Below are 57671 nucleotides of genomic sequence, written 5' to 3' on the forward strand. Positions count from 1 at the left end.
CGCCTTCGTCCAGCAGGTCGTCCAGCGCCTCGGGCGGGACCAGCGGAACCGGGGGCATCGTCTGTACGGGGGTCTCCAGCAGCAAGAGCGCGATGTCCTCCGCCCGGGCGAGCTCCCTCGCGCCGATCGTGCCAGGCGCCGGGAAGCCCTGGTGCCGGACGACCTTTCGGATACGGAATGTCTGCTCGGGCGGCGCGTCCGTCACGTCGAGCGCGCCCGCCGCCACCCGCAGGTTCGCTGGCCCGAGCTCGGCAAGGAGCTCCCCGGTGACCTCGTCCTGGAGCACGACGCAGTGGGCCGCGGTGACGACGCAGCTCGGTGAGATGAGGACGCCCGAGCACTCCTGGACACCGTCGCTGTCCAGCACGGCGACCGCGCCGAAGAGGGCGTCTGGGGTCGCCGGTCTCCCGTCCTTGATCGCGAAAGACTGCTCCTCCACGGGGTCGCCGGGCAGGACGTCCGAGCACCCCCCGAGGCCGCCGAGGGCCGCGCAGGCGAGAGCGACGAGGCGTGAGCGCATGTCACGAGGGCTCCGGGCTCACGGCGAGCCGGGCTCGGGTGCCCCGCTCGCCGCGCCCTCGGGATCGGTTACTGGCACTCCTGGATGCTGGAGCAGGACGCCTTCGACAGGCGGATGCCGTCCACGACCGGCACCCCGGCGAAGAACGCCGAACACTTCGCGGCCGCCCAGACCCCGATCGTGTTGAACTGGTAGCAACTCCAGTTGTCCGAGAAGGAGACGCTGGCGCGGCAGCAGTACGTCGACGCCCTCTGGGACGAGTCGCCGGACTCGACCACCTTCTCCGCGACCGAGAGCCAGCTCGCGCGCAGCTCCGTGAGCCTTGCGTCGAGGGTTCCGTCCGCGTGCTGGCGCTCCATCTCGAACAGGACGGGATCGTAGGACTGGAAGAAGAGCTCGATCGCGTCCGACCCGACCGCGAGCAGGTCTCCGGAAGAGGCACCCTCCTGGAGGAGCTCGATCAAGTTCTGGATCGGGCTCTGCTGCCGCATGGCCTGCGCCTTGGACCAGGCCTCGGCCCATTCGGCCGAGAGCGTCCCGGAGGCCTGCCGCGCCTCCAGCTCGGCGCCGATGTTCTCCACCGTCCGCAGCAAGAGGTCCGGCGTGACGGCCGAAGTCGCCTCGGCCTGCGGCGCGGGCGCGTCGATCTCCGTCTCCGTGGCGTCGCCCGAGCCGCAAGCTGCGGAGAGCGTCGCGATCAGCATGGACAGGGCAAGAGCAAGCTTCTTCTTCATTCGGATCTCCTCGAAGGGTTCGTGATTGCAGCGCCGCCCGGCGCCATCGCCGCGGTGCGCTCGGCGCGCCGGGGCGTCCGCGCGATTCCACACGGCTCCGCCGAGCGCTCAGCAGGCAACAGGCGCCGCTCGCCGCTGGACTGCTGCGGTGAACGGACCTATCCAGGCATCCTGCTCGCGGCGAGCGTTTCCGGCCGAGACGGTGCTACGACAAGCTGTAGCACGCGCTCGCGAGGGCTCGAGTTCCACTTCGCGACAGGCGATGTACCGAATGCGCCATCGTGTCGCGATATCGCAAAATTGCACCCACGCTGCTTCGATCTCGCGCTCTCTTCCTGGAGCGGAGGCCGCTGCCGCAACCGCAATCTGCGTCGTCGTTGCAGGCGCAGCACCCCGGGATCGCGTCGCTGGCGACGGTTTACATTTCGCGACACGCCCACATAATGAGCGATCGTGCCGGCTCAAGGTTCGGGATCCACGGAGCTCTTGCGGGCTCTGGTGACAGCGGCAGCACGAGACGGGCTCGAGGCCGAGGAGGTTCGGCGTGTGATGGCCCTCCCCAGCGGTCTTCTGGAGAAGCGGGGCGCTCGCGTGTCCATCGCCATGGTCCGCCGCGTGTGGAGCGCGCTCACCGACCACCGGGCGGCTGGTCCTCTCCTGAGCCTCCGCGCTGCCCGGCAGCTCCCCCTGGGGAGCCTCGACATCCTGGATTACCTCACGGTGGCGAGCACGACCGGCGCGGAGGCGTTCGCGCACCTGACGCGGTATCTGCCGCTGCTCGCCGATGCCGGTCGCGTCTGGACCGAATCCGACGGGAAGAGCTTCCGATTCCGTCACGACGCTCCCGGCGGCGTCCCCTCGCTCTCGGAGCTGCTGCTCGGGCTGATCGTCGCGCGCTCCCGGGCGCTGTTCGGTCCGGCCTATGCGCCGCGTCGGATCCATTTCGCGCACGCGCCCCTGGCCGCGGCGAGCATGTATGAAGAGGTCCTCGGCGTCCCGGTGCGTTTCGGAGGCCGCTTTGACGAGATCGTCTTCGATCGCGCCATCGCTGAAGCGCCGATCGCCAGCCAGGATCCGCGGCTCATGAGCATCCTTGTCGTGCAGGCGGAGGAGGCGCTCTCTCTCCTCGACGTCCGCGAGCGCATCACGCATGACACCGAGTTCGTCTCTGCCTTCCGGCACGCCCTGGCGCTGGCGCTCGACGCGGGTGACCCCGGCCTGGCGCGCATCGGCGAGCGCTTCGGGATGAGCGCGCGGACGCTGCAGCGCCGCCTAGCCGCGGCGCACGTCAGCCACCGCGAGCTCTTGCAGGAGCTGCGGCTGGAGCGGGCGCGGCGGGCGCTGTGCGCCGCCCGGCCCAAGGTCGTGTCTCACGAGCTCGGTTATTCGAGCCCGAGCGCCTTCCACCGCGCGTTCAAGCGGTGGACGGGGCTGACCCCCGGCGCCGTGGCCGAGGGCGCCGCCTCACCGCTGGCGGGACGGGGCGGCATGTCCATGTGCGACACAGGCGAGCATCGCCGCGGCCCTCCATCCAACCACACGGCTTCACGTGAAGGAACGCCTTGTCAGAACGGCGAATCGCAGCCCGCTCCACGAGAGCGCACGGCGCGCGATGACGAGACCGCGATGGCCGCGCGGCGCGGCGCGTAGGTAAAAGAAGCCGGTTCGCTGCGCGATGAAGCGTGGCGCGCCGAGCCATTATACGCGTCCTGAGCATCAAGCGGAAAGGGAGCCGTGTTCGCGTTGCTTATGACGCGCTACCTCCCTGATTCCTCAATCATGAGCGGCTCGACGGACCGAAGCTTGCATGATTCATAAGATCGTGTGCAGCGCTCTTCCGTCGTGGGTCCTCTACGACGTATGCAACCGAGGCTCCCCTTCCGTCCGGGTGCAACCCAGGCTCCCGGTCTGAACCGTTCACCACCCCACCGGTCCGTGCCTGACCCAGATTGACGCCGAGCGATCGCTACAGGTACCGTCGTCTCGTGCGGTGGGGGACGCGATTGTATCGGTGCGCCGGATGCTCGGCCCCGCGTTTTTCGCCGTCGACGCAGCCAAGGCGGCGGGCAGCCCTCCTGCGCCCGGCCGGCGCGATGGCGTGGAGGTCAGCGACCTGCCTGGTCACGAGCGCAGCGCGTGCGACGCTCACCGGGGTACCGACATGCAGGCCGGCCAAAAGCCCGGCGCGTCCGATTCCGCTGATGCCACAAGGACGGATCCTGGGTGCGCTGGGGCTGCCGGATTGCTCGGCCTCCAGACGGGCGCGTGTGCGGTTGCGCCGGCTGGCTTCAGCGGGGTTGACAGCGCAGTGGACGACCTGGCGCGCCTCCGGCGCCGGAGGTGCGTGATGCGACGATACGTCTCGTTGTTCCTGCTGGCTCTGCTGGCGTGCGTCCTGCCCGAGGACGGTGCGTCCGTTCGAGGACGAGCGCGCATCGAGTCGGTCGGCCCTGACTCCGGGGTGCTTGAGGTGATCGAGGCACCGTACGCAGGGGAGATCGAGGGGGGGCCCGAGAGCGCGACACGGGAGGAGGACGAGCAACTCGATCGATGGTTCGCTCGTGAATCGGTGGTCGTCATCAACGGCGAGGTCATCGACCACGAGGAGATCGCGGTGCGTCGCCGCGCCGCACGCCGCGAAGCAGCCCGAAACGACCTCCCCGGACGGCTATCCCGCGCCATCAGCGAGCAGATCAGGGGGGTGAAGGTCCTGGCCTTCAAGTTGAGGGTCTGGGTCGAGGGGGTGCGCTGCGACGACAAGCGGTTCATGTCGCCGCCACCGGCGCCGGCGGGCCACTGTCCGGACGGCGCCGAGGACTGCGACGATGCTTCCCTGCGGTGACCGGCATCCTCTCGCTGGCCGCAAGGCGTGGGCTGGGTGATGGGTATGAGCGTTGAATGGACGAAAGACATCCTTCTCATCTGGGAGATCGGGCGCAGAATACGGTCTGGCGGCTTGTCGGCCGAGGAGCGGCGCGCTCTGGCTGAGAAATTTGGCGTGAGCGAAGAGGTGGTGCTGCGTTATGAGCGCGCGAGGGCCATTTACAATGTGGAGATAGCCGACAAGCGGTGGCGTCAGGCCAGGCGAGAGACGCTCTTCCGGATGACAGAAGGCGGAAAGACGTTCGGGCTGGAAAAGTATTCAGATGAGTTGGAGGCGACGTTGGAGAGGTTGAGGGATGCGGAGCCCGAGAACGAGATCACCCGCGAGCTTCGTGACGCTAGAGATGCGATCAGGGCAGAGCTCGGCCTGCCCCCCGTACCGCCCGAAGACTACTCATGAGTCCCCGCTCACGAACGCGCCGGAACGCTCGATCTCGGACGTCTCCTTCACGTTGCGTGAGACCATCGAGCTTGCAACGTATCCGCATATGTTGCGCGTATGCGGCATCGGAGGTGCGTGATGCGGCGATGCGTGTTGTTGTTCCTATTCGTTCTGTTGGGCTGCTCTGTTCCCGATTACGACGCGTCCGTTCGAGTCCAAGCGTGGCTCGAATCTCTCGATGCAGGCGCGGATGTGCTCGATGTTCGGTGCACCGGTAACGTTGAAGAGCCCCGCGGGAGCGGGACGTGGGTTGAGTATGAGCGATTTGACCGGTGGACTGCACAAGACGTGCTGGCGGCTATCAGAAACCAGGGCCTCGATTGGGGTGAAGTTGTGGCGCGTTGTGTCGGTGCAAGCAAATTCGAGTTTCCCAAATGGATATTTAATGAAATTGGTAAGAATATGTCGACGGCGGACCGCATGCTCTTCAAGATGAGCTTCCATGTAGAGGACGTGCGCTGCCACGGCACCCCGCTCAGGTCGCCGCCACCGACGCCGGTGCGCAGCTGTCCGAACGACATCGATGGTTGCGACGACGCTCCTCCGATGGCGAGCGACCTCCCTCCGCCGCTCCCACCGCCGGGCGGAGGCGACTTCTGAGCGACGGCCTCTCGCGGTGCCGGGTCGTTGCCGCCGTCGCCGTCACCTTGCTCCCCGGAGTCGCCCGCGCGGGCGAGTTCGAGCTGGAGGCGGGCCTCGGCGTGGGCATCACGTCGCTGGGCGAGCGTCGCGCCACGGGAGGGATGACCCTGCAGCCCAGCGTAGCGCTCGGCTGGCGGTTCGCCGAATGGGGCAGCCTTCATTACCGCAACGCGATCTCCTTTTTCAATTTGAAGGATTTGCGCTGGATCGGCGTCATCGACGTGAACGCCGCCGTGCTCGGGATCCACCACCGCGAGCTCACGCTGGAGCTCGGTCCGAGCCTCCACGTGTTCGCCGTGCCGCTCTGCGCCGACACGTGGTGCCAGCGTGAGCACGGCCTGGCGCCGGCCCTGCATCTGGGCGCGACGCTGTCCCCGGCACCGGAGAGCAGGCTTCGCGGCAGATGCACGCTACATACGGCGTATATCCCAGGTATCGCCTGGTCTGGGATCTCCATCAGCATCGCCGTCGAGGGCGTCTATCGCTTCTGATGGCAATCCCAGCGCGCGTCGCCTTGCGCGTCCCTACGACGTGGGCTCACCTCGAGCAGGAGAGGCCTTGACGCCAGCACCTCGCGCCTCGGGCACTCGCCGTCACTCTGGAAGTCGTCGAGCGTGCGCGCCTGCGCAACCACGAGTCGTGCGCCGTCTCGACCGGGCCGCCGAGCGCGCCGGCGAGGTTGTACCCATCGGTGTGCTACGGGGCGTGGGGGGACGCCGGCCGGCATGCTGCGGGGCGTGGGGGGACGCCGGCCGGCATGCTGCGGGGCGTGGGGGGACGCCAGCCGGCGTGCGGCGGAGCGTGGGGGGACGCCGGCCGGCGTGCGGCGGAGCGTGGGGGGACGCCGCCGGTGTGCTGCGGTGCGTCGACTACGTGCTGCCGCCTTGCTGGGTCATCTCGCGCCCGATAGCCAGGTCTGATGGGAAAAGCCGCATTTCTCGCCCGCCGGCTCACGCCGAGCGGGTGCATTGTTGCAGGTACGAAGCTCGCCGCTCACCGGGAGGCCCTGAAGTCGAAGAAGATCAAGCTGTCTCCCAAGGTCGACGCAGCGGTCCAGTCCGTCATTGCGTCCACCGAGGCCCTCGAGGCGCTCGGGAGCATCGACGCCACGATGGTGGAGATCGATCGCGGCACCGACCGGTGCATCGGAGCGTTCAGCAGCCAGCTCGCCAGCATCGAGCGCGCCTTCGATCATGACGACATCCTGCCGCTCGCGGAGGACGAGGCGGCGCGCCGTCGCGATGCGCTGCTGGTGCGCTCGGAGGTGCTGTCGTCGGGCACCGACTTCATCCGCCTCGTCTACTCCCAGCAGTGGGTGCGCATGAGCGCGATGATCAAGGCGCTCGAGGGCAAAGACGTGAAGGCGGCGGTCGAGCGTCTCGGGCTCTCGGCCGAGACAGGCCGCCTCCAGCGCTGGACGGAGCTGTACGGCAAGAAGCTCGGCGTCACCGAGGCGAAGGCCGCGGATCCCGCCGTCAAGGCGGTCGAGGCGTGGCACGAGGCTTACGGCACGCTCCTGGTCCAGGCCCATGCCGAGTACGACGACGACAAGGACGAGACGCACGCGCTCCTCCGTGACCGGCTGCTCTCGCCTTACGAGGACGCGGCGGAGGAAGAGCGGCGCGCCGACCAGCGGGCCCGCGCCGCCAGCGCCAGGAAGAAGACCGAGGTCGAGCCCGAGCCGAACGGATAGCGCTGCTCCTCGCACGCCGGCCGGGCAGCGACCGGCCATCCCACCCATCGCGCGAGGACGGCACCGTCCGCCGGTCACCTCGCAGCGCCGCTCCAGTCCCAATTGCAGGTGACATCTCCCCAGGTTCGGGAGAAATGTCGCGCTAAACCTCGTGCATTCTTTTTCGGTGCCGGCGCACGATTTCGCAACAAGCCGGGAGACCTTTCCGGAAATCGTACGGATGACGACGGACGACGTCGGATGACGGCTGAGGGAGATCCGCTCATGTCCGGCTCGCTCCTCGCCCGCGGCCGGATCCGGAGGATGATCCGCGCCGCGCTGTCGCTCGCCGCAGCGCTCTTCCTGGCGGCGCCCGTGGCGCTCGCGCAGGTTCCGCCGCGCGGCGCGCGCCTGTCCTACACGCGGGGGCCTGGCACCGAGGGGTGCCCCGAGGAGCCGAGCCTCCGGCAGATCGTCGAGAGCCAGCTCGGCGGGGTCGACCCGTTCGTGAGCGACGGCGCGTGGCTCATCGAGGTGGTTATCCGGCGCAAGGGGACGGCGTTCCAGGGAGAGATCGCGCTTCACGACCGCGATGGCCGGGATCTCGGCCGCCAGGAGCACACGAGCGCGATCTGCGGCGCGCTCGTGGAGGACATCGGCCTCTCCCTTAGCGCCGTCATGCGCCCGTTGCTGCCAGCACCGCCTTCACCGGAGAGCGCTCCCATCTCGCCGCTGCCAGGGCCGCTGCCCCCGTCGGTGCCGAGGGGTGCCGCTCCAACGGTCTCGCCGGACGCGCCGCCCAAAGCGCTGGCCTCGAAGCCGCCTCGCCCGGTCGCTCCGCCGCCCCGCCCCGTTCCGCGCTCGAGGCCGCCGCCGGATCGCCCGCGCCTCCAGCTGGGCGCCGGGGTGCTGCTCGGCGCGGGCGTGGCGCCGTCGGTGGCGGTCGGGTTCTCGGGGTTCGCCGGCGCCCGCTGGGAGAGGTTCTCGCTCTCGCTGGAGGCCCGCGGGGATCTTCCGATCGACGCCGAGCCCTACCGCGGCTGGACCATCGGAGTGTCTGGGCTGAGCGCCTCACTGGTTCCCTGCGGTCACGCGGACTGGTTCTTCGGCTGCGCCGTCGCCACGGCAGGCGCGGTGTGGAACGTCAGGGACCGCACCGGCAGGGAGTTCGCGCTGCCCTACGCGGGGCTCGGGTTTCGTGCGGGGCTGGAGGTGCCGCTTTCGGCTCGCCTCGCCGGGCAGCTCAGCGGCGACCTCTTGATCAACATACATCGGACGCACTTTCGACCGCTCCGTGGCGAAGGGTGGTCCGCGGCGCCCGTCTCGGAGGCGGTGGCGCTCCGTCTGGTTGCTTTCTTCTGAGCCTCCGTGCGGTTTTGCGAAGCCTCGGACGCGTCCGCGGGAGCTATGGTTGCGAGCGCGTGGGGCGCGCGGAGGTCGCCGCGCGCCCCTCGCCGCCTGCCACCCCCCTTGGCGAGGCCGCTGTTGCGCCCGGAACGAGCTGTCGACTCAGGCCGGTACAGAGCTGGCGCGTTGACAGCAGAACGTCGCCGCCGCGGTGGGCGCGATGCTGCCCACCGCCTCGCCGCCGAACGCTTCGCACTTTCCGGGATCGAGGCTGACGACGCTCACCGACTTGCTTCCGAGCGCCGTGCCGGTCGCGACCGTCCCGCAGTAGGGCGCGTCGGCTGTGATCACCTGGGCCGCAACGAGCTGCGAGCACCCTTCGTCGCTGAACGCGGAGGCCAGGACGCTGCATGTCGCTCCGGTGGGCTCGGTGCAGCCGCAAGGCGCGCAGCCGCGGGTATCCTCGACGCCGGCGTGGAAGACGTGCCGGTCCGGGTACGTGGCGGGGCAGTCCTGCTCTCCCTCGTGGTGGATGCACGTGAGAAACCCCTCCGGCGGCGCGGCGTCGCCGATCGGCGGTGCCGGCGTGCAGGTCATCCCCGGATCTGCACACGGGGGGGACGCGTTTCCGGTACACGCGCGGGCGACAGTCGCGAAGCTTCCCACTGTAGCGGGCCCGTCGGGGTTCTCCGGCGCCTCCGTGACTCTCGGTGCGCAACCTGCGGAGACCACGCGAGGCGCCTGGATCGCGAGCGATTGCACGCAGGGGGTACCACCGCAGGTCCGTCCGGTGTCGACGCCATTCACCGAGGTGCAGGTCCCGTCCCACCCATCCGGGGCAGCGAACGAGGTCGCTGGCGCCTCGGGGCCGCCGCACGGGAAGCTGGCGTAGGCCCTCCATGCCATCGGCACCTCGCACGTCGCCTCGGGCGGGTCGCACGCGCAGGCGGGGCACTGGTACGAGGCTGGAGCCGCGAAATCCGCGTAGCCCTCGTAGCCGACGATCGGCGCGGTCGCAGGGCAGCTCGGCACGCCGTCGGGGGAGCCGATCCAGAGCAGCGCGGGCTCGGACCAACCGAGCGGCTCCTTCGGTACGCACTGCCCTGCACAGACCTGTGCTGGCGGGATCAGGTCGCCGAAATCGGACGCGATGGCGACGTCCGTGTCGTCCTCGGCCGCGCAGTCATCGCCGCCATCGCCGCCACCACCGCACCCGCCAGTTCCGCCGGCGTCGGGGGGGTCGAGCACCTCACAAGGCGTTCCCTTGGGTCCTTGGTCCTCATCCCACGGGCACAGGTATGCAGTCGACGACCCGCATCCGCCGGACGCGACACCGAGCCCGAGCGCGCTCGCGCACCACACCACGATCCCACGCCGCCAACGTCGTGCCCGCGCCGCCATGACCTCTCCATCTGCGGCGCCGTCGAGGGGGCGTCGCGGTAAGCGCGGCCACGTTACCAGAGGGCCGTAGGGCGCCGCTAGATCCATTCCCGGGGCAGACCACCCCCGTTCGATCGCATTACGAAGAGCGAGATCCCCCGGGGCAGACCACCCCCATTCGATCGCATTACGAAGAGCGAGGTCCATTTCTCATCTTTCGCCAGGCGACAGCCCACGTCGCCCTCCATGAGGGCTCGCGCTGTCCCCATCGTGCGCCCGTCGCCCGCCAGCCGCCAGAACGAGCGCTCTGGCGCCCTACGGTCACGCGGGCACAGTCGATTGTGCAGCGAGAAGCGGGGCAGTCCCGGATAGCGCTCCGATGAAGACCCCATTGCCTACCCCTCCCCGCCGGGAGGGCCGCCGCCCGTCCTCCGATGCGCCGGGATCCCGTACGCGCCGCCGCGCACGCAGCGCGCCGAGAGAGGCGCTTCACCCGGTGGTCTCGCCCTCGAATGAGGCCCTCTGGGCCGAGCGGCCGTTCGTCGTCCTCCTGCTCCGCGCCCTCCATGTTCCCGCCCGCGACCGAGAGGATCTCCTCCAGGCGGTGCTCCTCGGCGCCTGGGAAGCCATCCGAGCGCGCAGGTACCGCCCGGACCCACGGCGGCGCGCGCGCGCGGCGCTGCGCGCATGGCTGCACGGCGTCGCCTGGCGCCAGGTGTCCCATTACCGGGAGAGTGCCTATGTCCGCTGCGAGATCCTGTGCCGCGCGCCCTCCTCGCCCGCCGACCAGTCGCCCGTCGAGATCGAGGGAGGGCTCCTCGCCCGCGCCGCGCTCCGCGAGGTCGCCGCGCTCCCCGCGGGCCATCGCGAGGTCCTCCTCGCGGCGGCCGGGCCTCTGAGCCTCGTCGCCTGGGCACGAGCGTGCGGCATGAACCCCAATTCCGCTGCCAGCCGGCTGCGTCGCGCCAGGAGGGCGCTGGCCGAGAAACTCGCCTCACCGAGGCTGCCGTCCGGTGACGGCGCCGTTCGGTGACGCCGTCGCCGATGATGCCTCTGTTCGGTGCCCGCTCGGCCGGTCGCGTCGAGCCCGTGTACGATTTCGCAACGATCCGGGCGGCCTCGCCGGATTACCTATCCATGAAAGAACCCCGAGCGCGCCCAGCGCCCCCTCCTGCGCCCGACCCGGCGCCGGCGTCTGCACCTGCCCCGGAGGCGGCGCCCGCTCCCGCCCCGGAGATGACGCCTGCGCCCGACCCAGAGCCCGCTGCCGGACCCAATAGGGATCCTGCGCCCGCCATCGGCCCGCCCCTGCGGCCCTCGTTCGAGGAGGTCTATCAGACCTTGCTCCCGTACGTCCTCGTGGTGCTCTGGCGGCTCGGCGTTGCATCTCGAGATCTTCACGATGTCGCTCACGAGGTGTTTCTCGTCGTTCACCGGCGCCTCGAGGACCACGATCCTCGCCTGTCGCTCAAACCGTGGATCGCGGGGATCAGCGCCAATGTCGCCCTTCGCCACCGGGCGCTCGCCCGGAACCAGCGGGAGCTGCTCGCGCTCGACGATTCCGAGCCCATCGAGCTCGCGGATCCCGGGCTCGACGCCGAGCTCCGGGTCGCACAGGCCGAGACCCAGCGCATCGTCCGCGAGCTCATCCAGCGCATGGAGAGGGAACGACGAGCGGTGTTCGTGCTCTACGACCTCGAGGGAAGCGACATGCGCGACATCGCGCAGGCCCTCCAGATCCCCGTGAACACCGCATGGGATCGGCTGAGGCGCGCCCGCAGCGAGTTCACGGCCGCGGTCAAACGCCTCTCCGCGCGGGACCCGGACGCGCTCGGCCTTCGTCGCCTGCGCTTCGCCCTGGCGCCGTTCGCCCTGGCCGACAGACCCATGCTGCTCGACGCAAGCAAAGCCCGGCTCGGCCTTGCGCAGGGGCTCGCCGGACCGCTGTGGGTACAGCTCCAGCGATCGCTCGCCTCGACCGGAGGGCTGGCCCGCGGCACGGACGGCCTCTCCGACAGCCATGCAGCGCAGCCCCATGCAGGCGCCTCCCCGCCCCACCGGCGTCGTCCCGCGAACGCGGTGGAGGCCGCCGGCGCCGCCGGGGAGAAGCGCACACGCCCGGTCATCACGATCGCGCGATCCAGGCTCATCAAGGCAGGCGTTGCGCTGTTCCTCGGGGGAGCCGGGGTGGGCGCGGGCGTGGTTTATGCCGGGCTCCCGCCGCCTGCTGCGGCGCCGGTGGTGTCCGTCCGCGCCGAGGTCGAAGGCGCCGCGTCCGAGCGAGCCGGGCGCACCGAAGCGGGGCACGACGGGCGCGCCGCGCCCGAGCGAGCCGAGCGCGCCGCGGGCGAGCTCGCCCTGGCCGACGCCGTCGCGAACGCTGGGCCCTCGGTGGCCGTGGCGACGGCGGCCGCGGCGCCGTTACGCGCCTCCCCCCGCAAGGCGGCTCCGCCCAGCGAGCACGACACGACCGAGGAGAGCGCGTTGCTCAGCAGCGCCGGCCTTGCGCTCAGCGAAGGGAAGGCGACAGAGGCGCTCGAGGTGCTGGCCCTGCACGAGCGGAGTTACCCGCGCAGCCCGAGAGTCCAGCTGCGCGAGGCGCTGGCCATCCAGGCCCTCGTCCAGGCCGGGCGGCGCGCCGACGCCCGCGCGCGAGCGGAGCGGTTCCGCGCGGCGTTCCCTCACGCCCTGTTTCTCTCCGCCATCGAGGCGGCCGTGAACAGCCCATGAGGGCCGCCGCGTGCCTTCGCCTCCGGTCGACGACGCCGCCCGCGCTTCGACCCTGACGCCGCCCGCGCTTCGACCCTCCGCGAGCGGGCGCACGGGGTCGTCGGGTCCGCTCGCGAGGGAGAACTCCGGTCGGGCTGTCCGCCGCCGCCGGAGGACGCCGCCGGCCGGACCCGAGGCCATGCAGGTGGTGCTCGACCGGCCGTGGGGCGCGGGCTAGCCTGTGCGGGAAGGACCCACGATGAGCAAGAAGCTGGACGACGAGTTGGCCCAGGCGCTGTCTCTCGCAGAGCAGCAGGATACGCCCGCGGTGGTGAAGCCGGCCGCGGCCAGCCCGGCGCCGAAGGCGCGCCCGTCGCGCAGCCTCGGCTTGCTGGCGACGCTGCTCGTCATGGTGGGCGCGCTCGTCGCCCTGTTCCTCGTCGGCTTCAAGGAAGCGGCCGTCTACGCGACGCCGGTCGACCAGCTGCTCGCGTCGAAGGACAAGCTCGCCGGCCGCAAGGTCCGGGTCGAGGGCGAGCTCGTGCCCGGCACGCTGGTCAAGCGCGATTCGCCCTGCGAGTACCGCTTCCAGATCCACGGCACGCAGGCGGCGCTGCCCGTGCGCTACGCCCAGTGCGTCATCCCCGACACCTTCCGCGACGTCCCGAGCGGCGGCGTCCAGGTGACCGTCGAGGGCGCGCTCTCGCAGGGCGGCGACTTCGAGGCGAGCCTCGTGATGGCCAAGTGCACCTCGAAGTACGATCCCAACTCGCACGAGATGAAGGGCAGCGCCCAGCCCGGCGCGGGCCCGCTCTCGCTCAACTGAGCGGTCCCCGCCCAAAGGCGCCGCCGCGCGCGGCGCCGACACGCCCAAAGGCGCCGCCGCGCGCGGCGCCGACACGCCCAAAGCGCCGCCGCGCGGCGCCGACACGCCTGGATCCATCTCCCCGCTCCCCGGCGGGCCGCTGACTGGCTCGCTCGCGGGACCTTGAGCCTCCTGGACAAGCTGGTTAAGAGACATCCCCGGACCGACGCCCGAGGAGGAGGCATTTGAGCCACGATCGCGATCTCGTCGTCCTGACGCAGAACATCTGGGGGGGAGTCGCCCTCTGGGAGCGGCGCCGGACGATGCTTGCCAGGCTCATCGGCGATCTGCGCCCCGGCCTCATCGGGCTCCAGGAGGTGCACGCGGCGGCGGCGAGCGGCGATCTCGGCCAGGCCGGGGAGCTCTCGCGGCTCGCCGGCGGATACAGGGCCTGGTTCGCGCCGGGCAGGGTCGCCGCGAGCGGCGAGTGCGAGGGGGTCGCGCTGCTCTGCCGGGAGGACGTCGAGGTGCTCGACCACTCCGTGGAGGCGCTCACGCTCGATCGCGACGATCCGTTCGAGCGCGACAGCCAGCGCGTCGTCTTGCGCGCCGCGATCCGGCACGCCGGCGCGGTGGTCGACGTGCTCGTCACGCACCTCTCGCTGTCGAAGCGCGCTCGGGCGCGCACCGTGCGCGAGCTCGTGAGCTTCGCCGCGCGCGAGCGCCAGAAGTCGGGGAGCCAAGGCGCCGTGCTGATGGGCGACTTCAACGCGCTCCCCAGCGAGGAGGCGGTCTGTTATCTCCAGGCGAGCGCCGGAAACGGCTCCTGGCTCGACGCCTGGACGCAGGCGCACCCCGGCAAGGCGGGCGGCACCTGGCCCGCGGGCCTGCCGCTGCGCCGCATCGATTATGTCTTCGTTCAACCGGGGGAGGGGTGGACGATCACGCGCTGCGAGCGGGCGCCGTTCTCCGGCTCGGATCACCACGGCGTGGCCGCGTGGCTGCGGCTCGACGCCTGAAGGGCAGGGCCATGCTCGCCCGGATCTCCAGCAGATCATCGATGGCTGAGGCATTCGCGCGCAAACTGTACCCGCTGCGGCGGACCGGGTAGGCTGGCGGCCCATGAGCAGGCTGCTGATCTTGGGGGCGACCGGCGGCACGGGCGCCGCGTTGATCCGTCAGGCGCTGGAAGCCGGACACGAGGTCTCGGCATTCGCGCGCACGCCCGCCACCATCCCTGTCCCGCACCATGAGCGGCTGCGCGCGCTCCGCGGCGACATCATGGATGCCGAGCAAGTGTCGCGCGCCGTGTCCGGCCACGACGCCGTCCTCTCGGCCCTGGGGTCGCGTGGCCTGGGTCCGACGCGCGTCTACTCCGACGGCATCGTCCACGTCCTGCGCGCGATGAAGGAGCATGGCGTCCGCCGCCTGATCGCCGTCACCGCCGCGGGCATCGGCGAGGAGCAGCAGCCTGCGCTCTGGTTCCGGCTCCTCGTCAAACCGATGCTCCGCAACAGGTATTCCGACATGCTGCGCATGGAAGAGGCCCTCCGCCGGAGCGATGTGGCCTGGACCGTCGTGCGCGTCCCCAAGCTCACCGAGGGGCGGCTCACCAAGGAGTGCCGAGCCGAAGTCGACCCCTCGCCGCCGGAGGGCTACCTCTTCGGCGGTCCCACGATCTCGCGCGAGGACCTGGCGTATTTCATGCTCTCCCAGCTGGAGAGCGACGAATACCTCCGCAAGGCGATCGTCGTGACGTACTGAGAGCGCGGCGCGCTCGTCATGTCTTGACGCAGCCGCGGAGCATCGGTCTGCTGCCGCCCCCGCCGTCGTGGCCAGCCTGCGGCGCGCCTGCGGTGATCGCCATGAATGCCGCGATCACCGTGATTCCCGCGACGCTGCCGAGCAGAGGCCTCAGAAACCATGATCTCCTTTCCCAGGACGGCTCTCCCATTGTTCCTCGGTCTGGCGCCGATTGCCCTGACCGGGTGCGAGCTTCTCGTCGCACCGGACCGCAGCAAGATCGATTCGCCCGCAGTCGGCGGCAGCGGCGGAGAGGGTGGTAGTCGCGGACAGGGCGGCAGCGGCGGACAGGGCGGCAATCGAGGAGAGGGAGGTAGAGGCGGAGAGGGCGGCAACAGTGGAGAAGGCGGCAGCGGCGGACACGGCGGCGCGCCAGGCGCGGTGTGCGGCGATGGAACGGTCAGCGCTCATGCCGAGATGTGCGACGATGGGAATCGGACCGCTGGCGACGGGTGCGATCCGGGTTGCGCGATCGAGCCTGGGTTCGCGTGCGCCGGCGCGCCGAGCCGTTGTACGAGCGGGTGCGGCGACGGCGCGCTGGGCGGCTCGGAGACCTGCGACGACGGCGGCGACGAGGACGGCGATTGCTGTTCGCGCGCGTGTCAGATCGAGTCCGGCTGTGAGGTCGAGCCGAACGACGAATTCACCTCGGCCAACGACGCCTTCGCCATCGCGCCCGGCGGTCGAATCCGCGCGTTCATCGACCCCGGATCCGACGTGGACGTGTTCTCGGTGATCGTCCCCGAGGGGTCGATCGGGCGCATCAAGGCAGAGACGCTCGATGGCCCGCTGGGCACGACGTGCAGCTCGCTCGGCGTCGATACCCATGTGGCGATCTTCGACGCGAGCCTGGCGAGCATCGAGGACAACGACGATGTCGCCGACGACGATTACTGTTCTTTCCTGGCGCTGCGCAAGCTGAGCCCCGGCGAGTATTTCGTCCGCGTGCAGATCTCCCCTGAGGCGGAGCCCGCGACGTTCGACTACACGCTCTCGCTCACCCTGGATACCTCGGTGTGCGGCGACGGCGTGCTGGAGGATCCGGAGCTCTGCGACGACGGCGACACGACGGGCGGTGACGGTTGCAGCGCCGCGTGCGAGCTGGAGCTCCGCTCTCCCGAGGTCGAGCCGAACGACACCGCGGCGGAGGCGGACGGGCGCGCCGTGCTCCTGCCGAACGTGCTCGTCTCGGCGGCGATCGAGCCCGTCGGCGATATCGACGTCTTCGCCTTCGAGGTGCCGAACCTCGCGGACGTCCAGCTCGCCACGTTCAGCCCCGGGCGATTGAACGAGTGCGTCCAGGGAGTCGACACCTTCCTCCAGCTGCTCGACACGGACGGCGCCACGGTGCTGGCGAGCGACGACGACAGCGGCCCCGAGGCCTGCTCGCTCATCGACTCGAGCGTCGACGACAGGGCGACCCGGCTCCAGCCGGGCACGTATTATGTGACCGTCGAGGAGTTCGACAACGACGCTTCCATCCCGGGGTACGACCTCCTCATCGCCTTCACCTCGCTTTGCGGCAACGGGGTGATCGAGGAAGGCGAGGCGTGCGATGGTGGGGAGCGGTGTTCCTCGGAGTGCGCGCGGATCGCGGTGTGCGGCGACGGAGCCATCGACGGCGCCGAGACGTGCGACGACGGCGGGACCGAGGGCGGAGATGGCTGCAGCGCCGCGTGCCAGCTCGAGGGGACCCTCCCGGAGATCGAGCCGAACGACGCGCGAGGCCAGGCCACCGTGGGGCAGGCGACCGCGGCGGGGGCGCTGTTCGCCGCGTCGATCTCTCCGCCGGGAGAGGTCGACTTCTTCGCCGTCGACGTCCCCGGCCTGGCCGAGCTGGAAGTGGAGACCTTCGACGCGACCGGCCCGACCTCTTGCCGCGGCATCGACACCGCGCTGCAGCTCCTCGGGCCCGACGGCGCCGTGATCGCCGAGGACAACGACGGCGGCGAGGCCAGGTGCTCCCGTATCCGCGCCTCCGTCTCCGCGCCGGGCGTCGATCACGTCCGCTATTACGTGCGCGTCCACGACGCTGGAGGAGACTCCATCGCTGGATATACCCTGCGCGCGCGGACGACGGCCGTCTGCGGCGACGGCGTGGTCGAGGGCCTGGAGGAGTGCGACGGCGGCGCCGCGTGCGGGGCGACGTGCCAGCGCATCCCTGTGTGCGGCGACGGCTTCGTCGACGAGCCCGAGGTCTGCGATGACGGCAACACCGCAGGCGGGGATGGCTGCGACGCCGCCTGTCGGATCGAGGGGGCGATCGCCGAGATCGAGCCCAACTCGACCCCTGCCGAGGCCGAGGCGAACGGCGCTGTCGCGCCGGGAGCGCTCGTGTCCGGCGTGCTCGAGCCGGACAGCGATGTCGACCTCTTCGCCCTGCGGCTCACGACCGTATCCGATCTCCGGATCGAGACCTTCGACTCGAGCGGCCCCGGGCGGTGCGCCGAGGGCGTCGACACGGTCGCCTCCCTCCTCTCGTCGGACGGGACGACGGTGCTCGCCTCCGACGACGACGGCGGGATCGGCGCCTGCTCGCTCATCGACTCGCGGAGCCCGGGCGGGGCCGCGGCGCGCCACCTGGAGCCCGGGACATACCATGTCCGTGTCAGCGGCTTCCCGGAGCAGCCGGGGGCCCGCTACACGCTGCGGGTCTCGCTGGACGCCTCGTGCGGCGACGGGGTGAGGGAGGGCGCCGAGGAGTGCGACGGCGGCGCGGGGTGCAGCGCCCGCTGCGAGAGGCTCCCGGTCTGCGGCGACGGCCTCCTCGACGCGCCGGAGGGGTGCGACGACGGCAATGCCGCGGGCGGCGACGGGTGCAGCGCCGCCTGCCAGCTCGAGGCGGTGACCGCCGAGATCGAGCCGAACGACACCCCCGCGCAGGCCGGGGCGAACGATCTCGTGATCTCGGGCGACGCGCTCCTCGCGGCGAGCCTCGCCGCGGGCGGCGACAGGGACGTGTTCCACCTGAGCTTGCCTGTCGCCTCGGTCGTGCGCCTCGAGGTCTTCGACGGCACCGCGGCGGGCTGCGAGGGAGGCCTCCTCACGACGCTCCGCGTGCTCGACGCGGCGGGCGGGACGGTCGCGACGGACGAGGGGCTCTCCGACGCAGCCTACGCGGGCGGCATCGGCGGATGCTCGGCGCTCGTCGTGGCGTTGCCTTCCGGCGACCACGACGTCGAGGTCGCGGCGCGCGAGGGCGGCGCGGAGTTTCCGCTCTACCTCCTCCAGGCCAAGATCCTCGCGCCCGCGGGCGCCGAGGAGGAGCCGAATGGCACCGTCGCCACCGCGAGCGGATCCGTCGGCTCCGATGTGTTCATCGCCGGCGCCCGGACGACCGACGATTTCGACTTCTACGCCGTGGATGTCCCGGAGGGCCGGTCGATCCGCGCGGAGATCATCGAGGGCGGCGAAGAGACGTGCGAGTCGCTCGAGATCGACAGCCGGCTTTCGCTGCTCGACGCCGGGGGCTCGCTCATCGCGGACGATGACGACAGCGGCCGGGGCAACTGCTCGATCCTCGACGGCACCGGGGACGCCCCGCGCCACCCCGGGGCTCACGCGCTACCGGCGGGGCGGTATTTCCTCCGCGTCCGCGCCGCGTCTGGCGCCTCGGGCACCGCGGCCCTCTTCGACTACCGGCTGGCCGTCACGCTCCGCTGAGGAGCGCGGACGCCGCCGGACGTCCGGGATCGCCGGTCGCCCCATCCGGCCGGGACGCCGCGCGTCCGGCGCCGGGGCGCCGCCGGGAGGCCGGGACGCACCCGCCGCCGCGCGGCGATTCGATGTCTCGATATCCCATCATCGCGAGACTGCCGCGCTCCGTCGCGCCGCCGCGCGGTGTGGCTCCGCGGTGCTCATCGGAGCCGCATCGGAGGGCCATACCCACAAGCGCCTTCGCGGGGCGTCTTCGGTGGTCTTCGGTGGGTAGGTAGGTAGATCGAGCGCCGGGGGCGGCGCGGAGCTGCCTTGTGCCTCGCCTGCGCCCCCCCGCGCGCCCGCCCTGGCGTTCCCCGGCGATTCGCGCCCTCGGCCGCGCCTCGCGGCGCCGCCCTACACCGCCTCTCTCGGCGCGGGTGCGTGATACTTCGGCTGGATGTAGGAGCCCGAGGGGTGCGTTCAAGGCAGAGGGCATGAGTTCATAGTCGAGGAGTGCCGGTATTATCCATGGTTCTAACTCCGTCGTGTTTTCGACCGAAAAGATGCCAGTCAAAAGTGCTTGCGTGAGACCGCAGGGAGAATAGTCTCCTGTTGTTCGCGTCATGACCTCGGGGCGGGTTCCTCCGGGAGCGTGACCGTGACGGGACGACGACGACGTGCGTCGCTCCCGTCGGGCACCGCTCTCGTGGCGCAGGCCCCGGGGGAATGCATCCCTTGGGTGACGATCTGGATAGGTATCTGCATCAAACTTCACCACAGATTCGATTCCTCGGAGGTATTTCTCATGAAGAATTTCGCTCGTTGGGTGCTCGCTTTCGCAACCGTCACGTCGATCTCGGGCAGCGCCTTGGCCATCCGGAACGACTGTCTCTACAACGTGTCGATGAAGACCGGGCTGAGGAAGGTGCCCGTCGGTACGACCGTCTTCCAGCTGGCCGAGCAGGCGGGCACCCCGTTCAACGATGAGTGCGGCTACGTGGGCAAGTGGGGAGTCGTGGCGGCCCCGGGCGCCGCCGTCGCCGCAAACATCTTCCTTCGCCAGCAGACGACGATCGGGAACAACGACTGCGACTGGAACTCCTTCTATTTCACGGACGGGAGCATCTCGCTCCTGCCCACTGTGCCGATCCCGCCCAGCACCGTGGCGTTCCCGCCCAGCTCCGGCATCACCTCACGGCTCCAGAAGGCGCCCCTGTGCAACTTCGTGGGGATGGAGGACGACTTCACCGGGACGATCAAGGCCACGATTCAGTTCTATTCCTCGCTGTCGATGCCCGTGCCGGTCACGTTCGCCCCGCATTGCTACTGACGGCGTGCCTTTGAGACCGGTCTTCACTGGGCTCTGAGACGGCGCCCGGCGTCCGACCGATCGGCGAGAGCCTCCCTGCAGAAAGCCCTTAGTAACGGCCCCGGGCAGGTCGGGGAGGCGCTCGTCGAACGCGTCGTGCGGAGTGAGGAGGGGGCGCCGGCGGGAACGCCGGTAGCCCCTTTCTCTTCTCCGCCTCTGCCGAGCTCCCGGCCGCAGCGCTCTAGCCAGGTCAACTTGTCTGGAGGAACAATGATGCAACCGAGTTCGTCGCAACGGAACCCCTCGCGCCGGCCCTTGTGGATCGCCGCCGGATTGCTCCTGGCCGCCCTCGTCGGCGTCGCCCTATTCCTCGCCTTCCGCTCCGGGGACGAGCAGACCGCCGGGGCGAGGGGCCCGGACGCCGGAGCCGAGAAGCACGTCCGCTATCGCAACAGGGCGCTCGTGCGCGGCGCGGCGCCGGCGGCGAAGGAGGAGGCGCGGCCCACCATCAGCGGCCTCGTCTATGGCACGGACGGGAACACCCTCGCCGGAGCGACCGTCGTCGCCATGACCTTCGAGGTCGCCGGCAACGTGCTCTCGACCGCGGGCTCCGTGAAGAGCGACGACGCCGGGCGGTTCGAGCTCACGCTCCCGGACGGCACCTATCAGCTGAGCGCGAGCGTCGATGGGTACGGGACCACGTCGACCACGGCGCGCCCCGGCGAGGCGGTGAGCCTCGTGCTGCCGAAGAGCGGCGTCATCGAGGGGCGCGTGCTGGACGAGCGGGGCGAGCCCGTGCGCCGCTTCTCGATCGACGTCCTCTCGGCCGTGACGGCGGAGACGCCGGCGACGCCGCCCCTGTTCTCTCGCACGTTCGAGAGCGCGGACGGCTCGTTCCGCGTCGATCAGCTGCCCTCGTGGGACGTCGTCGTCAGGGCGACGGCGGCGGAGTTCGCGCCCGCGTTCTCCTCGAACGTCAACGTGCGCGCCGGAGACGTCGAGAAGATGGATCTGACCCTCTCGAAGGGATGTACCTTGACGGGGCAGGCGGTGGACTCGTCCGGCGCTCCGCTGCCCGGGGTGTACGTGGACGCCGAGTCGCTCTTCGCCGTCGGCGAGCTGAGCAGCCTGGCCATGGAGGCCGCCGCGCAGGCGCAGACGGAGGACGACGGCTCCTTCAGCCTGCCGCACGTGCCGAAGGGCACGATCGTCGTCCGCGGCTATGACGGCAGCAACGCCGTCAGCTCGACCGAGATCGAGGTCGCGAGCTGCGACGGCCTGAAGCCGGTGAGGCTCGTGATGTCGCCCGGCGGCAGCCTCTCCGGCGTGGCGCGAGACGCCGAGGGCAAGCCCATCGCCGGCGCCAAGCTCACGCTCATGCACCGCCCGATCGGCTTCGTGAACACGGTGAGCGACGAGGACGGCAGCTTCCACTTCGACCAGGTCCCGCCCGGCGAGCTCCGCGTCATGATGCGGCGAGGCGAGGAGGTGATGCTCGCGGCGATCGGTATCGAGGAGGGGAAGAGCGCGCAGCACGACATCTCCTTTGCGCCTCGGGGCACCGGGGAGATCCGCGGCCGCGTCACGGTGGGCGGCAAGCCGCTCCCGGGGGCTCGCCTCATGCTGGCCACCCAGATCGGGGACGACGGCGCGATCGGCATGTTCTACCCCGTCACCGCGGAGGACGGCTCGTTCCGCGCTTCCGGGCTCCCGACCGGCGGCTACATCATCAACGTCGAGTCGACGAGCATCGGGACCGGCGTGCACGTGAAGCCGGGCGAGGTCACGACCGCGGATCTCCAGGTGATCGACCTGCCCAGCATGAAGGGCAAGGACGCCGAGCTCCCGCTGCGGTAGCGAGCGCACCGCAGGCGGCTATCTCCCGGCTGTCCGGAGGCGGAGCCTCCTGGACGGCCGGTCCGCGTTTTCAGGTCACTCCGCCGGGGCGATCGTCAGCGTGAACGGCCCCGAGGAGGCGGCGTTGTAGCTGTCGACGAAGATGTCGATCGGCTGGCCTGCCGTCGCCTCCACCGTGATCGACTCGGGCCAGTCGGACTCGAAGAGATCATCCGCGCACGCGATCTCGCTGCTCTCGGCTGCGCAGTCGCTGCGCGCGTAGAGGACGATATCGGAGTGGCCCTCCGGCGTCGCGGTGATCGTCAGATTGCCGCTCGTCTCCGGGGTATACCGGTACACGAGCTCCCCGCCTTCGCCGCCGCACGACGCCGTGACGCCCTGCGTGCCCTCGGAGGTGTCGCCCACCGTCGTCGCTTCCGTGAGCGTCGCCGCGGCCGCGCACAGGGGCCCCAGGTTCACCCGGCACCCGTTGCTGCACAGGTTGTCAGCCACGGTGTCTCCGTCGTCGCACTCCTCCGTGCCGACGCGCGCTCCGTCCCCGCAGATCTCCTCCGCGAAGGACACATCGAGCGTATACGACGCGTCCATCCCGTTCTTGCCCTCGATGAAGATGAAATAGGTCTGACCGGCGTCGGTGAGGAGCTCGAGGGGGGCGTCTTGCGGTCCGAACGCAGGGACGCAGCCGAGCAGCGTCGTCTCGTCGTCGCAGCTCTCCCGGATGTACCAGTCGAAGTCGGCCTCCGTCGCCGTCGCCGTCGCGGCGATCTGGACCGCGCCCTTGGCCGGCGCGACGAACCGGAAGACCCGCTCTCGCATGCCCGTGCCCGTGACGGACGTGGTGAGACCAGGGCAGAGCGCGGCGAACAGGTTGGTGCCGGCCTCCGTCGTGCCGGTGAACCTCCCGCCCTCCGAGACGTCGATGGCCTCCGCGCACGCCGCGGCGACGCTCTCGACGCACGCTGCCGTCGTCGAGCAGTCCCGCTCCTCGCAGTCCTGCAGGCCGTCCTTGTCCTCGTCCTCGCCGCTGTCGCAGATCTCACCCTCCGCGACGCAGAACGCGGTGTCCTCGTCGCAGGCGCTCTTGCACTGCGCGTCGTCGTCGCAGCCGCCAAAGCACATCGTCCACCCGTCGTCGGTCACGTCGACGCACGTATGCCCCGCCCTCCCGCAGTCGGACGTCTCTTCACAGGACTTGAGGCAGAGAGAGAAGCTGCCCTGCGGTAGACACTCGGAACCCTCTCCGCAGGGCAAGAGCTCCGTATCGCAGAGCCTTGTGCAGTAGCCGCCCGCCCAGCCGAAATCCTCCTCGGTCAAGCAGAGCCCGCCGTGGCAGTCCTCGTTGACCGTGCAAGCCTCGCCGTCCGCTTTCCCCTCCGGCCCGACGCCCTCGCCGTCGTCACCGCCGTCACCGCCCTGGCCGCCCTCGCCGGACGCCACCTCCACCGGCTCGATCTCTTCGTCGTCACCGCACGCGGCGAATGCGAGAGACATCGCTGTGACCGCTGACAGGGGGAGAGCAAGTCGCATGTTGTTTCTCCTGAAATAGAGGTACAGCGCTCGTATCACGGAACGCAGCAAAACCTGCCACAACAGTAAAAATAGACTGGGCTGACTGGAATTGTTACGTCCGGGGCGAAATGTGATGGTAAGAAAAGAACCCTTACAATCGTTCAATGCTGAGACCGTGGCGTTTCAAAAACGAAACCCGTAGGGGACGTCCTTGACGCATGGCCGCAATTCGGGGTGCGTCTTAGGGTTCCTCCGGATGGCACGGTCAGTGCTTCATGGGATGCAGCGCCGCCGGCGCGGCCTTCGCCCCCCTGAGGCCCCGGCGGCGCTGTCTTTTTGTCGGTCGTCGTCGCCACGCCTGAGCCCACTGGCTCGCTGCGCCGCGCCGGGCGCGATGGACAGGTGGCACGCGGGGATCGAGCGCAGATCGCCGTAGCGTTGTATCGTCCCGCCGCCCCATGGCGACGAAGCTCATCGCTCCCTCGAGTCACCCCCCGAATCAGAAGTTCGAGTGCCGCGACTGCCCAGCTCGGTGCTGCCGGATGCCCTGGAACATCCGCTTCGGCGGCGACGAAGCCAGGCGGTACCTCGCCGAGCCCTGGGTGCGCGAGCGCGTCGGGGAAGAAGGGGCCCTCGTCATCGGGCGCGGCGTGCTGCCCGTGCGGGAGCGGGATCGCCAGCTCCAGTGCGTCTTCCTCGACGACGACATGCTCTGCAGCATGCAGAAGCGGTTCGGCCACGAGTACATCCCGAAATCGTGCCAGGCGTTCCCGTTCGGGTTCGTGCGAGACGAGAAGGATGTCGTCGTCGCGCAGCTCTCCCAGCTGTGCCCGTCGATCCGCGACAACTACGGCAAGCCCGTGGACCGCCAGCTCAAGGCGAAGCTCCAGCAGCGAGGCGACACGGAACGGATGTCGACGGCGCTGGCGACGCTGAGCGGCGTGATCCTCGCGCAGCCGCTTTATCTGCGCGCGGCGAGGCACTGGGAAGAGCGGCTCGCGACCGGCGCGTCGCCGGCGTCGACGCTGGCGGAGCTCTACGACTGGACGGCGGCCTTCGAGCGCGCGCTCCCCCAGGGCCAGGGGCGCGCGACGGACGCCTCGGTCGACGCCGCCCTCGGGCAGGCCGGCAAAGAGGAGCCCGAGCCGCTCGCGCCCCGCAAGAAGCCCTCTTTCTATGCGCGGGTGTTGTTCGCCTATCTCCTCGGCAACCTCTGCTATCCGTCGCGGGTCCGCGAGTCCCACCGGGTCGAGAAGGCCTCCTGGACGGAGCTCCAGGCGCTGCGCAGCTTCGGGAACAAGGCCGCCTGGATGCTCGGGCGAGGCACCGTCGATATGCTGTTCGTCCCGAGGCCGTTCAAGCTCCAGCGGGTGAGCACGGTCGACCGCTTCCTCGCCGGCGACGAGGGGACCCTCGTCAAGGACTACCTGCGCCTCGTGCTCCAGCGCCGGCACATCTTCTCGGCGCCGAGGCACCTCCTGGCGGCCGTGCTCGACCTATCGCTCGCCACCGTCGTGATCTCGCGCTTCGCCCGCTGCCGCGCCGCGGCGGACGGCAGGGTCAAGGTCTCCCCGGAGGACGTGCGGGAGGGCATCAGCGTCGCCGAGCTCGTCCTCCTGAGCCACGCGGCCCTCTCGGAGCAAGGCACGCTCATGAAGAACCTGCGCTGGCTCCTGCTCACGAAGCGCGAGAGCTTTCGCGCCCTCCTTGCGACCGAGGCGTAAAGCGGACCCGCGCCCCGCTTTGGTCCCCTCGTCCGCAGGGTTGGGTGCGCTACCGGGACAGGCCTTTAGCACCTCGCGTCAACGTCAGGCCGGGCTCGCCTAACCGCCGGCCGCGACTATTCTCGCGCCCACCGGGCCCAGCTGGCCCATGGAGGCACGCGCATGATCGTCATGAAGTTCGGCGGCAGCTCGGTCGAGAGCCGCGCGCAGATCGAGAAGGTTCTTCACATCGTCAGAGCCCGCCTGGCCCGCCGCCCCGTCGTGGTGAGCTCCGCTCACAAGGGCATGACCGACGCGCTGATCAACGCCGCCAAGGCCGCCGCCACGGGGCGGTTCGATCCCTCCGTCCCGGTGAACAAGCAGCGCGCGGTCGCCGAGTCGCTCGGCTGCGCGCCCGAGCTCCTCGCGCCCTTCTACGAGGAGATCGCCGATCTGCTGCGCGGCATCAGCCTCGTCAAGGAGCTCAGCCCGAGGAGCCTCGACTACATCGCGAGCTTCGGAGAGCGCATGGCCGTGCGGTGCATCGCGGACTTCTTCGCGAGGAGCGGCGTGCCGGCCCGCGCTTACGACGTCTGGGACCTCGGCTTCGTCACCGACGCGAACTTCGGCCGCGCGCGCCCGCTGCCCGGCTTCGACGCACGCATCAAGGCCATGTTCGCCGAGCGCGTCCCCGAGGGGATCGTGCCGATCGTCACCGGCTTCGTCGGCCGCAACGAGGCCGGCGAGATTACGACCGTCGGCCGCAACGGGAGCGACCTGACGGCCACGCTGGTCGCGGCGGGGCTCGGCGCCGAGGAGGCGCAGATCTGGAGCGACACCGACGGCGTGATGACCGCCGACCCGAGCGTCGTGAAGACGGCCCGGAACATCCCCACGATGCGCTTCGAAGAGGCCGCGGAGCTCGCGTTCTTCGGCTCCCGCGTCCTGCACCCCTCCACGCTGCTGCCCGCCATGGAGAAGGGCATCCCGGTGCGGGTGCTCAACACGAACCGGCCGGATCATCCCGGCACGGTCATCGACTTCAACACCGACGCCGCGTCCCCGGCCGTGACGAGCATCGCGTACCGCGAGCGGCAGGTCGTGCTCAAGATCAGCTCGACCCGGATGTTCGGCGAGGTCGGCTTCCTCGCGCAGGTGCTCGCGGCGCTCGCCCGGCACGAGGTCGTGATCGACGTGATCACCACGTCCGAGGTCTCGGTCTCGATGACCACCGACGACCTCGGGAAGCTCAGCCGCGCGCTCCCCGAGCTCGAGCAGTTCGGCGCCTGCGAGGTCCTGCCCAACCGGACGACCCTCGTGATCGTCGGCCAGGGCATGCCCAGGCAGAAGGGCGTCGCCGCGCAGGTGCTCGAGGCGATGGCCCAGGCCGGCGTCAACGTCGAGATGCTCAGCTACGCCACGGGCAGCGTCAACCTGTCGATGGTCATCGAGGACGCGCACGTCGCCTCGGCGGTCGGCGTTCTGCACCACTCCCTCTTCGAGAAGGCGCGGTGACGCACCTGGCGCGCCGAACAGACTGAACCTCGAGAAACAGGAGAGATTTCACAGGGAGGCGGGGAGACGGGGAGATTTTTGTTTTTCTTTCTCTTCCTCCTCGCCTCCCCGTCTCCCTGTTGTTTTCTCTCGGATCCTCGACGTGATCGGTGTTCCTGCCGGGTGACGCGACGTTGACACGCGTGACGCGACGCGGGCGCCGCAGTAGGCGTAGGCCTCGGTCGGACCAGGCGTCCGGCCCCGGGGAGACCATGGCAGCGGCACACCTCGACGGCAGCGCGACGATCCCGCGCGAAAGCACGACCGACATCCTGCGGAGGATCGAGGCCGCGCACGGCACGTACGCCACGCGCACCGCGCTCGCGTTCGACGCGGACGGCACCCTCTGGGAGGGGGACGTGGGCGTCGACCTCTTCGAGGCGTTCCTCGCGGGGCGCTTCGCGCGGCCCGAGGCGGAGGCGGCGCTGCGCCGCGAGGCCGAGGCGTTCGCCGTGGCCGCGGAGGGCGGCGCGCACGAGATCGCGAGCGCGCTCTACGCGGCGTTCAACGCCGAGCGCTACCCTGAGGACAGGGCGTTCGCGATGATGGCCTGGGCCTTCGCGGGGTGGCGCGAGGACGAGCTCGCGGCGCTCGTCGACCGCGTGCTCGAGGAGAAGGGCCACGCCGGGCGGATCCGGCCGGCGCTGCTGCCGATCCTCGACTGGGCGCGCTCGCGCGGCGTCCCGGTGTACGTCGTCTCGGCGTCGCCGCGCGCCGTGATCGAGCGCGCCGTCGCGCGCCTCGGCGTCGCGCCCGAGCGCATCGCCGCGATGACCCCGGCCGTCCGCGAAGGCCGGCTCGCCCCCGAGCTCGGCGCGCCCGCGACCTACGGCGAGGGGAAGACCCGCGCCCTCGAGCGCATCTTCCCCGAGCTCGCGGTGCTCGCGGCCTTCGGCGACAGCGCCTACGACGCCGCCCTGCTCCGGGCGGCCCGGGTGCCCGTCGCGGTCTCGCCGAGCCCCAAGCTGCTCGCGGTCGCCGGCTCGATCCCCGGGCTCGTCCTGCTCGCCACCTGAGCTCTTGCCATGGCCACCCTCTCGCTCCGAGGCCTGACCCGCCGGTTCCCGAGCGCCGGGCGCCCCGCGCTCGCCGGCCTGGATCTCGACGTCGACGACGGCGAGCTGCTCGTCCTCGTCGGCCCCTCGGGCTGCGGCAAATCGACGGCGCTCCGGCTGATCGCGGGCCTCGACAGCCCCGACGGCGGCACGGTCTCGATCGGCGGGCGCGACGTCAGCCGCGTCGCGCCGGAGGACCGCGACGTGGCCATGGTCTTCCAGGGCTACGCGCTCTACCCGCACATGACCGCGCGCGACATCATGGGCTTCCCGCTCAGGATGCGCGGGGTCGCGCGGGAGGAGCGGGCGCGCCGCGTCGAGGAGGCGGCGGCGCTGCTCGCGATCGGCCACCTGCTCGATCGGCGCCCCGGCGAGCTCTCGGGAGGCGAGCGCCAGCGCGTCGCCATGGGGCGCGCGATCGTGCGCGCCCCCGCGGCGTTCCTCTTCGACGAGCCGCTCTCGAACCTCGACGCCGCGCTGCGCGCCGAGCTCCGGGTCGAGCTCGCGGCGCTCGTGCGCCGCCTCGGCACGACGTCGGTCTACGTGACCCACGACCAGGTCGAGGCCATGACCATGGGCGACCGCATCGCCGTGCTCCGCGCCGGCGAGCTCCAGCAGGTCGGCCCGCCGCGCGCCATCTACGAGGCGCCGGCGAACACCTTCGTGGCCGGGTTCCTGGGCACGCCGGCGATCAACCTCCTCCCGCTCGAGCGCTCCGGCGAGCGCTACGAGGGCGCGGCGCTCTCGCTGCCCGCCCCGCCGGGGGTGGCGCTCCCCGACCGGGCCATCGCCGGCGTGCGGCCCGAGCACCTGCGCGTCGCGCCGGGGCGCGGATCGCACGACGATGCGGGAGCGCGCGGCGACGCCGGGGCGCAGGGCGAGGTGGAGGTCGAGGCGCGCGTCGTCGTGGCCGAGCCGCTCGGCGCCGAGACGTTCCTGTACCTCGACGCGGGCGGGACACGGCTGCGCGCGCGGGCGCACGGCTTCGCGACGCCCGCGCCGGGCGAGGCGGTGCGCGCGCGGCTCGATCCGCGCGACGTGCTCTGGTTCGACGCCGGCTCCGGCGCCCGGATCGCCCCGCCGCGGGCGGTGTCATGAACGGGGAAGGCCGCGCCGTGCGCTCGCGGCGCGATGCGCTCCGGGCGCTCGCCGCGTCGCTCGCCGCGGCCGCGGCGGGATCGATCGGCTGCGCGCGGCGCGCGCGCGTCGTCGACGGGCGCATCGAGGGCTCGCTGTGGTTCGCCTACGGCGGCAAGAACCGCGAGGTGCTCCTGTCGCTGGTCGACCAGTTCCACCGCGAGCAGGGCCGCTACCGCATCGACGCCGTGTACCAGGGCGACTACTTCGAGGCGCTCGCCAAGCTGCGGACCGCGCTCGCGGCGGGCGCGGCGCCCGCCCTGACGCACGTGGTCGGCGAGGTGGTGCCCTACCTGGCCGAGGCGGGCGTGCTCGAGCCGCTCGATCGGTTCCTCGCCGGCGCCCCGGGCGGCGATCTCGACGTGGTCGAGGCCCTCGGCCAGTCGGGGACGTTCGTGGGCGGCGGCGAGCGCCCGCTCGTGTGCCTGCCGTTCAACCGATCGACGCCGATCGCCTACTACAACCGGAATGTGTTTCGCGAGCTCGGGCTGTCGCCGCCGACGACCTGGGACGAGCTGCGCGCGACGGCCGCGCGGCTCGTCGTGCGCGACGGCGCGGGCACGCGGCGGTGGGGCTTCGAGTGCCCGATCGACTGGTGGTTCTGGGCGGCGCTCGTCGGGCAAGCGGGCGGCGACGTCGTGGCCCCGGACGGCACGCCCACGCTCGGCGGGGAGGCGGGCGTGCGCGCCCTCCGGTTCTGGCAGACCCTCGTGCACGAGGACCGCACGATGAAGCCGCCGCCCGGGCGCGATTACAACGCGTGGCAGGTGACGAACACCGATTTCCTGGCAGGCCGGGTGGCGATGATCTGGACCTCGACCGCGTTCCTCCGGTACCTGGAGGACAACGCGAGCCAGGCGGGCGCCGGGAAGTTCGAGGTGGGCGCGGCCCCGCTGCCGCGCGATGCGCGCGCCTCGGTGCCCACGGGTGGGACGATGTTCGTGATGCCGCGGGGCGCCGCGCCGGCGGCGCAGGAGGCGGCGTTCGCGTTCCTGCGCTGGATGATGCAGCCGGAGCAGGCGAACTCGTTCGCGACGCGGACAGGCTACATCCCCGTCTCGCGCCGCGGCCTCGAGGTGCTCAGGCAGGATGGCTATTACGCCGCGCACCCGAACGACCGCGTCGCCGTGGACCAGCTCGCGCACGCCGCGCCCTGGCCCTGGTCTCCGGATCTGTTCCGCGTCCAGCGCGAGGCGGTGCAGCCCCGGCTCGAAGAGGCGGTGCTCGCCCCGCGCGACGCTGCCGAGACCCTCTCCGAGGCCGTCCGCGCGGCGCGCGAGCGATGAAGCCCAAACACCCTCTCTCGCCCTACCTGCTCCTCCTGCCCACCGCGGCCTTCCTGGCGGTGTTCTTCCTGATCCCGCTCCTGCTCGCGGCCAAGAACAGCTTCTTTACGTGGGACCTGCTCACGCCCCCGCGGTACGTCGGGCTCCGGAACTACGAGGTCCTCGTCGGGAGCGGCGAGCTCGCCGGCACGCTGCTCCGCACGCTCGGCTACAGCGCCGTCGTGGTGGCGCTCTCCGGCGCCCTGGGGCTCGCGCTGGCGGTGGCGCTCGATCGACCTGGGCCTGTCTATGCCTTCGTGCGAGGCGCTGTGTTCAGCGCCTATGTCGTGTCGTGGGTCGCCGTGGCGCTCCTCTGGATGTGGATCCTCGACGCCGAGGGGCTCTTCACCGCCGCGCTCCGCGGGCTCGGCCTGCCGACGATGAGCTGGCTCGGCGATCCTCGCTCGGCGCTGCTCGCGCTGGCCGCGGTGAGCGTCTGGAAGATCACCGGCTATGCCATGGTCATCTTCCTGGCCGGCCTCCAGGACATCCCCCGCGCGCTCCACGAAGCGGCCGCGCTCGACGGCGCCGGCCCGTGGCGGCGGTTCCGCCACGTGACATGGCCGCTGCTCCGCCCGAGCGCCGCCTTCGTCGCGACGACGAGCCTCATCCTCTCTTTTCAGGCGTTCGACGTGATCCGCGTGATGACGCAGGGAGGGCCGGTCAAAGCGACGACCCTCTTCGTCTACGCGATCTACGAGCACGTCTTCGTGAACCTGCGGGTGGGCCGGGCCAGCGCCATGATCTTGATCTTCTTCGTCTTTTTGCTCCTCCTGACGGTCCTGCAGCTCTGGGCGCTCCGCGCGGGCGCGCCGCGCGAGGGGAGGCGGCCGTCGTGACGGCGGGGCAGAGCGGCGGCGCCGGCGCGGGGCTCTTCAACTCGCGCTCGCGCCGCCTCGCCTCGGACGCCGTGCTCCTCGTGGTGGCGATCGTGTGGCTCGGGCCCTATGCGTGGATGACGATCACCTCGCTGAAGACGCTGCCCGAGATCACCCGCGCTCCGGCTTACCCCTTGCCGCAGGCCTTCCAGCTCGGCGCTTATCGCGAGGTGCTCCAGGCGGTGCCGGTGATGCGGTATTTCGTCAACACCGTGTTCATGGCGACGGCCATCGCGCTCTTGCAGATCGCCCTCGCGCTCCCGGCCGGTTATGCGCTCGCGAAGCTCAGGTTCGTGGGGCGGAGCGCCGCGTTCGTCCTGGTGCTCTCGTGCCTCCTCATCCCGGCGCAGGTGACGTTCGTGCCTGTCTTCACGATGCTCGGCTCGGTCGGCCTCGTGAACACGTTCGGGGCGCTGATCCTGCCCTTCGGGGTGAGCGCGCTCGGCACGTTCCTCGTGCGCCAGGCGCTGCTCTCGGTCCCTGACGAGATCATCGAGGCGGCGAGGATGGATGGGGCGGGCGAGCTCAGGATTGTCTACCTGATCCTCGGCCCGATGCTGCGGCCGACGCTCTCGGCGCTGTTCCTGTTCAGCTTCGTCTTTCACTACAACGATTACTTCTGGCCGCTCGTCATGACGACCGACGATCAGGTGCGCACGCTGCCGCTCGCGATCGCCCTTCTCCGCGAGCAGGGCACCGGCGTCCGCTGGCACCTCGTGATGGCCGGCAACGTGATCCTGAGCCTGCCTGTGCTCCTCGTGTTCGCGGCGGCGCAGCGGCAGATCCTGCGCGCGGTGACGGCGCGGATCTGAGCGGCGCGGGCGCCCGGGCAGAGCCGGCGCCGCAGGCCGTCGATCGAGCGGTCTACCGGCCGGCGTGTGCATCGGTGTGGCAGTGAGCGCCGGGCGCGATCGAGCCCTGCCATCGTCAGCTGTCGCTGGCTCCTGCGCTTCGCTCGGGCGGCGATCGACTGGAGGGCACGGCGCGCCGCGGCGTCGGCGGCAGAGCCGCGGCGTCGGCGGCAGAAGAGAGCGCTGCGCGGTTTGTTCTCGTCCGGACGCCCTCATTTCTGGCCCGGTCGTCGCACCGGCTCGCGCCGGCCACGGCAGCGTCGGCCACGGCAGCGCCGGCCAGGCGCTGCGGAAGGAGATCCACGATGACCACCACCGAGCCAATGATGCAGAAGCAGATGGTCCAGAAGGAAGAGGGCAGGCTCACGACGAAGATCGAGGAGAGGACCGGCAGGATTCCGTCCGGCGCTTATCTCGGGTTGGCGATCGGCTCGATGGCGGTCTCGGCCGGCTTCATGCTGGCGGGCAAGAAGCAGATCGCGAACTTCATCGGCCAGTGGGCGCCCTCTCTGCTCGTGATCGGCCTGTACAACAAGCTGGTCAAGCTCGAGCACGAGCTGGGATACGGCGACTACCGCTGACCGCGGCCTGCGGCGGACGGCGGCTCATCGCGATCTCGTTCCGCGAGCGCGTGACGAAGCCGCGCTCGTCGCGCTCGAACCTGGCACGGTCCAGGAGCCGCGGTCCGTCCGGCAGGATCGTATCCACCGGCGCCTCGCCCACCCAGCAGTGTGCTGTGATTCCGCTGCCCGGGGGCCGCTCGGTCACGAGCCTGCGGCGCGGGTCGGAGGCGCGATCCCGAGCCGCACGGGCGTGCCGAGCAGAGCCCAGCGGGACCGTCACCGCGCGGCGTGCATCCGCGAAGGCGACGCTCACTCCTTCTGGCCGGCGCGGACCGGCGCGCCGACGTCGCACGACGACATCGCCGTCACCGGCCCGCAGGAGTCTATGCCGGCCGCTTCGCGCTAGACCAAGTGGAGGGGCTCGGCTCGGCCGATGGACGCCGAACTCGATCCGCGGCGGCCCCCATCGCACCGTCAACCGCGGTGGCGGCCTGCCCAGGCTGTCTGTCGCGGTGGGTCGTGGCCGCGACACGCGGGCGACGTCGTGCCTTCCAGAGCGCACCGCCGTCCGTGCGCTCTCATGGCAGCGCGGACAGACAGCTGGCGCCAGCTGGTCGATACGCACTGGAGCCGCGCAGGTAGCTGCGCTCTGGACGGTACGACCCCCGGTCCGTGTAGTGTGCTCGTCTGGATTCTGTTTGACGTCGGATCCCTGATATCAGAAGAATCGCCCGCGTCGTCACGTCGCTCGTCCGTTTCGGAGAGGGGAGAAGGGGACGATGGGCACAGGAAGCCGGCGGATCCCATGGGTGGTCCTGGTCGTCCCCTCGCTCGTCGTCGTACCGACGCAAGGAGAGGCGTCCGAGCTCAGCGCCGGTGTGAGCCTCGGGTGGCTCCAGGCCGGTACCGTTCCGCGCCTCGCGGTGGGGCCGCATGCGGGCATATCGTGGCCCATCCAGCGAGACATCCTGTTCGCAGTGCACGACCTGTGCACGATCCTACCCCCGATCCAGGAGGACGGGCTCGGGGTCTACAATCAGACCTCGGTTGATATCGGGTACGCGTGGAAGGACGGCAACGTCAGCGCGGGGCCGTCTATCGCGCTCTACCTCCTGCCGGCGTGCGGCGTCACCTTGTGCGGCCGCGTCGGTGGCTTGGCCGTGGGCGGCCACGCGCAGACCAACGCGTACGTCGCCGGACCGCTGGGGGTGTCGGTGAGCGTCAACGTGGATTGGATCGGTCGGGGCAGTCTGGTGCTCCCGGGCTATGTGTCCGTCGTGTTCGTTGCTGGTCCTGTGCTTCGATGGAGTGAGAAATGAACGCGAGAAGATTTCTATTGTTGATCTTGGTCATCGCGGCTTGGGCGCTGGCGGCGTGCAACTGGACGTTCGGCGACTGCTATCCTGTCGAGGAAAGGACTTCGGGGGCAGGGGCCGGTCCAGGCTCGGAGCCCCGCCCCATCTTCACCTCCTCCGCGTCCGGTGACTTCGGGGCCGACCCGCAGGGGGGCGGCGAGCGCAAGATCGCCTGCAACGAGTCGGACCTCTGTTAGCGCCCAGCCTCAATAAGGCTTCAGGCCGACATCTCGCTCAAGCTCTTTGATGGAGGAGGGTACGCATCCCCGCACGAGGCATCGTCCACCGTGAGTGCAGGGGCGCCTCGTCGTGCCCGCCGGCTGCATTCCCGCGACCTATCTCAAATTCCCACGCCGTCTGCTCTTCCCTGCGCTTTTTTTTCAGATCATGGGGAACGCGGACGTTCGCGTCGCCGCCCCGGCTCGCCACGCCGAGATGCATTGCTTCGTCCCGACCGAAATTGTCATGCTCATCGTCGCTTTTCCCGCCGCCCACGGGTGTAGGAGCGGCCGCGGAGTGGGAGCGGAGCGTCGGCGCGGTGCCAGCCACAAAAGGCGACGAGGAGGCCCAGTCTTGGCGGACAACCTCCTCGTCGTGCTCCGGTTCGCGTGTCGAGGAATCGAAGCGGTCACAGTCTCGTCCACAGCGCGCTCGATATCAAGAGCTGGCAGCAGCAGTTGCCCACGGTCGAGGCCGTGCGCCCCGCTCGCTGCCCTGCGTGCGGAGCGGCGAGCCACCCCGTCGGGGGACCTCTTGGCCTCCACGGCCATGGCCTTCGCGAGCGGCAGGTGCGTGGCCCGGCCGGCCCGAACGCGCCCGCCGTTCTTCTCGTGCTCAAGCTGCGCCGTTACCGCTGCCTGCCCTGCGGGGCGGTGATCCTCGTCGGTCCACGCGAGCTGCTGCCGCGGCGGCACTACAGCGCCGCGGCGATCGGCTTCGCTCTTGCGCTCTACGGGCTCGTGCTGGCGACCGCCCGCGAGGTGCGCCGGCGGATCAGCCCGCAGACGATCCTGGGCGCCACGGCCTTCACCGGCTGGGCCACGCTCCGCCGCTGGACGCGCGCCGTCGCGCATCGACGCCTCTTTGCCGCACTGCCGTCGTCTGATCCCAGCGCGATGCTGCGCCGCGTGGCAGCGAGCGCGGCGGCCTCGCTCGCCGCCTACGCGGATCCGACCTCCCGGGGCGAAGCGCTGGAGCACCGAGCGTTCCTCGGCGCCGCGCACGCAGCGTGAGGGCGGCTGTCAGCGACGAGCCCAGAGAACAAGGCCCACCTGAGAGGATCCCTCCCTCGACGAGCCTCGGTGGCGCACAAGGGCCCCGCGCCGCAGGGCGCAGAAAGGACCCTTCGATATGGATCTCGGACCTGCCGATCACGCCGAGGCCGTCGCGATCTTTCGCGCTTCGGTCATCGGCCCCGTCATGCACCGCGAGCTCGGCCGCGGACGGCTCGCCACCGAGCTGCGCGCCTTGAGCGCCCAGCGCTTCCGGCCGCCGGGCGCCGACAGCACACGCACCTATTCGGTCCCCACGCTCGAGCGCTGGCTGTATGCGTACCGCGCCGCAGGCCTCGCCGGCCTTCGTCCCGAGCCGCGCTCCGATCGCGGCTTCGCGCAGGAGCTGCGCGCCGAGCTGCGCGAGCTCTTGCTCGACATCCGGCGCGAGCATCCCGCCGCCTCGGTGTCGCTCATCCTGAGCGCGCTCGTCGACGAGGGGCGCATCGATCCGGGCCAGGTCTCGGCGCCGACCGTGCGACGGTTGTATGCGGCGGCGGGTCTGTCGCGTCGGGCGGCGCGCTCGGAGCAACAGCCCAAGACACGGCTGCGCTGGCAGGCCGAGCGGCCCGGAGCGCTCTGGCACGGTGACGTCTGCCACCTGCCGCAGTGCAACATGGGCGGTCGGACGGTGCCTGTCCGCATCCATGGCTTGCTCGACGATGCCTCTCGCTACGTCGTCGCGCTCGAGGCGCACTCGACCGAGAGGGAGGTCGACATGCTCGGGCTGCTCGTGGACGCGCTTCGCCGTCACGGCAAACCGGATGCCCTTTACCTGGACAATGGCTCCACCTACCGGGGCGAAGTCCTCCGGACGGCGTGCTCGCGACTCGGTATCACCCTGCTGCATGCGAAGCCCTATGACCCGCAGGCGCGCGGCAAGATGGAGCGCTTCTGGCGGACGTTGCGCGAGGGGTGCCTGAGCTTCCTCGGCGAGGTCGCGTCGCTCAAGGACATCGACGCACGGCTCAAGGCCTTCCTCGAACGGCGTTATCACGCGGCGCCGCACGCCGGGCTCATGGGCAAGAGCCCCGCGAAGCTGTACGCGCAAAAGCCCGCCGGCGAGGGCGCGGTCGAGGAGCGGGCGCTGCGCGCCGCGCTGACCGAGCGCAGCCGGCGGCGCGTGTCCAGCGACAATGTGATCTCCATCGACGGCGAAGCGTGGGAGCTCGACCAGGGCTACCTGGCTGGCCAGCTCGTCACGGTGGCTCATTGTCACGTCGCCCCGGACGCGACCCCGTGGGTCGAGCACGAGGGCAAGCGCCTGCCGCTCCGCCACCTCGATCCGGCGAAGAACGCGCGGCGCCGGCGGCCGCCACGCGGCGGTCCGCTCGCACAAGCGCCGAGCCGCCCCACCGACTTCGCTCCGACGAGGGCGCTGCTGCGGGCTGGAGGCGAAAGGCCGCAGGCCCCGGAGCCCGACGACAGCTCCGAGGGAGGTGCTCGATGAGCGAGTCCTTCGTCCGATGCTTCGGGCTCTCCGAGTCGCCCTTCTCCAAGGAGATCCCGGACAGCGATCTCTGGCTGCCGCCCTCGAAACATGAGCTCGTCGAGGAGCTGTGCGACGCGGTCCACGAGCGCTCCCAGGTGCTGCTCGTCGGCGAGCCGGGCGCCGGCAAGACGTGCGTGCTGCGCGCGCTGCGCCATCGCTTGCCGCAGGCCGGATTCCGCCTGACCTACTGCCACAACGCCACGCTCGGGCGCCGCGACTTCTACCGGCAGCTCTGCCAGGCCCTCGGCCTGACCCCTGCAGCGACCGCAGCCGCCGTCTTCTACGCGGTCAGCGCGCACGTCGAGAACCTCGGACGAGAGCGGATTCACCCGGTCTTCCTGCTCGACGAGGCCCATCTGCTTCATCAGGACACGTTGGACCATCTTCACATCTTGGCGAATTACGAATGGGACAGCCGCGCGCTGCTGAGTCTGATTCTGGTCGGGCTACCCGACCTCAAGGACCGGCTTGAGCTGCGCAAGAACCGCTCCCTGTACTCGCGGATCGACCGGCGCCTGTCGATCGGACCGATGACGGCGGATGATACGAGCGAGTATGTCCGCCTGCGGCTCGGCCGTGCCGGTTGCGATCGCGATCTCTTTACCTCCGAGGCGCTGACCTCGCTGCACGAGGCCGCCGGCTCGAGCCTGCGCGAGATCGACCGCGTGGCCACCGCCGCGCTGCGCGAGTCGGCTCGGCGGAAAAAGAAGCTCGTCGAGCGGGACGTCATGGCCCGGGTGATCGGCGACGTGAAGAGTGACGCCGACTGAACGGCGTCTACGCTCACGCGTGGCAGGCGCCGGCAGCCATCGCGCCGTCGGCGCCTACGGGTCATCCGCCGCGATGGCCATCGCGCGTTGAGGGCCCCCGCGCGCCGGAGATGGCCATCGCCCAGCGGCGCCGCCCGTGCACGCGGGTGATGGCCATCGCCCTCCTCGACCTCGCCCGCGCAGGCTCGTGATGGCCATCAACCAGACGGCGCGCAACGCCATCAATCAGCCTGAGCGTCAACAACCTCGAAGAGGAAGAGGAGAGACCGAGCGACAGCGACAGCGCGGAACGGCCGACAGGTAGCCCGACGAGCCCGCCAGACCCGTGCCCCGGAATCGGCGACATCCCCGGAGACGGAGCGACCTTCTTGAGCTGTAGCGATGCATGCAGCTCGAAGTGTCCACCTGGAATGGCACCATGGGTATACGGAGGTTTCGATCCGTCGGATTTTAATTTTGTTGTCATCATCAATGACCCGGGCACGGGTAAAGGCGGAGGGTGGCAAGAGGCCAAGGTAAACCTGGAGTTCAGGAGACTCACTATCCCGCATCCGATCAAGAGCTGGATCTGTAATTTTTCCATTGGCATGCCGCTCCGGACTGAGATTTATGGACAAATCGATGCTGACCGTGCAGCCAGCCTCAGCGAGGAGATCACGGAGGAGGTCGCAAACCGCATGGACTACGATCTCCCCCCGGGGATATTCTGCAGTAGATTCATCGACCAGACGCGGACGACGTTCATATCCAAGTACAAGGGGCTCGGCGCTAGGGTGACGAATCCATGATGACAAATCGCTCCGAGCTGCTCGACGTCGTTTACCGCTTTTACCCGCGAGGCGTGCATAACACCGATCGCATCTACGTGCCTCCCAACGAGCCCGTCTACAAGGACACGGAGGAGCACCGCCGCCTGGTGGAAGCCGCAAACCGCGGGCGAGCGGAGTACCCAAGGTGGAACGCCATGATCGACAGGCTGGGGGATCGATACGGCCTTCAAAACGAGTCTCTCCACCTGTTGTCCGGGGGGGCCGACCCGGCGTACTCGGCTCGCATCTGGCTCATCGACGAAACTGCGCTCAGCTTCCACGTGTCCCTGCTCGGGCCATACTATGGGATCCACCTCCCCGGTATCCCCGAGGAGGAGCCGGTGGCGCGCGAGGTCGCCCGGGAGATCGAGGCCACGTACCTGGGCTACCGGCCGATCCCGCCCGAGATCGGGAACGAACTGGTGCCGGATGTGGCGATGAACGTGGTGTTGATGGGTGAGGCGACGATCTACATGTGCCTCTTCTCGGAGGTGTGGACTTGGGTCGATCCGGTATAGCCCTTCCCCGGCGTCCGCCGTCCCGTGGCCGGGTTGGGCGTGTGGACGGCGAGGAGCTCGAGGCGAGCTCGGAGGCGCCCCTGCGGCCGCGCGCCCGTGGCGGTTGCGAGCCGGGGTGAAATCGTCGGCTCGCACCTCGGCAGGGGATGATCTCCTTCACGTAGAAGCGCGGCGCCACCAGGCGGCTATGTACAGTGCTGAAGTGAGGAATGTGATCGCAGGCGAGATGGAGAGGACGGGTCGTTTTGCGCTGCCACCTGGCATATTTTGCTCAGAATTTTTTACGAACGTGAAGAAGATGTTCGCGGAACAATACAAGAACCTTGGTGCAGTGGTCAACAAGTCATGAAGCACACGGTCGGTCAACTACTGGAAATCGTGTGCCGATATTTCCCCCGTGGGATCGGCGGTCCCGACCCGCACCAATTTTGGCAGGACGACTCACAGCGCGAACAGACGAAAGAACATGCCCGGCTCGTGGCTGCGCGGATCCAAGCATCCAAGGACGAACGCTGGCATGCCATGCGGCGTCGCATATCAGAGCGATTCCCTGACGTGCTACTCATGAATCGATCTCTCCACCTACCTGCCGGCGCCTGTGACGCATGTTATTCGTTCACAGTCGATCCACCGAACGCGCCTGACCGTCGAACGCTTTGGTTTCACGTGAGCTTTCTGGCCCCATACTATGTCGTTTACAGCTATCGCATGATCGATCTTGTCATGCCGCCTGCCGGCTTCGTGGTTCCGTACGGTATTAATTTCTCCATTTTACGAGGTGCTTTGGGGCCCGATCTCGTACTGAACCCGGATGATGAGAGGCTACATAGCGCGACCGTCACACGACGTGAGTTCACCTTCGATCTGGCGCCAGACGAACGACCTTACGCGACGTGGATTGCCCATGAGATCGAGTCGACCTTCGGTTGTCAGCCCATGCCACCGGAGGTCGGTACCACGCTCGTGCCGGACGTGGTGGTTAGCATGCGCGGCGCGACGCTGTACGATTGCCTTTTCACCATAGATAATCAGTGGGTGGAGCCGTCGCCGCCCGAGAGCGGGGCGGTCGTGACGCTCGACCCGAGTAGCCTGACAGAACGGTTCATTACAGTGCTTACCGTGCTCCGCGCGCACTACCAGATCGGAATGTTGCTCGATTTGCCCAGGATGATTCAGCAGATGCCGGAGCCATGCCGACAGTCGTTTGGGCTTTATTGGTCGGCATCTACAGACGGCTTCCTGCACAAGGACAAGATGCTGGAGGAGCTTGCGCGCATGCGTCCGCACGACGAATCGCCGAAGACTCTCCGCGCCATGGCGGCCAAGCGCGAGCTCGAAGCGCTGGTCGCTTCGTGGGACGGTGAAGGCGAGCCGCCGGCCGCCATGGTCGCTTGGGCTTCCAGCTTCCTGGCGAGCTGGCCCGTGGAGTCGGTCGCCGATCTCCGCGCCGATCCTCCCATGACGTGACTTCGGCTATTCGGGAAGCCGCAGCGTCTCGTGGGCCTCGCCGCTCTCTCCCACCGTCGTGCTGCCATCGTGGTTCCAGCTGGTGCCGCCCTTGCCCGGCTGTCCGGTCTCGATGGTCACGCCCTCCAGCGTGAGCTGATCCTCGTCGAGGTAGGCGATGCCGATCGAGTCGCCGCCGCGCCCCGGGCCGCCGTAGCCGCCGGGCCCTCCTTGGCCGCCCTCGCGTCCGAAACAGGCGGCGAGTTCATTCCCGAGCGTTCCGCCCGGTGCGCCTCGACCGCCTCGGCCGCCGTCCTGGGGTGGCCCGCCATCGCCGCCTTTGCCGCCAAAGTCCGCCGTGATCTTGGTGTCGCGCACGGTCACCCGGGCGTGGAGCGCGAGGACGCCGATGGACGGCTGACCGTTCCCTCCCCCGCGGCCTCCTCGGCCCCCGCAACCGCCGGCCCCTCCCGAGCCTCCTGCTGGGCCTCCCTTGGAGGCCGCGCCGCACCGGGCGAGCCCGCCCCGACGACCGCCGCCCCCGCCGCCGCCCTGGCCCGGCGTGCCCCACGTCCCCTCGCCCCCCGTGTCGCCTTCCCATCCTGTCTCGGTGAGGCGCCCGATGCCCTTGCCCGGTGCGCCCTGTGTTCCCGGAGCCCCCGGGCCCCCCTGGGATCCGGGATAGCAACTGCTGACGTTGTCCTGCTCTGCGGTACCACCGCGTCCCGAGGGCGGAGCATCGGCGGGCTCCCCGTCGGCTCCATCCTCGGCGCTGTCGGGCAGCCCGTCCCCTCCCTTGCCGCCGACGCTCGTGAGCCCGCTCTCGCACTGGTTCACGGGCGCAGGCCCGCCGGCGACGACGGCCGCCGAGCATGCGTCCCCACCGAACATGCCATCCGGCCCGTCCGGTTGCTTGGTCGGCCACCTCTCGCCGTGTCTGTTTCCACCCCCTCCGTTGGCGGATATCTCGCTCCGCAGGATCTCCACCGCGGTGTTGGACTGAGCGAGCACACCGACCGGGCCCCAGCTCGGGACGTGGAGATCGGCGAGCGTCGAGACCCCGTCCGCGGCCCCCGTGTCCCCGGGGGCCGAGGGCTCGACGATCACCATGGGACCGAAGACCCGCTCGGGATTGAACAGGGTGAACGGGCGCAGGGGGTCGCGCTCCCATTTCCGGCAGTGGAAGCCCCCGAGGAGATCCACGCCGGAGGGCACCCTGATCTGCTCCACGACGAATCCATCGTTGCAAAGGAACACGCGTCCTCGTCCAGCGCGCGCGAGCTCGACGGCGTGCTCGACGGTGAACACCGGCTTCGCCTTCGTGCCAGGGTTCCTGTCGTCGCCAAAACCGTAGGCTCCGGCGACGAACACGCCGCAGCCGTCGTCGAGGACACCGGCGGCGACGTGCTCGACGCAGACCGACTCCGGGGGCGGCTCGTCCTCGCACGAGGTGCCTTCACAAGGCGTGACGCCAGGGTCGTTCACGCCGGGAGCGGTTCCGCAGCCGGCCGCCCACGGCGACAACAGAAGGACGAAGGTAGCAGCGGTGCTCTTTCTCATGAACGTCTCCGGAGGGGGGACGCCAGCACAGGGCGGTTCATTGAGGCGGCTCCGGGTCTGGCGCATCGAACCGGTACCAGAACGCCGCGGTCCCGCTTCGCCCCTGGCCGAGCTCACTTTCCGGGATTGCATTGCCGCCGCGCCCACCGTTGCCGGCTTGTCCGGGCGAGACCGTCGACGTCTCCAAGATGGCCACGGAGGCGCCCACGGAGCCGATGCCGAGCGAGTGGCCCCCGAGCCCGCCGCCGGCATCGCCCCCGCGACCGCCGTCGCCGCCGCTTCCACCGCGGCACGCGTTCCAGCTGTCGTTCAAAGGGTGCTTCCCACCGAGGCCGCCGGAAACGCCAGAGCCTCCCCACTGGCCCGTTCCGCCGACCCCGCCATCGCCGCCCTTGGCCCCGAGGACCTTGCTGTCCTTGATCGTGAGGTCGCTCCTCTGCAGTGCCACGATCCCGATGCTCGCGCCGCCGTAGTCGCCCCCCTGGCCCCCTCTGCCCCCGCAGCCGCCACTGCCCCCCGATCCGCCGGCCGCACCGGCCTGGGCGCGACCTGCCGGACACGCCACCGTGGCGTCGCGCCCTTTGCCGCCGCCACCCGCGCCGCCGCCCTGGCCGACGCCGCCCTTCTCCCCGTCTTGACCGCGGACGCCGACCCATCCGTAGATGTCCAGGAGGCCAGCACCCGCCGCTCCAGCAGCGCGCTCTGCGTCGGCGCCGACTGCTCCCTGTTCCCCATCCTTGCACGGCATGCTGGACCCGCCGACGCCGCCCAAGCCCTGCTCGTCCGAATTCCTGACCGGTTCCGGCAGTCCTGAGGTCCCGTCGCCGCCCATCTCGGGGCCTCCATCTCCCCCCTCGCCACCCCTCGACTCGATGCCGTCGTCGCATACGGTCACGACCGGAAGGGCGCCCGGCACCACGTTCGCGGTGCAGGCGTCCGCGCCGTCGTTCCCAACCACGCCGGCGTTCGCGCGGTAACTCGGCGCGTCCTCGCCCGGCTCTCCATCCTTGCCGTCGCCTGCGAGAATCACGCTCGATTGCACGATCGCCCTGGTCCCATGCTCCAGGATCATCGCGATCGACGACTTGTGGTCGCTCGCGGAGGCGTCGGCCGCCTCGACACGCACGCCGAAGATCACCGACGTCGCATCCTCCTCCGCGATGACCGCATCGTCGTCCCCCCCGATGACCCGCACCGGGATCCCCACGGGCGGCGCGATGACGGTCAACGCGCTCTGCTCGTCGAGCGGCCCTCCATAGGACCAGTCGCCGCTGGCACACAGACGACCGCCCCAGAGGTCGACCCCTTGGGGAAGCGAGATGGCCTCCTCGAACAATCCGCCGCACGCGTACACCCGCCGGGTCGCTTCCTCGCCGTGGCCTCGCCCGTGCGCGGCAAGCCCGATCGCGTGTTGCAGCGTCTTGACCGGCGCTCCCTTGATACCGGGGCTCTTGTCGTCTCCCTGCTCGCTGACGAACACGCCGCACATATCGAGCGCCGTCGCCGTCTTCGGATCCCCGTCGCAAGGAGACGGCTCCGGCGGCGGAACCTCGCACCAGTAGCTGTCCGCACAGCTGTCGGAGTAGCAGCCGGTGTTCCCGGCCGCGCCTGCCAGACCGAGCGCGATAGGCGCCAGCGAACGGAGGACCTCTCGACTGCGACCCATCGATCTAGAACGCATGACCTCGCCTCCCCCTCACCAGGCTCCCTCGACGAGCACACCCGCCCGGTCGCTCGTCGCCAGCGGCACGAGGCGGACGCCGGCGGCTTTGGGCGCACCACCGAAAAAGGCAACCTCCGTAAAGAATGAGGCCGCCGTCGCCACGCCGAACACGGCGCTCGTCGCCAGCGACACCTTGCCGAGGGTCGCGAACAGATCCCGCTCGTTCACCTGGTCACGAATGCCGGCGCACGCCGCTGGTGCGCTGGCTTCCCGGCACGTATGCGACGTCCACCCCTGCGCGCGAAGCGTGACGTCTCGCTCCCGCAGATCGCCATGGACGACGTGAGCGCGCAGGAGGAAGACCGCGCCGGCCGCCGCTGTCGCCGTCGTCACCGCGATGCCGCCGATCCGCGCCGTCCCCGGCCAGGAAGCCCATGGGCTCGCAGGTCGCGCCTGCGCAGCCGCCGGAGCGCTCAGAGGTCGCAGTGTTTCGTTCGGTGACACCGGCGCGCCCTCCTCGGCGCTGCTCACCGGCGCGCGCGACACATGAAGGGAGAGCTCGTGCTCCGCCTTCGCCACGGCGCGCACGGACTGAAACGCATCTTCGCCGCCCGGCGCTCGGGCCCGCACCATGTGCAGCCCCGGCTCGACGAACAGCGTATAGACGCGCGCGATGCGGCCGACGGCTTTGCCATCGACGAACACCTCGGCGTCCGGCGGGTCGACGGAGACACGGAGCTTCGCGACGTGCGGTGTTGCCTTGCGCTGCCCTTCCTCGAATCGCTTCTGCAGAGCGGCCGGCAGAGCCTCGCGCTGCTCGAGGCTCCACGCGAGGTGTTCGGCCGCGTCGCGGTATTTGCCCAACGCGACCTCGCAGAGGCCGAGCTCCCCGGCAATCTCCGCGCGCTCACGCTCCGTGGTGGACTCCGGGTCTGCGGCGTCGAATGCCGCCTTGTAGGCGGCGTGTGCCTCGGTCCATTGCCCCGCCGCGCGCGCCCTCTGGCCACGGCGAACATGGTCCTTCACCGTCGAGCGCTCTCCCGACCTTGTCGTCGATGGGCCGCCCTGGGCGCGCGCTGCGCTCGTGAGCCATGTCGATGCCCCGACCGCAAGGAGAATCGAGAGGAACTGTGGAGCGCAACGCATGTCACGACGGTAGTTGCGTCAACTGCTCGGCGTCAATGGGGGGTGAAATCGCCATGCGCCTGCGTTTGCCGTGAGAAATTGCAGCGCGAGCTAGCAATGTTGCCATCTCTACCTGGGCGCCGAGCGCTGTGCGCGCGCGCAGGTGGCGTGCTGGGGGACGTTGTCCTACCAAAATGACCCGGACCGTTCACTTTTCTGACCCCGGGAGGGCCGCTCAGGCGTGCTACCGGCATGGGCAATCCAGCGGGGACCTTCAGCAGCTTCGAGCTCTTCCGGCGCCTGGCGAGGCGCTTCGGGGTCCCGGCGCGCAATGCCGAGGACGTCGCGCAGGACGCGCTGCTGCGCGGGCTCGACGCGGAGGGGCGGATCGAGGCAGGCGGGGACCCGGCGCCGTACCGCGTCGCGATCGCGGCCAACCAGGCGCGTGACCATGTTCGAAGCGCGCGCCGCCGGCGAGAGGTGCTCACGCCGTCTCACGACCCCGAGCTTCACGACGAGCACCCCACGCCGGAAGAGCTGCTCAGGTGGCGCGAGCGGGAAGCCGTGTTGTGGGAGCTCATCGACGGTGTCGAGCCGAGGTACCGGGACATCTTGATCAAGCACGATCTCGAGGAGATCCCGCTGACCCAGATCGCCGTGGAGCTTGGGCTTCACCCTGACGCCGTGAAGACGCTGCACCGGCGGGCCCGCGAGCAGCTGGAGGAGGCGGCGCAACGCCGGAGGGCGAAGCAACGCTCGCGCGGATGGGACGAGACCCCCTGCGTCGTTCCGTTCGGGCTCACTCCGCGCCGGGCATGGATTGGCTCCCTGCTCCGCTGGACTTGGAGGCTCCTGGCGCAGGGGGCGAGCGTCGTGCTCATGAGCGCCATGGTCGCTGCCGTGACCTCCTCGTCCACGCTACAGGCGTGGGTTCGATCGGCTCTCGATGACGGTTGGCCCGCGCTGTCGGGGCAGGCTTCCGCGCCGCTCCCCGCGGAGCGCCGCGCCGGGCAGACGGGGACGTCCTCCGCATCACCTGCAGCGCAGGCCGCTGCGCTCCCCGTGGAGCGCGGCGCCGGACAGGATGGCGCCGGGGCGAGCACGACGCCTCCTCCGTCGGTAACGGCTGCTCCTCGTGCGTCGTCCTCGACGACGCCCGCGAAGCAGGCGATCAGCGCGCGCGAGAGGAGCCTGATCAGCCAGGCCCGGACGGCCATCGAGGCTCACAGCCCAGAGGCGGACCTCGAGGCGCACCGGTTGCTCGAGGCACATGCGGAGGAGTTCCCGCGCGGTCGGCTCGCCGTGGAGCGCGAAGAGATGCTCAGGCAGCTTCGCTGACGGGTCGGCTGTCCATCAACACCTAAGCCAGCGGCGGAGTCGGTGCTGTCGTCGGGCAGCACGAGGCCGAGCTCCGCCGTGCGTCGGACAGGAATGCTCACGGTTCAGGAGGGAACATGGAGGACATGCTGGGTGCAATGTGGCTCGTCTCGCCGCTCGGGCTCGCGATGATCGCGTGCGTCGCGATCGGCTTCGCGGTCACCGCGCGCGAAGCGCTGGGACGCGAGCGCGGGCTTCGCGAGGCGCGCGAGCACGCGCATGATGCCGAGGACGCAGCCCTCATCGATGCGAGGGAGCAGGCAGCGGTCGAGCGAGATCGGTACCGGCGCCTCCTGGACTGTCATGTCGACGCGGCGCTCGCGGAGCTGACAGACGCCCGCTCACGCCTCGTCCCCTGGCCAGGCAGGGTCCTCGAGTCGTTCTGCGCGACGATGCCTTCATGGAGGAGAAAGCTGGCCGAGTGCACCGGACTATCGCCGAGGGAGGTGGAGCGGCTGCTCAGGAGCGACCTTCCCATGACGCCCGGCCTTGCCCGGCAGCTGGAGGCCTTCACCGGGACGCCTGCTCGGTACTGGGAGCGCCTGTGGCGGCTGCACGACGACCATCGAGCGGACGCGGAGGAGACGGTGGTGATCCCGGTCGGCGAACCCGTCACCAGGCGCGAGAGCTCTGCGCGTCCGCCGTCGTCACCCGGGCCGACCTCGGTGCCGCCGCTTCCGCCGACGATGCCTCCTCCTGCGCTCGACGTTCCTCCGCCCGTGGTGCCGTCTCCCGAGCTTGCGGCCAAGAGCCCGCGGGCGAAGCTCCCGCCGCCTCCACTGCCGCGGCTTCGGTCGCCGCTCCCTGCCCGCGCCGCGATGGGATCGGAGCTCGCACGTCGCGCCGCCACGCTGACGAGCTTTCCACTACAGCGTGACGAAGGGGCGGCGAGCACCGCCAGCGGGTCCGATTGGGAGGAATGGGAGGAAGCCGAGCGCTCGCCGCTGAACACGACACTCCCCGGAGTAGGGAGCCATGGGTGAGCGCAGCCAAGCCTCGCATTCGAATAACGACGAACGTGCCGCCGCGCACGCCCGCTTGTTTTGTCCCATGCTGATGCGTTCCGTGCTGCGCTGGCTGGCGTGGCTGGGGGTCCCACTCTGCCATCGTGGCGACGTCGCAGGCCAAGTCTGGCTCATCGCCTGGCAGAGCTGGCCCAGGTTCGATCCGACGCGCGGCAGGCCAGAACGCTGGTTGAATTCGATCGCCGTCCATGTCGCGTCGCACTACCACCGGTGTGCGCAGCGCCGGAAGGAGGAGCTCGTCGATCGGATCGATGTGCTCGATCCAGCGCCGGACGCCGCTGCTGTGATGGAATCGGACGACATCAGGGCCGGCACCATCGATGCAGTGAACGAGCTCGAGCCGGACCTGCGATTTGTTCTCGTGGCACACGATCTGGACGGGATCCCGATGGCCCAGGTGGCAGAAGACGCGGGACTACCTCTCTCCACGCTCTACAGGCGACGCACAAAGGCCATCGGTGCGCTCCGCGACATCATCGCGCTTCGGGGGACGATGGAGGACTTCGCCCGGAGAGTCGGGCCGCAATGAACATCAAAGGCCTGGTTGTTCACTTCCGGCGCGACTTCGACGACGACGAGGCCGAGCGAACAATCGACGCTCTCACGATGGACGGAGCCTTGCCCACGGTGACGCTGTATCCCGACGGCAGCATGTCCCCCGGCGGTCGCGGCGGCGTCGGCGAGTGCGACGCCGGCGGGCGAGCGGATGCCGACGGGCCTCCGCCGGATGACGACAGGTTCCACCTCGGATGACGACGAGCTCGCCGCTGGATGACGATGGGCTCCAGCCTCGACGACGACGTCCCAGGGCCGGATGACGATGGCTCGACGCCCGATGCCGAAGGGCAGCGGCCGGATGACGATGGGCTCCGGGCGTATGCCGGCGGGCCCCGGCCCCGATGCCGATGTGTCCTGGCCGGATGCCGATGCCTCCCGGGCGGATGACGACGACGTCCACCTCAGATGACGATGGCCCCCTCCCGGAATGACGACGCCCTCCGCCGCGATGCCGACGGTTCCGCGCCGCGCGCCTGCGCGTCGCCCTCGCGCCTGGCGCCTCCCCCTGTCGCCATCCACGGGCGCGCCTAGGCCGGCGCTGGCAGGCGCCATGGGCCGAGACGACCCCTCGACATTCTGTTCCGTGTGCACATAGCCTGCGCGGATGGCCAAACCTATCTCTCCTCCCGAAGAGACCGACGACAACGATCCCACGCTCGCGGCGATCTCGACCGGGCCGACGGCATCAACCTGATCCTCCTCGAGCAGATCGTGCGGGTGTTCGAGCGCGCCAACGAGCAGGATCCGACCATTCCGCGCCTCGTGCCCATCGCGACACGGCGGCTCTTCAGCCGGAGCACCAGGAAGAAGGCGACCGAGACGCCCGGCGGAGGAGGCGGCGCCGCTGGCAGCGGCAGCGCTGGAAGTGGCAGCACCGGCGGAGCGCCGCCGGATGAGGAAGATCCGCTCGAAAACGACGATGCGCCGGTTTGAGCCAGAAACGCCCTGATCGGAACCGAGCATCCACCGAGGGCTCAGGCTGCAACCTGGGCCCTCTTCCTTATTCGTCACGCCCCCGCCGGCGCCTTGATGGACCATTGCCGCGCGACATCCTTCGCACCACGCCAGCGAACACCCCTTCTCGCGCCGTTCTCCGGTGCCGCGCTGCGCGCCCAGCCGCCCGCGGGATCGCCGCCGTCCAAATCTCGACATCTGCCTGGAACCCTTCTTGCTGAGCTCGCGCGCGCGGCGAACGGAGGAACCCATGCGTCTGCCCCTTTCTGGTTCTCTTGTCATGGCAGGGCTCTTGTCCACGGGCGTTTTCTCGTCAGCTCTCACGGCGTGCGGCCCGGGGGATCCCGACCCGGTGACCGGGGTGAATGTCGACGACCCTGATCAGCAGATCACGGTGACGGAGGTGCCACCGCCGGCCATCAGCGGCGGAACGCTGATCGTCGCCAGCGACGGTCACACGGCGGTGGCGGCGGACGCCGACCGCGATCGCGTCTGGATCGTCGATCTCCAGGGCGGCGAGCCGGCGGAGGTGCCGCTGGAGCGGGGCGACGAGCCCGGGCGCCTCGTCGAGGACGCGAGCGGCCGGGTCCACGTGGCGCTCCGGCGCGCCGGCGCGGTGGTGACCCTCGATGTCGAGGCGCGGTCGGTCATCGCGCGCAGAGAGGTCTGCCGCGCGCCGCGCGGGGTCGCCTACGACGCCTCGCTCGACGCCATCCACGTCGCCTGCGCCGGCGGCGAGCTCGTGACGCTCCCGGCCTCCGGCGGCCCCGCCGTCCGGAAGCTCCGCCTCGACCCCGACCTGCGCGACGTCGTGGTCGAGGGCGACCGGCTCCTTGTCAGCCGCTTCAGGTCCGCGGAGACGCTGGTCGTGGGCCCCGACGGCGCGGTGCTCTCGCGCCGCACGCTCCCCGTCTTCCACTCGAACGGGTTCGCCAACTCGGACTATGCGCCGTCCGTGGCCTGGCGCATGGCGCCGCTCGCAGGCGGAGGTGCGCTGATGGTGCACCAGCGCTCGATGTCGTCGAAGGTCACCCTCAGCCCAGGGGGCTATTACCAGTCTGCCGACTGCGACGGGAACATCGTGCACGCCGCGGTCAGCAGGATCGACCCGGCGGACGTTCCTGACACATCGAGCGCGTCGCTGCCCGCGGCCGCGATCCAGAATGTCTCGCTGCCGGTCGACATCGCGGTCGCGCCCGACGGCGTGCGGATGGCCATCGTGGGGGCCGGCAGACGCACCGTCGTGAGCGCGATCGTCTACAATCTGGAGCGCGACGCCGAGACGGCCAGCTGCAGCCCCGAGGTCACCGCGAACGTGCTGAGCGGGCAGCCTGTCGCCGTGGCCTTCGACGGCCGGGGCGAGATCGTCGTGCAGCTGCGCGAGCCGGCAGCCCTGGAGGTGGTCGGCGGGCGCATCATCACGCTTCCGGGCGAGAGCGTGAAAGACACCGGCCACGAGATGTTCCACCGCCCGCCGAACGCCGTGAGCGCCGTGGCGTGCGCGTCGTGCCACCCCGAAGGGCACGAGGACGGGCGGACGTGGGACTTCGATCCCGTGGGCCTCCGGCGGACGCAGGCGCTGGGCGGCGGCATCCTGAAGACGGCGCCCCTCCACTGGAGCGGCGACCTGCAGGATCTCGCGGGCCTGATGGGAGAGGTGTTCGTCTCCCGCATGGGCGGCCAGCAGCCCGGCGCCCGGCGGCTCGATCTGATGGCCCGTTACCTCGACAGCCTGCCCGCCTTCCCGGCGTCGCCGCCCGAGGACGACGCCGCCGCGGCGCGGGGCGAGGTGCTCTTTCACGACAAGAAGGTGGCCTGCGCGGACTGCCACGGTGGCCCGATGCTCACCAACAACCGGAACGAGGACGTGGGCAAGGGCGAGCGGTTGCAGGTGCCCTCGCTCCTCGGCATCTCCGGGCGCGCGCCCTTCATGCACGACGGCTGCGCGGCGACGCTCCGCGATCGCTTCGATCCGCTGTGCGGAGGCGACAAGCACGGTGACGTCTCCGGCCTGACCTCAGCGCAGCTCGACGATCTGGTCGCGTACCTCGAGACCCTCTGAGCCTCCGGCACGCCGCGCTCCTCGCGCGGTACGACCGAGGCGTTCCTCGACATCCGGGGCCGATTGCCACGATACGAGCCCCCATCACCCGGCAACCAGCGCAGCGGGAAAACCGCGTGTGACGGGGCGCCCGGCCCGGACGCGCCGCCGGCGGCCGGCGCCGCGCTCCCGACGGCACAGCCGTTGCTCGTTCATCGAAACCGACGCAACCGACATCGCGGCTCGATGGACCCGGGCCACACGCACGGTCTGTCTTTGCCGCACGTTCCCACGTTCCCACGTTCGCGCGTTCTCGCGATTCTCACGCTCCCACAACGGGGCGAGCCGGCGTCTCCGACGAAGCCGCCGACCCGCGAGGTGGAGCAGGCGCAAGGAGGGCACCATGCCTAGAGGCGACAAATCGAGCTACACGACCAAGCAGAAGCGGCAGGCCGAGCACATCGAAGAGGGATACGAGAAGCGCGGGGTCCCCGATGAAGAGGCCGAGCGGCGGGCCTGGGCGACCGTCAACAAGATGACCGGCGGGGGGAAGAAATCGGGCTCGGGGGTGGGCAAGCCCGTGAACAAGGAGCCGGCGAGAAAGGGGGGCCGCAAGGGAGGCGCCGCGTCCAAGGCGCGGCCTGCTGCCGCGAAGAGCGCGGCGGCGAAGAAGGCGGCGGCGACCCGCAAGCGGAACGCCGCGGCGAGCGCCGGAGGGTCCACGGCCGCGAAGAAGGCGCCGGCGAGGGCGAAGAAGAGCTCCGCGTCCAGCGCTCGCTCGCGCAGCACCGCGACGAAGTCCACGAGCGGCCGCTCCCGCGCCGCCCAGGGCACGGCCCGCCGCGGCGGGGCGGGGGCCTCGCGCAAGACGACCTCGGGGGCGAAGACCGGAGCGCGGCGCGCTGCGAGCGGGGCCTCGCGCAAGACGACCTCGGGGGCGAAGACCGGAGCGCGGCGCGCCGCGAGCGGGTCCTGACGTCCCGGTGAGAAGGGGAGAGGGGGCAACCATGCAGGAACTTCAGAGCAACGGGGCGACGAATGGCGAGGGCGGCCTGCTGGGGGACGAATCCGGGCCGCAGGAAGAGAGCCGGCGAGGGCGCGCGTTCCTCACGAGCCTCGTCCGGGAGCTGTTTCAGACGGAGCGCTCCGCGATGATCCATCCGCGGATCGAGGCGGAGCGCCTCGGCAATGTGCCGCCGGCGCACGCCATGCGGGCGGTATCGACCCACGCGGAGGCCGCGCTGGCGGAGATCCTCCCGCTCCTCCGCGAGCGCGAGCTGCCCATCAGCGCGGGCGGCAGCACGGTGGGCGAGGCCTTCTCGGCCCTGCGCGATCACCTCGCCGATTACCTGCTCAGCACCGAGAGGTCCTACCGCGGCACGCTGCTCGGGATGCGGCACGGCGTCGACCTCGTCGAGCTGCTCCAGTACGTCGCGACCGTGGAGGGCGACACGCCCCTCGCCGCGTGGTGCGCGCGGTGGCTCTCGATGCGCAGGCCCCTCGTCGAGGCGGTCGCCGACGAGCTCGCGTGGTTCGCGGCGCGCCCGATGCGCGCCATGCGGGCGGCGAAGGACGACGGCGTGGCCCACCTCCTCCGGGGCCTCGCGAACGGCGTGGAGCTCGCGGCGCAGCGGCTCCGCCGCCTCGTCACGTTCGCGGGTTGACGCCCGCCGGCCGCGCGCGGAGACAGCCCGGCGCAGGGCTGCGCGCGGCGCCGCGCGCGGCGTCGAAGCCGAGGAGGATGCGCAGTGGAGCAGGGGATTCCGACGTGGGGCACGCCGATCGAGCTCCTGAAGAGCCACGGGCCCGGCGTCGCGAGCGCGCTGTTCATCGCGATCGTCGGGTGGACGGCCGCGGCCTGGGCCGCGCGGAGCGTGCGGTCGCTCGGCAAGCAGTGGACGCAGATCGACGCGACCCTCGTCCCGTTGCTGGCCAGTGTAAGCCGACTCACTGTCTTGACGGTCACCGCCATGGCCGTGCTCGAGCGCTTCGGCGTCGACACGAAGAGCCTGTTCGCCGTGCTCGGCGCCGCGGGTCTGACCATCGGCCTCGCCCTCAAGGACACGCTGTCGGACGTGGCCGCCGGGCTGGTTTTGCTCGTGCTCCGTCCGTTCGACGTCGGCGATGCGATCGAGGTCGACGGGACCTCCGGCATCGTCGACGCCATCGACGTGTTCCAGACCAAGCTGACGAGCTTCGACGGCGTCCCCATCATGCTGCCGAACTCCAAGGTCCGGTCCGCCAAGATCCAGAACTTCACCCGGGCGGAGCGCCGGCGCATGGACCTCACGATCGGCGTCAGCGCCACGGCCGACATCGCTCACGCCATCGCCACGCTGCGGGACGTCCTCTCGAACGAGCCGCGCGTGCTGCCGGCGCCGGCGCCGTCGGTCGACGTCGTCGAGCTCGCGGACGAGAAGGTCAACCTGCTCGTCCGCGCCTGGACCCTCCCCGCCGATTTCTTCCCGGTGCGGCTCGAGCTCACGCGCCACTTCAAGGAGCGGCTCGACGCGGAGGGGATCGTCATCCCCATGCCCCAGCGCGAGCTGCATATCCCCCTTCGCGATCCGGAGCGGCGATCTACCCCGCTCCTCTGAGGCGGCCCGCGCGGTCGAGGCGGCCCGCGCGGCTCGTGCGAGAGGCCCCGGAGGCGACCCCGCCCCGCTGCCCCTCGCCCCTGCCCGAGGTCAGGGCGTGCCCATCAGGAGATAGTACCAGGTGCCCACCTCGATGGCGTTCGGGTGCGTGCCGCTCACCCGGGTCAGCGTGCTCGTGAAGATCTTCTTGTTGAACGCAAGGCCGTTGCTCGGCGCCTGCGTCTTCACGTACCAGGCGGCCGCCATCAGGGCCGATGTCTGGTTGTCCTTCTCGAACAGGACTCCCATCTTCACCTGGCTGTCGTCGGGGCTCGGCAACCGGTAGAGGTACCCGGTGCAGGTCCCCGGGACGGTACGCGTCCCCTGCGTCCAGTCGCCCTGGGTCGGGTTCCGGGGGGCCGTGAACTGGTTGCTCGGGCTCACGACGTCCAGGAACGCGTCGAGCGCCGGCGCGGTGAAGCTCGGGATCACCTCGGACGTGAAGCTCAATGTGTTCGCGAAGGTGAGGGCGCTCGCCCACCGCCAGTACTCGGTCTGCGCCTGGAAGGTGAGCTGGCCATTGGAAACACCGTTGACCCCGAGGGCCACGATCCGGACGAGATCCACGGTCGAAAAGATCCTGAGCCTCACGTCCGGCGGGATCTGGGCAATCACACCGGAGCCCGGTTTGGCCTTCGCAGGGCTGCGCGTCGAATGGGAAGCGCCGGCGGCGGGCGCACCGAACGTTGAGTCTGCATCGTTGCTCATGGTTGCGCTCTCTCCTGGGATGACGATCTCGACAGCATCGATCGCAGCGCGCGGACCCTGTCCAGCCCGCGCTCCGGTGGCGGCGGCACGCGCGCGCTCACGGCGCGCGACCCGCGCGGCCTCACCCGGCGTCGACGCCAGGAAAGCTGGATCCTCCCGGCCGCGGCGTCGATGACAGGCGGTCACGCGCGAGGGCCGGCGAGCTCCGGCCGCGGCCCGATGTTCAGTACCGGATCACCTCGAGCGCCTCGGTGCCGAGCCGGATCTGCCGCGACGTCGTCCGGCGCTCGACGAGCGAGCCGGCGTCGAGCACCCCCGCGCGCGCGAGCTGCTGGCGGGCGCGGAAGACGTTGACGTTGAGGTGATGGAGGTCGAGCCGCAGCTTGCCGAGCAGGTCGTCGACGTAGCGCCACCCGCGCTCGGCCGGGGGCAGCCCGCTCTCCCGGTCGCGCAGCCGGGAGCGCGCCAGCATGAGGAGCAGCTCGTGGTGGGCGCGCGCGGCGAGCTGGATGACCTTTTCCCCCTGCACCAGGGAGACGGCGATGTGCTCCTCGTCGTGGCTCACCTCGAAGCGCAGGACGGTGAGGCCGAGGAGCTTGGGGCTCGCCGCGCTCGACGCGGTGGTCGGTACGGCGGCGTCGAGCGCCTGCGGCGGGACGCGCAGGACCCAGGCGCCGCCGGCCTCGATGCGCTCCTGATCGACGGCCGGGCGGGTGGCCCCGTCGATCTCGATCTGCCAGACGCCGTGCTGATCCTCGAAGAGCGTCACCCGGGGATCGGCGGCGTCCGGCAGCGCGAGCAGGCCCTCCTCCGCCGCGCGCACCTCGCCGGTGAGCTCGGCCCGCGCGCTCGTGACGGGCGCGCCGGCCTCCTCCACGGTCCAGCGCTCGGCGTCGCCGCCGAACACGAGCTCCGCCCCCGCGTCGAGCGCGACCCGCTCGGCGGACGTGAGCCGCCGGCCGCCGACGTGCGTGCCGTTCGTGCTGCCGAGGTCGCGGATCCACCAGCGCGCCCCGTCCCAGAACAGGACGGCGTGCTCGCCGGAGGCGCAGCGGTCCCGGAGGCGCACGGCGCAGTCGCGCGCTCGGCCGACCCGCGCGCGCGCCGGGAGCGTCACGCGAAGGCCGTGGGCTTCATGCTTCAAGACCGCCATGGATACAGCGTAAGATGGCGTCGCCGACCACATCAACGGCGTCGAAGGCGAGACCCCCATGAGCGATCCCGCGGCACTCCTCCGGAAGCTGGCGGGTGAGCTGCACCTGTCTCCCTCGGCGTGCGCGGAGATCCAGCGGGCGCTCGCCGAGCACGCCGCGCGCAGCCTCACGGAAGAGCTGCCGGCGACCGTGGTCCGGGACGCGCCGGCGGCGGCCGGGGGCGCGCCCCGGCAGACCGGAGACGCGTCGGTCGCGGCCGAGCACCGCCCGAGCGCCGCGCCTCCGGCGGTCCACGCGCCGGTCGCGGCGTGGCCCTGGGACCGCTACGACGATCTCGGGCTCATCGGCCGCGGGGGCATGGGCGAGGTGCGGCGCGTGCGCGATCGCGTGATGGGCCGCGTCCTCGCCATGAAGCTGCTGCGCATCGAGGGGCAAGACGACGTGGACGGCCGGGCGCGCTTCCTCGACGAGGCGCGCCTCACGGCGTGCCTTCAGCACCCAGGGATCGTCCCCGTCCACGACTGCGGGATGCTCCCGACCGGCCAGCTCTGGTTCACGATGAAGGAGGTCCGCGGCCGCACGCTGAGCGCGCTGATCCGCGCGCTCCACGCGTCGGGCGAGGCCGGCCCCTCGCCCGAGGCGCTGCGCCGCGTGCTCGACGTCTTCGTCCGCGTCTGCGAGGCGGTCGCGTACGCGCACGGCCAGGGCGTCCTCCACCGCGATCTCAAGCCGGACAACGTCATGATCGGCGAGTTCGGCGAGGTCCTCGTGATGGACTGGGGCATCGCCCGCGCGACCGCGCGCGGCGCGCTGGCGGACGCGCTCCCGGACAGCGGCCACCACACGCACGCGGGCCTCGTCCTGGGGACGCCTGTCTACATGCCCCCGGAGCAGGCGCGCGGCGAGGCCGAGCAGCTGGGGCCCCCCAGCGACGTGTACTCCCTCGGGGCCGTCCTGTACGAGCTCCTCTGCGGCGAGCCCCCGTTCCGGGGGACGGCGCTGGCCGTCCTGGCGCAGGTGGTCCAGCGGTCGCCCGAGCAGCTCGCCGTCCGGTGCCCCGACCAGATCCCTCGGGATCTCATCGCGATCTGCGAGCGGGCGATGGCCCGCGCGCCGCCTTCGCGTTACGCGAGCGCCGAGGTGCTCGCCGCCGAGATCCGCGGCTTCCTCGACGGCGCTCGCCGTCGCGAGCGGGCGCGCGCCCTCGTCGAGGAGTCGCGCGCGCTGGCGCCGCAGATCGAGGGCCTGCGCGCGCGCGCCCGGGCCCTCCGGGCCGAGGCGAAGGCGGTGCTCGGGCGCCTCGACTCGTTCGCGCCCGCCGCCGAGAAGGCGCAGGGGTGGGCGCTCGAGGACGAGGCGCGCGCGCTCGACCGCGCCGCCGCCCTGGACGAGGCGACCTGGCACCAGAAGCTCCGCGCCGCGCTCAACGAGGCCCCGGACTTCGATGAAGCGCACGCGGCGCTCGCCGACGCCCACCTGGCCGACCTGCGGGCCGCCGAGGAGGCGCGCGACGCCGAGGCCGCGGCGCGCGCCGAGGCGTTCCTCAGGGCGCACGCGCGCGAGCGGCACGCGGTCTTGCTCCGCGGCACCGGCGCCCTCTCGCTGCGGACCGACCCCGAGGGGGCGCAGGTCTGGCTGCTCCGCTATGTCGAGCAGGAGCGCCGGCTCCGCGCCGAGCCCCAGGGCTTCCTCGGCCACACGCCGCTCTGCGAGGTCCCGCTCGCGCGCGGCAGCTACCTGCTCTTGATCCGCGCGCCCGGGTACCGCGAGGCGCGGTACCCCGTGAAGATCGGCCGCGGCGAGCACTGGGACGGCGTGCGTCCGGGCGGCGCAGAGCCGTTCGTCGTGCCCCTCCTGCCCTCGGAGGCGCTCGGCGAAGAGGACGTCTACGTGCCGGCGGGCTTCTTCTCTGCCGGCGGAGACCCGCAGGCCGGCGACGGCTTGCCGGCGTGCCGGATCTGGGTCGACGGCTTCGTGGTGCGGCGGCACCCGGTGACGCAGGCCGACTACCTCGCCTTCCTGAACGACCTGCTCGAGCGCGGGCGCGAGGCGGAGGCCGCGGCGGCGTGCCCGCGCGCGGCCCGCGCGATCGCCGGCAACGTGGACATCCCGCTGTTCGCGCGCGACGGGGACGGGCGCTTCGTGCTCGGCCCGCAGGCGCGCGCGGAGCAGGCGCGGCACCCGGTCGCCTCGGTGGATTGGCGCAGCGCCGTCGCCTACGCGTCCTGGCTGGAGGCGCGCACCGGCGCGCCGTGGCGCCTCGTCGGCGAGCTCGAGCGCGAGAAGGCCGCGCGCGGCGTCGACGGACGCTTCTTCCCCTGGGGAGACGAGCCCGAGCCGACGTGGGCCTGCATGGTGGGGGGCCGCCCCGGCCCCGCGAGCCCGGCGCCGGTGGACGACCATCCGACGGACGAGGGCCCCCACGGCGCCCGGGGCCTCGCGGGCAACATCCGCGACTGGTGCGCCGAGCTGTGGATGCCCGACGGCCCCACGGTGGTCGACCGCATCGCGCGCCTCCAGCCAGCGGACGCGGCGGCTCCGGGGCTCCGCTCGATCCGCGGGGGCGCGTGGAGCTCCGGGCCCCCCGCGGTGTGCCGCGCAGCAGGCCGCTTCGCCGCGCGCCCGGAGGATCGCTTCAGCGCCGTGGGCTTCCGTCTCGCCCGGCCCGTCGGCACCGGCGGGTAGCCGGCGGTCGCCTGCGCGCTGTGGATGAGGTCGGCCGCGGCGATCGGCCGTGGTTGGCTGCTGAGCCCGCATCGCAGCGCTGGCGCGGGGAACGGCCTGGCAGCAGACGGCGACAGACGGCGGATGTCGTGTTTGCACTCGAGCGCTAAGGTCGTGGGGACAGCCTGTGTCCACGAGGTCCATGGAGAACACGGATTCGCATCAAGA

The 57671-nt window shown here is 70.6% G+C and carries 49 protein-coding genes and 2 pseudogenes (2 of these 51 only partly in view); 42 read left to right on the forward strand and 9 right to left on the reverse strand.

Annotated features, from left to right (window positions below):
• On the reverse strand, positions 1-520 hold the 5' portion of the coding sequence (locus WMF29_RS48350; protein ID WP_437326778.1) for a S1 family peptidase. 491 nt of this gene lie to the left of the window's left edge; only the first 520 of its 1011 coding nucleotides appear in the window; the start codon lies at positions 518-520; its stop codon lies off the left edge, out of view.
• 68 nt (positions 521-588) lie between these two features.
• The gene (locus WMF29_RS48355) at positions 589-1254 is read right to left on the reverse strand and encodes a hypothetical protein (protein ID WP_437326779.1); all 666 of its coding nucleotides are present in this window, start codon (positions 1252-1254) and stop codon (positions 589-591) included.
• Between the two features lie 498 nt (positions 1255-1752).
• Between WMF29_RS48355 and WMF29_RS48360 the strand changes: the two genes are divergently transcribed.
• The 7 genes from WMF29_RS48360 (at position 1753) to WMF29_RS48390 (ending at position 8255) form a co-directional block, all read left to right on the forward strand.
• Entirely contained in the window at positions 1753-2904 is a 1152-nt protein-coding gene (locus WMF29_RS48360) for an AraC family transcriptional regulator ligand-binding domain-containing protein (RefSeq protein WP_437326780.1), read from the forward strand.
• Positions 2905-3274: 370 nt separating this feature from the next.
• Positions 3275-4096 (forward strand): hypothetical protein, encoded by an 822-nt coding sequence (locus tag WMF29_RS48365; RefSeq protein ID WP_437326781.1) that lies wholly within the window; start codon positions 3275-3277, stop codon positions 4094-4096.
• Positions 4097-4141: 45 nt separating this feature from the next.
• Positions 4142-4537, forward strand: a complete 396-nt coding sequence (locus WMF29_RS48370; RefSeq protein WP_437326782.1) for a hypothetical protein — start codon at positions 4142-4144, stop codon at positions 4535-4537.
• A gap of 474 nt (positions 4538-5011) precedes the next feature.
• Positions 5012-5179 (forward strand): hypothetical protein, encoded by a 168-nt coding sequence (locus tag WMF29_RS48375; protein ID WP_437326783.1) that lies wholly within the window; start codon positions 5012-5014, stop codon positions 5177-5179.
• Between the two features lie 47 nt (positions 5180-5226).
• Positions 5227-5712 carry a hypothetical protein gene (locus tag WMF29_RS48380; protein ID WP_437326784.1) on the forward strand — a complete coding sequence of 162 codons (486 nt, stop codon included), beginning with the start codon at positions 5227-5229 and terminating at the stop codon, positions 5710-5712.
• A 428-nt stretch (positions 5713-6140) separates the two neighbouring features.
• Positions 6141-6914, forward strand: a complete 774-nt coding sequence (locus WMF29_RS48385; protein WP_437326785.1) for a phosphoenolpyruvate--protein phosphotransferase — start codon at positions 6141-6143, stop codon at positions 6912-6914.
• Between the two features lie 264 nt (positions 6915-7178).
• Positions 7179-8255 carry a hypothetical protein gene (locus WMF29_RS48390; RefSeq protein WP_437326786.1) on the forward strand — a complete coding sequence of 359 codons (1077 nt, stop codon included), beginning with the start codon at positions 7179-7181 and terminating at the stop codon, positions 8253-8255.
• 147 nt (positions 8256-8402) lie between these two features.
• Here WMF29_RS48390 and WMF29_RS48395 read toward each other — a convergent pair whose 3' ends face one another.
• The gene (locus WMF29_RS48395; RefSeq protein WP_437326787.1) at positions 8403-9488 is read right to left on the reverse strand and encodes a hypothetical protein; all 1086 of its coding nucleotides are present in this window, start codon (positions 9486-9488) and stop codon (positions 8403-8405) included.
• A 628-nt stretch (positions 9489-10116) separates the two neighbouring features.
• On the opposite strand from WMF29_RS48395, the gene WMF29_RS48400 reads away from it, so the two are divergent.
• The 8 genes and pseudogenes from WMF29_RS48400 (at position 10117) to WMF29_RS48435 (ending at position 21742) form a co-directional block, all read left to right on the forward strand.
• Positions 10117-10653 (forward strand): sigma-70 family RNA polymerase sigma factor, encoded by a 537-nt coding sequence (locus WMF29_RS48400; protein WP_437326788.1) that lies wholly within the window; start codon positions 10117-10119, stop codon positions 10651-10653.
• A gap of 104 nt (positions 10654-10757) precedes the next feature.
• The gene (locus tag WMF29_RS48405) at positions 10758-12350 is read left to right on the forward strand and encodes an RNA polymerase sigma factor (RefSeq protein ID WP_437326789.1); all 1593 of its coding nucleotides are present in this window, start codon (positions 10758-10760) and stop codon (positions 12348-12350) included.
• Positions 12351-12588: 238 nt separating this feature from the next.
• Positions 12589-13155: a cytochrome c maturation protein CcmE gene (locus WMF29_RS48410; protein ID WP_437326790.1), complete on the forward strand. Its 567-nt coding sequence runs from the start codon at positions 12589-12591 to the stop codon at positions 13153-13155.
• Positions 13156-13379: 224 nt separating this feature from the next.
• Positions 13380-14153 (forward strand): endonuclease/exonuclease/phosphatase family protein, encoded by a 774-nt coding sequence (locus WMF29_RS48415; RefSeq protein WP_437326791.1) that lies wholly within the window; start codon positions 13380-13382, stop codon positions 14151-14153.
• A gap of 103 nt (positions 14154-14256) precedes the next feature.
• Positions 14257-14898, forward strand: coding sequence for an NAD(P)-dependent oxidoreductase (locus WMF29_RS48420; RefSeq protein ID WP_437326792.1), 642 nt, complete (start codon positions 14257-14259; stop codon positions 14896-14898).
• A 101-nt stretch (positions 14899-14999) separates the two neighbouring features.
• Positions 15000-18600: pseudogene (locus WMF29_RS48425) on the forward strand (DVUA0089 family protein).
• 781 nt (positions 18601-19381) lie between these two features.
• Positions 19382-19906 carry a hypothetical protein gene (locus WMF29_RS48430; RefSeq protein WP_437326793.1) on the forward strand — a complete coding sequence of 175 codons (525 nt, stop codon included), beginning with the start codon at positions 19382-19384 and terminating at the stop codon, positions 19904-19906.
• 249 nt (positions 19907-20155) lie between these two features.
• Positions 20156-21742, forward strand: a complete 1587-nt coding sequence (locus WMF29_RS48435; RefSeq protein ID WP_437326794.1) for an MSCRAMM family protein — start codon at positions 20156-20158, stop codon at positions 21740-21742.
• Positions 21743-21817: 75 nt separating this feature from the next.
• On the opposite strand, the gene WMF29_RS48440 is transcribed toward WMF29_RS48435, so the two are convergent.
• Positions 21818-23233 carry a hypothetical protein gene (locus tag WMF29_RS48440; RefSeq protein WP_437326795.1) on the reverse strand — a complete coding sequence of 472 codons (1416 nt, stop codon included), beginning with the start codon at positions 23231-23233 and terminating at the stop codon, positions 21818-21820.
• A 560-nt stretch (positions 23234-23793) separates the two neighbouring features.
• On the opposite strand from WMF29_RS48440, the gene WMF29_RS48445 reads away from it, so the two are divergent.
• The 16 genes from WMF29_RS48445 to WMF29_RS48520 all read left to right on the forward strand — a co-directional run bounded on the left by WMF29_RS48445 (position 23794) and on the right by WMF29_RS48520 (position 39999).
• A complete protein-coding gene (locus WMF29_RS48445) occupies positions 23794-24975 on the forward strand; it encodes a YkgJ family cysteine cluster protein (protein WP_437326796.1) in 1182 nt (393 codons plus the stop codon).
• Positions 24976-25137: 162 nt separating this feature from the next.
• Positions 25138-26469, forward strand: coding sequence for an aspartate kinase (locus WMF29_RS48450; protein ID WP_437326797.1), 1332 nt, complete (start codon positions 25138-25140; stop codon positions 26467-26469).
• A gap of 251 nt (positions 26470-26720) precedes the next feature.
• Entirely contained in the window at positions 26721-27524 is an 804-nt protein-coding gene (locus WMF29_RS48455) for an HAD family hydrolase (RefSeq protein ID WP_437326798.1), read from the forward strand.
• 9 nt (positions 27525-27533) lie between these two features.
• Entirely contained in the window at positions 27534-28661 is a 1128-nt protein-coding gene (locus WMF29_RS48460) for an ABC transporter ATP-binding protein (protein ID WP_437326799.1), read from the forward strand.
• Positions 28658-29986, forward strand: coding sequence for an ABC transporter substrate-binding protein (locus WMF29_RS48465; protein WP_437326800.1), 1329 nt, complete (start codon positions 28658-28660; stop codon positions 29984-29986). The genes WMF29_RS48460 and WMF29_RS48465 overlap by 4 nt, the downstream gene beginning before the upstream one ends.
• Positions 29983-30864: a carbohydrate ABC transporter permease gene (locus WMF29_RS48470; protein WP_437326801.1), complete on the forward strand. Its 882-nt coding sequence runs from the start codon at positions 29983-29985 to the stop codon at positions 30862-30864. Before WMF29_RS48465 ends, WMF29_RS48470 begins: the two co-directional genes overlap by 4 nt.
• Entirely contained in the window at positions 30861-31715 is an 855-nt protein-coding gene (locus WMF29_RS48475) for a carbohydrate ABC transporter permease (protein ID WP_437326802.1), read from the forward strand. The genes WMF29_RS48470 and WMF29_RS48475 overlap by 4 nt, the downstream gene beginning before the upstream one ends.
• A 344-nt stretch (positions 31716-32059) precedes the next feature.
• The gene (locus WMF29_RS48480; RefSeq protein WP_437326803.1) at positions 32060-32335 is read left to right on the forward strand and encodes a hypothetical protein; all 276 of its coding nucleotides are present in this window, start codon (positions 32060-32062) and stop codon (positions 32333-32335) included.
• Between the two features lie 761 nt (positions 32336-33096).
• Positions 33097-33636 (forward strand): hypothetical protein, encoded by a 540-nt coding sequence (locus WMF29_RS48485; protein WP_437326804.1) that lies wholly within the window; start codon positions 33097-33099, stop codon positions 33634-33636.
• Positions 33633-33869, forward strand: coding sequence for a hypothetical protein (locus tag WMF29_RS48490; RefSeq protein WP_437326805.1), 237 nt, complete (start codon positions 33633-33635; stop codon positions 33867-33869). Before WMF29_RS48485 ends, WMF29_RS48490 begins: the two co-directional genes overlap by 4 nt.
• A gap of 411 nt (positions 33870-34280) precedes the next feature.
• A complete protein-coding gene (locus WMF29_RS48495; RefSeq protein WP_437324084.1) occupies positions 34281-34904 on the forward strand; it encodes a hypothetical protein in 624 nt (207 codons plus the stop codon).
• Between the two features lie 118 nt (positions 34905-35022).
• Positions 35023-36393 carry a DDE-type integrase/transposase/recombinase gene (locus WMF29_RS48500; protein ID WP_437324083.1) on the forward strand — a complete coding sequence of 457 codons (1371 nt, stop codon included), beginning with the start codon at positions 35023-35025 and terminating at the stop codon, positions 36391-36393.
• Complete coding sequence (locus WMF29_RS48505) at positions 36390-37205, forward strand: ExeA family protein (RefSeq protein WP_437324082.1); 816 nt, start codon at positions 36390-36392, stop codon at positions 37203-37205. Before WMF29_RS48500 ends, WMF29_RS48505 begins: the two co-directional genes overlap by 4 nt.
• Before the next feature lie 368 nt (positions 37206-37573).
• Complete coding sequence (locus tag WMF29_RS48510; protein ID WP_437326806.1) at positions 37574-37993, forward strand: hypothetical protein; 420 nt, start codon at positions 37574-37576, stop codon at positions 37991-37993.
• Positions 37990-38532, forward strand: a complete 543-nt coding sequence (locus WMF29_RS48515; RefSeq protein ID WP_437326807.1) for a hypothetical protein — start codon at positions 37990-37992, stop codon at positions 38530-38532. The genes WMF29_RS48510 and WMF29_RS48515 overlap by 4 nt, the downstream gene beginning before the upstream one ends.
• Before the next feature lie 345 nt (positions 38533-38877).
• Complete coding sequence (locus WMF29_RS48520) at positions 38878-39999, forward strand: hypothetical protein (RefSeq protein ID WP_437326808.1); 1122 nt, start codon at positions 38878-38880, stop codon at positions 39997-39999.
• Positions 40000-40005: 6 nt separating this feature from the next.
• Here the strand turns inward: WMF29_RS48520 and WMF29_RS48525 are convergent, their stop codons facing one another.
• The 3 genes from WMF29_RS48525 to WMF29_RS48535 are packed head-to-tail and all read right to left on the reverse strand — an operon-like array spanning position 40006 to position 44227.
• Positions 40006-41538 (reverse strand): hypothetical protein, encoded by a 1533-nt coding sequence (locus WMF29_RS48525; RefSeq protein WP_437326809.1) that lies wholly within the window; start codon positions 41536-41538, stop codon positions 40006-40008.
• A gap of 37 nt (positions 41539-41575) precedes the next feature.
• Positions 41576-43204 carry a hypothetical protein gene (locus WMF29_RS48530; RefSeq protein WP_437326810.1) on the reverse strand — a complete coding sequence of 543 codons (1629 nt, stop codon included), beginning with the start codon at positions 43202-43204 and terminating at the stop codon, positions 41576-41578.
• A 30-nt stretch (positions 43205-43234) separates the two neighbouring features.
• Complete coding sequence (locus tag WMF29_RS48535; protein WP_437326811.1) at positions 43235-44227, reverse strand: PEGA domain-containing protein; 993 nt, start codon at positions 44225-44227, stop codon at positions 43235-43237.
• Between the two features lie 351 nt (positions 44228-44578).
• On the opposite strand from WMF29_RS48535, the gene WMF29_RS48540 reads away from it, so the two are divergent.
• From WMF29_RS48540 to WMF29_RS48580, 9 genes and pseudogenes are all read left to right on the forward strand, one after another.
• Positions 44579-45664 (forward strand): RNA polymerase sigma factor, encoded by a 1086-nt coding sequence (locus WMF29_RS48540; protein ID WP_437326812.1) that lies wholly within the window; start codon positions 44579-44581, stop codon positions 45662-45664.
• Between the two features lie 116 nt (positions 45665-45780).
• Entirely contained in the window at positions 45781-46686 is a 906-nt protein-coding gene (locus WMF29_RS48545; protein ID WP_437326813.1) for a helix-turn-helix transcriptional regulator, read from the forward strand.
• Positions 46679-47257, forward strand: coding sequence for a sigma-70 family RNA polymerase sigma factor (locus WMF29_RS48550; RefSeq protein ID WP_437326814.1), 579 nt, complete (start codon positions 46679-46681; stop codon positions 47255-47257). Before WMF29_RS48545 ends, WMF29_RS48550 begins: the two co-directional genes overlap by 8 nt.
• Complete coding sequence (locus WMF29_RS48555) at positions 47254-47481, forward strand: hypothetical protein (RefSeq protein ID WP_437326815.1); 228 nt, start codon at positions 47254-47256, stop codon at positions 47479-47481. The genes WMF29_RS48550 and WMF29_RS48555 overlap by 4 nt, the downstream gene beginning before the upstream one ends.
• A gap of 390 nt (positions 47482-47871) precedes the next feature.
• Entirely contained in the window at positions 47872-48219 is a 348-nt protein-coding gene (locus tag WMF29_RS48560; RefSeq protein ID WP_437326816.1) for a hypothetical protein, read from the forward strand.
• 373 nt (positions 48220-48592) lie between these two features.
• On the forward strand, positions 48593-50302 hold the full coding sequence (locus WMF29_RS48565; protein WP_437326817.1) for a cytochrome-c peroxidase: 1710 nt from the start codon (positions 48593-48595) through the stop codon (positions 50300-50302).
• Between the two features lie 382 nt (positions 50303-50684).
• Positions 50685-50987 (forward strand): annotated as a pseudogene (locus WMF29_RS48570) (hypothetical protein); the annotation flags it as partial.
• A 301-nt stretch (positions 50988-51288) separates the two neighbouring features.
• Entirely contained in the window at positions 51289-51945 is a 657-nt protein-coding gene (locus WMF29_RS48575; RefSeq protein ID WP_437326818.1) for a hypothetical protein, read from the forward strand.
• Positions 51946-52029: 84 nt separating this feature from the next.
• A complete protein-coding gene (locus tag WMF29_RS48580; RefSeq protein ID WP_437326819.1) occupies positions 52030-52878 on the forward strand; it encodes a mechanosensitive ion channel family protein in 849 nt (282 codons plus the stop codon).
• 90 nt (positions 52879-52968) lie between these two features.
• Here the strand turns inward: WMF29_RS48580 and WMF29_RS48585 are convergent, their stop codons facing one another.
• Positions 52969-53625, reverse strand: coding sequence for a hypothetical protein (locus tag WMF29_RS48585; RefSeq protein ID WP_437326820.1), 657 nt, complete (start codon positions 53623-53625; stop codon positions 52969-52971).
• Positions 53626-53848: 223 nt separating this feature from the next.
• Complete coding sequence (locus WMF29_RS48590) at positions 53849-54778, reverse strand: FHA domain-containing protein (RefSeq protein ID WP_272096984.1); 930 nt, start codon at positions 54776-54778, stop codon at positions 53849-53851.
• 58 nt (positions 54779-54836) lie between these two features.
• On the opposite strand from WMF29_RS48590, the gene WMF29_RS48595 reads away from it, so the two are divergent.
• Complete coding sequence (locus WMF29_RS48595) at positions 54837-57464, forward strand: protein kinase domain-containing protein (RefSeq protein WP_437326821.1); 2628 nt, start codon at positions 54837-54839, stop codon at positions 57462-57464.
• A 181-nt stretch (positions 57465-57645) separates the two neighbouring features.
• A protein-coding gene (locus tag WMF29_RS48600; protein ID WP_437326822.1) for a sensor histidine kinase crosses the window boundary here: on the forward strand, positions 57646-57671 show its beginning. The gene runs 1747 nt beyond the window's last position; 26 of the gene's 1773 nt are visible here — the first part of the coding sequence; the start codon lies at positions 57646-57648; its stop codon lies off the right edge, out of view.

This window comes from Sorangium sp. So ce381, from assembly GCF_051473845.1.
Taxonomy (GTDB): Bacteria; Myxococcota_A; Polyangia; order Polyangiales; family Polyangiaceae; genus Sorangium; species Sorangium atrum.

What these genes read in the sequence shown, in the direction of transcription:
- WMF29_RS48355 (WP_437326779.1), bottom strand. Translation starts at nt 1,254, where the DNA reads ATGAAGAAGAAGCTTGCTCTTGCCCTGTCCATGCTGATCGCGACGCTC.
- WMF29_RS48365 (WP_437326781.1), top strand. Translation starts at nt 3,275, where the DNA reads ATGCTCGGCCCCGCGTTTTTCGCCGTCGACGCAGCCAAGGCGGCGGGC.
- WMF29_RS48370 (WP_437326782.1), top strand. Translation starts at nt 4,142, where the DNA reads ATGAGCGTTGAATGGACGAAAGACATCCTTCTCATCTGGGAGATCGGG.
- WMF29_RS48375 (WP_437326783.1), top strand. Translation starts at nt 5,012, where the DNA reads ATGAGCTTCCATGTAGAGGACGTGCGCTGCCACGGCACCCCGCTCAGG.
- WMF29_RS48385 (WP_437326785.1), top strand. Translation starts at nt 6,141, where the DNA reads ATGGGAAAAGCCGCATTTCTCGCCCGCCGGCTCACGCCGAGCGGGTGC.
- WMF29_RS48390 (WP_437326786.1), top strand. Translation starts at nt 7,179, where the DNA reads ATGTCCGGCTCGCTCCTCGCCCGCGGCCGGATCCGGAGGATGATCCGC.
- WMF29_RS48405 (WP_437326789.1), top strand. Translation starts at nt 10,758, where the DNA reads ATGAAAGAACCCCGAGCGCGCCCAGCGCCCCCTCCTGCGCCCGACCCG.
- WMF29_RS48410 (WP_437326790.1), top strand. Translation starts at nt 12,589, where the DNA reads ATGAGCAAGAAGCTGGACGACGAGTTGGCCCAGGCGCTGTCTCTCGCA.
- WMF29_RS48420 (WP_437326792.1), top strand. Translation starts at nt 14,257, where the DNA reads ATGAGCAGGCTGCTGATCTTGGGGGCGACCGGCGGCACGGGCGCCGCG.
- WMF29_RS48430 (WP_437326793.1), top strand. Translation starts at nt 19,382, where the DNA reads ATGAAGAATTTCGCTCGTTGGGTGCTCGCTTTCGCAACCGTCACGTCG.
- WMF29_RS48435 (WP_437326794.1), top strand. Translation starts at nt 20,156, where the DNA reads ATGATGCAACCGAGTTCGTCGCAACGGAACCCCTCGCGCCGGCCCTTG.
- WMF29_RS48440 (WP_437326795.1), bottom strand. Translation starts at nt 23,233, where the DNA reads ATGTCTCTCGCATTCGCCGCGTGCGGTGACGACGAAGAGATCGAGCCG.
- WMF29_RS48445 (WP_437326796.1), top strand. Translation starts at nt 23,794, where the DNA reads ATGCCCTGGAACATCCGCTTCGGCGGCGACGAAGCCAGGCGGTACCTC.
- WMF29_RS48450 (WP_437326797.1), top strand. Translation starts at nt 25,138, where the DNA reads ATGATCGTCATGAAGTTCGGCGGCAGCTCGGTCGAGAGCCGCGCGCAG.
- WMF29_RS48455 (WP_437326798.1), top strand. Translation starts at nt 26,721, where the DNA reads ATGGCAGCGGCACACCTCGACGGCAGCGCGACGATCCCGCGCGAAAGC.
- WMF29_RS48460 (WP_437326799.1), top strand. Translation starts at nt 27,534, where the DNA reads ATGGCCACCCTCTCGCTCCGAGGCCTGACCCGCCGGTTCCCGAGCGCC.
- WMF29_RS48465 (WP_437326800.1), top strand. Translation starts at nt 28,658, where the DNA reads ATGAACGGGGAAGGCCGCGCCGTGCGCTCGCGGCGCGATGCGCTCCGG.
- WMF29_RS48470 (WP_437326801.1), top strand. Translation starts at nt 29,983, where the DNA reads ATGAAGCCCAAACACCCTCTCTCGCCCTACCTGCTCCTCCTGCCCACC.
- WMF29_RS48480 (WP_437326803.1), top strand. Translation starts at nt 32,060, where the DNA reads ATGACCACCACCGAGCCAATGATGCAGAAGCAGATGGTCCAGAAGGAA.
- WMF29_RS48485 (WP_437326804.1), top strand. Translation starts at nt 33,097, where the DNA reads ATGGGCACAGGAAGCCGGCGGATCCCATGGGTGGTCCTGGTCGTCCCC.
- WMF29_RS48490 (WP_437326805.1), top strand. Translation starts at nt 33,633, where the DNA reads ATGAACGCGAGAAGATTTCTATTGTTGATCTTGGTCATCGCGGCTTGG.
- WMF29_RS48500 (WP_437324083.1), top strand. Translation starts at nt 35,023, where the DNA reads ATGGATCTCGGACCTGCCGATCACGCCGAGGCCGTCGCGATCTTTCGC.
- WMF29_RS48505 (WP_437324082.1), top strand. Translation starts at nt 36,390, where the DNA reads ATGAGCGAGTCCTTCGTCCGATGCTTCGGGCTCTCCGAGTCGCCCTTC.
- WMF29_RS48515 (WP_437326807.1), top strand. Translation starts at nt 37,990, where the DNA reads ATGATGACAAATCGCTCCGAGCTGCTCGACGTCGTTTACCGCTTTTAC.
- WMF29_RS48520 (WP_437326808.1), top strand. Translation starts at nt 38,878, where the DNA reads ATGAAGCACACGGTCGGTCAACTACTGGAAATCGTGTGCCGATATTTC.
- WMF29_RS48525 (WP_437326809.1), bottom strand. Translation starts at nt 41,538, where the DNA reads ATGAGAAAGAGCACCGCTGCTACCTTCGTCCTTCTGTTGTCGCCGTGG.
- WMF29_RS48530 (WP_437326810.1), bottom strand. Translation starts at nt 43,204, where the DNA reads ATGGGTCGCAGTCGAGAGGTCCTCCGTTCGCTGGCGCCTATCGCGCTC.
- WMF29_RS48540 (WP_437326812.1), top strand. Translation starts at nt 44,579, where the DNA reads ATGGGCAATCCAGCGGGGACCTTCAGCAGCTTCGAGCTCTTCCGGCGC.
- WMF29_RS48545 (WP_437326813.1), top strand. Translation starts at nt 45,781, where the DNA reads ATGGAGGACATGCTGGGTGCAATGTGGCTCGTCTCGCCGCTCGGGCTC.
- WMF29_RS48550 (WP_437326814.1), top strand. Translation starts at nt 46,679, where the DNA reads ATGGGTGAGCGCAGCCAAGCCTCGCATTCGAATAACGACGAACGTGCC.
- WMF29_RS48555 (WP_437326815.1), top strand. Translation starts at nt 47,254, where the DNA reads ATGAACATCAAAGGCCTGGTTGTTCACTTCCGGCGCGACTTCGACGAC.
- WMF29_RS48575 (WP_437326818.1), top strand. Translation starts at nt 51,289, where the DNA reads ATGCAGGAACTTCAGAGCAACGGGGCGACGAATGGCGAGGGCGGCCTG.
- WMF29_RS48585 (WP_437326820.1), bottom strand. Translation starts at nt 53,625, where the DNA reads ATGAGCAACGATGCAGACTCAACGTTCGGTGCGCCCGCCGCCGGCGCT.
- WMF29_RS48590 (WP_272096984.1), bottom strand. Translation starts at nt 54,778, where the DNA reads ATGGCGGTCTTGAAGCATGAAGCCCACGGCCTTCGCGTGACGCTCCCG.
- WMF29_RS48595 (WP_437326821.1), top strand. Translation starts at nt 54,837, where the DNA reads ATGAGCGATCCCGCGGCACTCCTCCGGAAGCTGGCGGGTGAGCTGCAC.